Genomic DNA, 56,886 nt, shown 5'->3' with positions numbered 1-56,886 from the left:
AAGCGCGGCGGCTACGTGCTGGCCTGGGACAACAACGAGACCCAGGGCACCCTCGGGATGCGCGCCCAGCAGGACTTCCACTCCCGCACCGTGCGGGACATGCTGCGTGACCTCGGGCAGTTCCAGGGCGCGCACGGGCGGGTCGGCGACCTGTCGCAGTACGTCCGCTCGCAGGGCGAGGGAATGTTCGACGTCCTGGCCTCGGACGAGTCGGCCACCGGTGGCGAGATGTTGACAGCGGCCGCGTTCGCCGAGATCCGCGAGGTGGTCAGTCGGTTCTACAAGTTGATCTTCGTGGACACCGGGAACAACGTCCGGGCGCAGAACTGGCAGGCGTCGATGGACGCCACCGACCAGCTGGTGGTCACCATGTCGGCCCGTAACGACTCCGCCGAGACGGCCGCCCGGATGCTCGACCACCTGGAGCAGAGCGGCCGGCAACGGCTGGTCCGTCAGGCCGTGACTGTGGTGTCGATGCCGCCGTCCCGCAAGGAGATCGACCTGCCGGCCATCCAGGAGCACTTCGCGGCCCGAACCCGGGCGGTGCTGCTGGCCCCGTACGAGCGGCTCATCGACAGTGGCGAGCCGATCCGGTACGGCGGGCTCTCCTCGGCCACCCGGGACGCCTGGCTGAAGATCGCCGCGGCAGTCGCCGAAGGGTTGTAACCCACCGACGGCCGGCCCGGTGTCGGGCCGGCCGCCGGTGCGGGATCAGTTGCTCGCCAGCGCGTCCGCCGCTTCCGGGTCGCAGTCGCGCAGGAACTGGGCACAGCGGGCCGCCTCGTCGGCCTCGCCGATCTCGTCGGCGGCGCGGGACAGCACGTACAGGCAGCGGAGGAAGCCCCGGTTGGCCTCGTGTGACCACGGCACCGGGCCGTGCCCCTTCCACCCACTGCGGCGCAGCTGGTCGAGGCCCCGGTGGTAGCCGGTGCGGGCGTACGCGTACGCCGTCACCACCTGGCCCTGCGCGAACGCCCGCGCCGCGAGCTCCGCCCAGGCGGCACTGTAGGTCGGGAAGCCGGCCGCCACGTTGGCGTACGCCTCGTCGGTGCCGGCCTCGTCGGCGGCGGCCAGGGCGGCGTCGGCCTCGTCGTTCACGGGCAGGCGGGTGGCCGGTGGCTCTGGCAAAAGGTTCTGCATCGCCCCATTCAACCCGCTGGACGGGGCGACACGCGAGCGGGTCGGCCGACGTGTTCCGCTGAACGGCTGAGGAGTTGGTCACGCCTGCGGCCTATGCCGCTGCCTGGTGTTTTCCACTACAACTAATGGTCCGGAGCCTCCCCAGGAACCGGTTATGCAGGAGCCCGGTGGCCACGACCACCGGGCTCCTGTCGGTTCCACCCCCGGCCCGAGGTTTGGCCGGACCCGGAGGACGGGCAGGATGGCCGGGTGCCGACCCCACCTCCCGCCGACGTAATCGAGCCGCACCTGCACGCCAGTGAGATCCAGACCCGGGCCGAGTTCGATCAACAGCTGACCACCGGCCGGCTGACCGGGCTGACCGTGCAGGGCCTGCGGCTCGACCTCGCGCCGGTGCCCGACCTGACCGGCGTGGACGTCGCCGGCACCCTCTTCGTCGGTTGCCGGTTCGCGTCCCGGGACGTGGGCGCCGACCTGGTCCGGCGTGGCGCGAACGTGGTGCCGCCGTTCTCGGGGCTGCCGTACCCGACCCAGCCGACGCACCTCTACACCCCGGACGACCTGGCCGCCGGGTTCGCCGAGGGCGGGTTCACCGGGATGTACGACACCCGGGTGTACGACCACTACCGGGCGCACGGCGGCGCGCTGCCGGACGTCAAGGAGGCGCTGGGTCAGCGGCTGCACGACCACGGCGTGGACAACGCGCTGGCCGACGCCACACGGGTCTGGTTGGCGGCGCACGGGCCGCAGTCGGTGGTGGGCATCATGGGCGGGCACGCGGTACGCCGCGGCAGTCCCGCGTACCGGATGGCTGCCGTGCTGGGTTGGGAGCTGGCGCGGGCCGACCGGCTGGTGGTGACCGGCGGCGGCCCCGGGGTGATGGAGGCCGCCAATCTCGGCGCCTACCTGGCGGACCGGCCGGCGACCGATGTGACGGCGGCGATCGACCTGCTGGCCACCGCCCCCGACTTCACCGACCACCACCGGTACACGGCGACGGCGCTGACGGTCCGGCAGCGGTACGCGGGCGTGCCCCGGCAACGTGGCGACGATCTGGATTGGGCGCGTGCGGGTGGCCTGGCCATTCCGACCTGGCTGTACGGGCACGAGCCGGCGAACCTGTTCGCCGGGCGGATCGCGAAGTACTTCTCGAACGCGATCCGGGAGGACACCATTCTGCGGCTCGCCCGGGGTGGCATCGTCTTCGCGCCGGGGCGGGCGGGCACGGTGCAGGAGGTGTTCCAGGCGGCCACGAAGACCTACTACGGCACCGACGGCGCGAGCGGGGCGTACATCTTCCTGGACCGCGCCTACTGGACCCGTGAGCTGCCGGTGGAGGCGCTGTTGCGCCCGCTGCTGGCCGCGTCGCCGTTCGGTGACCTGTCGTCGACGATCCACCTCACCGACGACGTCCGCGAGGCCGTACGCCTGCTGACGAGCTGACGACGACGGCCGGCGCCCCGTGCGGGGAGCCGGCCGTCGGTGGGACGTCGTTACTTGGTCATCGTGGTGCCGGTCGAGCGCAGGTGCTCGCAGGCCTCGACGACACGGGCGGCCAGGCCGGCCTCGGCGGCCTTGCCCCAGGCGCGCGGGTCGTACTGCTTCTTGTTGCCGACCTCGCCGTCGATCTTCAGCACGCCGTCGTAGTTGCGGAGCATGTGGTCCACGACGGGGCGGGTGAAGGCGTACTGGGTGTCGGTGTCGATGTTCATCTTCACCACGCCGTAGTCCAGGGCCTCGCGGATCTCGCTCAGCAGGGAGCCCGAGCCGCCGTGGAAGACCAGGCTGAGCGGCTTGTCCTTGCCGTACTTGGCGCCGACGGCGTCCTGGATCTGCTTGAGGATCTCCGGACGCAGCTTGACGTTGCCCGGCTTGTAGACGCCGTGCACGTTGCCGAAGGTCAGCGCCGCCATGTAGCGGCCCTTCTCGCCGAGGCCGAGCGCCTCGACCATGGCCAGGCCGTCATCGGTGGTGGTGTAGAGCTTGTCGTTGATGGCGTTCTCGACGCCGTCCTCCTCGCCACCGACGACGCCGACCTCGATCTCGAGGACGATCTTGGCCTTGGCGGCCTCGTCGAGCAGCTGCGCGGCGATCTGCAGGTTCTCCGCGACCGGCACGGCCGAGCCGTCCCACATGTGCGACTGGTAGAGCGGCTCCTCGCCGCGCTTCACCCGCTCCTGCGAGATGCCCATCAGCGGACGCACGAACCCGTCCAGCTTGTCCTTCGGGCAGTGGTCGGTGTGCAGGGCGATGTTGACCGAGTACTTCTTGGCCACCTCGTGCGCGTACGCGGCGAACGCCACAGCGCCGGTGACCATGTCCTTGATCGACGGGCCGGAGAGGTACTCGGCGCCACCGGTGGAGACCTGGATGATGCCGTCGCTCTCCGCGTCGGCGAAGCCCTTGAGCGCCGCGTTCAGCGTCTGGGAGGAGGTCACGTTGATCGCGGGGTACGCGTACCGGCCAGCCTTGGCGCGGTCCAGCATCTCCGCGTAAGCCTCGGGGGAAGCGATGGGCATGTGATGCGCTCCTTACTTACCACTCTCGGCCTGCTGGCCGCTGTTCTTCATTTGTGCGCCGGACCGCGCTGTCCTCCGCCCGGAAGTATCCCGTAGGTGAGGTGCGCCGGAACAACCGACCCGGGTGTCAGCCGTTCACCGGCGGTCCAGGTTGTCCGGCACGACAACGCTGATCAACCAGGTCACCACGGTCATCACGATGGCTCCCCAGAACGCCGGCCAGAATCCGTCCACCTGGAACGGCAGGTCGAGCCCGCTGGCGATCCGGTCGGTGAGCAGGAACAGCAACGCGTTGACCACCAGCGCGAACAGGCCCAGGGTCAGCAGGTAGAACACGCAACCGACGACCCGGATCACCGGTTTGAGCACCGCGTTGATCACGCCGAAGATCAGCGCCACCACGATCAGGGTGAGCACTGTGTTGCCACCCGAGCGGCCGTGCACGTCCACCCCGGGCACGATCAGCGTGGTTATCCACAACGCGACCGCGGTGATCGCCAGTCTGATGAGGAAGCCCACGGCACCATCCTGGCATCGGGTCGCGTCGCCGAGGGCTGATTCCGCCTACTCCGCTTCCGGGCGGTGCGCCCGCCCAACCCGTACGGTGGGTGGGAACCGTGCCCCGAGACCCCCCGGGAGGGACGATGGGTCAGCCCGACGAGGACTTCATCCCCGGCGACCACCTCACGCCCAACGAACGCGACCCCGAGGCGGACCCGGCGGACGCGGTCGAGCAGGCCACTGTCGCCGGCCCCACCGACGTCGACGGTGAGCCGCACCGTGGCCTGGAGGTCGGCGACTGGGACGCGATGGAGCAGGCCCGGGTGGTCACCGGCGACGAGGACGACTACCGCTGATCCGGTCGCCGGATTGGACGAGCGCCACCTGTACCCCACGGGAGGACCCCCATGCTCACGCACCCGCTCCGCTGGCTGACCGGTCTCGGCGCCGCAGGCGCGCTGGTCGCCGCCTCCGCGACCCCCGCCGTCGCCGCGGCCACGATCGAGCCCTACTTCCAGGACTCCACCCTGGCGGTCGGCGCGACGCCGACCACCCGCGCCCTGTTCCTGTACGCCGACGAGCCGACGGTCCTCACCGACGTCTCGGTGCGATACGACTACCGCTCCCTGGCCAACAAGATCACCGTGGTCCCCGCCGACGGCCAGAAGTGCACCGCCCCGGAGGCGGGCGTCCTCGTCTGCGAGGAGCCCGAGGACGTCGTCCTCCACGAGGTGCCGCCGATCGGCAGCGGGACCTACCGCAACGTGACGAAGCAGGTGCGCCTCGGCCTCACCGAAGACGCGCAGCTCGGTGACTCCGGGGACATCGCCGTCAGCTTCCAGGCGGCCGGCGGGCGGAGCGGTGGCTACATCTCGCAGGTCCGGGTCGGCGAGGGGGTCGATCTGGCCGGCGGCCCGTTCACCACCCTCTCCGCGAAGCCGGGTGGAAAGTTCACTGTGCCGCTGGCCGTGGCCAACTCCGGCGACACGGTCGTCAACGGATTCGTCGCGGTCTTCGATCTCAGCTACTCCATTCGCACCAGGGACCGGTTCAGCAACTGCCGCTACGCCGACGACCACCTGGTCTCCTGCCAGTTCGACGAGGACATCCCGGTGGGCACCGGGCTCGTCGCCACGCTGAACCTCGAACTCGCCAAGGACACGTACGCGCCGACCAACCAGTCCGGCTACGCCCAGTTCATGACCATTGCCGACTTCGAGGACCTGACCCGGGTACGGGCAGCCGTCGGCGCCCGGGCGGCCACCCCTGGCAGCGGTCCGAAGCTGACTCTGACCGAGGCACGCGGCAGGATGCGGAAGGCCGACCAGACCGACGTCGCCCCCGGCAACGACTACACCGGGTGGACCATCAAGGCCACCGGCACGAACGGCACCGACCTCGCGGCGATCGGCGCCACGCTCAAGGGCACTGCCGGCGCCGTCGTCACGGCGACCGTGGGCTTCCGGAACAACGGCCCCGCGACGCTCGACAAGACGAACGGAGACTTCGAGGCCGCCACCCACACCGCCGTGGAGCTGCCGCCGGGCACCACCGCCGTCGAGGTCCCCGACAGCTGCCAGTTGCGGCAGGGCACCCGCACGTACCAGTGCGCCTCGGAGATGCTGCTGGTGGCCGGGCAGAGCTACACCACGAAGTTCCGGCTACGCATCGACAAGATCATCCCCAATGCGCGGGGTGCGGTGCGGGTCAACGCGCCGTGCGAGTGCCCCGCCGGCGGCAGCTTCCAGGACGACATCAAGCCGGCCAACGACAAGGCCACCATCGTGGTCAACGCGGCCCAGAGCGGCGGTGACCAGGGTGACGGTGATGGCGACGGTGGCGGTGGTGGCGGTGCTTCGCTGCCCATCACCGGCGCACCCACCACCATGATCGCCGGCATCGGGGCCCTGCTGCTCGTCACCGGTGCGGGCTGCTACCTGCTCGCCCGACGCCACGGCAGCCGCTTCACCGCCTGACACCCACCTGACCCACCTCGACCCGACCGACGCCCCGCCGACCCATACCGGGCCGGCGGGGCGTCGTCGTGATCTCCTCGTCCGTCAGCGGACCGGATTGACCTGCTCCGGGTGCTGCGCCACCCACTGTGCCAACCGATCCTCGCGCAGCGCGGCGAGGAACGCCGGGCCCTGCTTCGGTTCCAGCGACAACCGCGACGAGCTGTCCACCGGCGGGCCGACCGGGAGGCTGAGCCCCACCGGTTCGACGCTCTTGAGTTCGGGTAGCACCGCCACCAGCCTGGTCATCGGCAGGCCGTCGTCGTCGACAGTCAGACCCGTACCGGCCGCCGACAACAGCGCGGCGAGCCGGACCGGATTGGTCAGCACGTCCTGCGCGACCGCCCGCCGGACCAGCCCAGCCACGTAGCGCTGGGCGTTACGGTCCCGGTCGAACGCGCCGTCGGGCAGGTACCGCCGTTGCCGCAGCAGGTCGACGGAGGCAGCGCCGTCGAGCCGCTGACATCCGGCCGGGAAGGTCCGGCGGGTGTGCCAGGACCGAACCTCCTTCGGCAGGCACACCTCCACCCCGTCGACGGCCTCGGTGATCCGGCGCAGCCCCGCGAAGGTCAGCACCGCGCCAGCGTCGACGCGTACCCCGGTCAGGTCGGCGACCACCCGGCGGGTCAGGTCGTAGCCGGCGTCCAGGTCGGGCCGGGCCTCGGTGGCACCGGTGAAGAACGCGCTGTTGAGCTTGTCGGTCCCCCGTCCGGGGACCGACACCTCCAGGTCACGCGGCAACGAGATGAGGTACGGCCGGCTCCGGTCGGCGGGGATGTGCACCAGCAGGACGGAGTCCGCCAACCGGTACGACGGTTCCTCCCCGAAGCCGTCCACACCGACCAGCAGGACGTTCAGCGCCCCGGACTGCGCGCCAGCCGGTTTACCGAACAACAACGAGCCCTCCACCGGCCGATCGGGGCGCAGTTGCGGCACACCGACTCCGAGCGCGGCGAGCACGGCGAGCACGACGCCAGCGGCCTGGAACCGCTGCCTGCGGCGACGGCGGACGGCGGCGAGCCTGTCGATCGCGACCCGCAGCGGGCCGGTCGACGGGGTCAACGGTTCGTGCCGGGCGAACGCGGCACGCAGGTCATCCTCGATCATGTTCACGCCTCCACGTACTCGGCCCGGAGCGTGGCCAGGGCCCGGGAGATGGACGAACGGACGGTCCCGACGGCGCAGCCGAGAATGTCGGCGATCTCGACGTCGGGCAGGTCCTCGTAGTAGCGCAGCACCAGCGCGGCCCGCTGCCGACGCGGCAGCCGGGACAGCCAGGACCAGATCTGGTCCCGGTCCACGGCGGACTGGGCATGGTCGGTGGGCATCGGCACCGACGCGTCGGGCTCCCCGCGCAACAACACCCTGCGGACCCACGAGCCGCGCCGCCAGTCGACGTACTGGTTGGTGAGCATCCGGCGTACGTAACGCTCGGGCGAGTCCGCGCGGGCGACCCGACGCCAGTTGAGCTGGACCCGGACCATGGTCTCCTGGACCAGGTCCTGAGCCTGGTGCGGTTCGCCGGTCAGCATCACCGCGTACCGCAGTAGCGGGGCCAGCCGCGTGTCCGCGAACTCCTCGTACGTCACTGCACCTCCCGGGGGGCTCCTGCCTCAGATGACGGGAGTGGACGGACGGAACATTGCGGCGAGCCCGATCAACCTTTCGGCTGGTCTTGATCGATGAGCGGCAGCATGGGCGGCGGCCAGCCTTAGTGATTCCTTAAGATCCGCAGGCTCCACCTGATCCCCCAACTGGAGGAACCCCCCTCATGCTCACCCACTCCACCCGGCGTTGGCTCGCCGGTCTGGGCGTAGCAGGCGCGTTCGTCGCCGCCTCCGCCAGCCCGGCCGTAGCCGCCGATGCTCCATTCGAAATCGCCACGCACGATCTGCTTGTCGCACCCGGTCACATGGACTACGGCTGGTTCTACGCCCAGCCCAACGACACGGAGTCCGAGCCGAAGTTCGGCCGTACCTCTGTCGACATCGACCTGTCGGCGGTCGCGGGGTTCGCCACCGTAGAGCCGGCGTGGGGCTGGACGTGCGACACGGCGCCGACCAAGCTGCACTGCGAAGCTGACATCGAGGACGGCGACTCGCCCGGCTTCGATTACCAGGTCTACGGCAAGGAGGACGCGAAGCCGGGGCAGAAGGGCGCTCTCGCGATCAGCATGACCTCCGGCGGCAAGACGGCCAAGGCGACGGCGAACATCACCGTCGCCGAGGGCGTCGACCTGGTGAGCGACCCGACCGTCGAGGCCAGTGGCGCTCCGGGTGGCAACGCGCTTCTGCCGGGCGTGGTGCGCAACGCCGGTGAGACCCCCGTCGAGGGCGCCGTCCTCGTCGTCCAGGCCCAGTACCTGGCCCCCTACGGCGGAGACTTCTCCAACTGCAAGTCGGACGAGTGGGGTTCGGTCGCCTTCTGCGCGTTCGACACGAAGATCGAGCCGGGCAAGTCGTACAAGCTCTCCGAGAATCTGCCGATCAAGGTGACCTCCGAGGCACGCACCGGCGCCGAACTCCCGGTCGCGCTCGACTGGTGGACCACTGACGACTGGGACCTGGCGTTCAAGGACTGGTTCCTGGACGACGTCAAGCCCGGCAAGGGCGAGAAGCTGCGGCTGGTCGAGGCCACCTCTGCGGCCCGGGTGCCGCAGACCGACCTGGACCAGATGAACAACTTCACCATCGGGACCGTCCGGGTTACCGGTGACAACCACGCCGACCTGGCCACCAAGGCCGTCACCGCGAGTGGCAAGAAGGGCGACGTGGTCACCGTCGCGCCGGGCTTCAGCAACCTGGGGCCGGCTGTGCTCGAGTACCTGGGCCAGGGCACGCCGGGCATCCAGCTCGAGGACCTGCCGGTCCGGGTGTCCATCCCGGCCGACACGACTGTGGTCGAGGCCCCCTTCGACTGCGTGCCGTTCACCCCGGAGAAGGAGTGGGACCCGTGGAACGCGGGCTGGGGTGAGCCGGGTGCCAGGGAGTACGCCTGCCAGGTCCTCGAGACCCCGAGTGACAAGGACTTCGAGTCCCTGTACGAGTTCGGGCTCCGGATCGACAAGGTCGTCCCGGACGCCACTGGTGTCTTCACCACCGCGCTGACCGGCGACCCGAACAAGAGCAACGACACCGCGAAGATCGTCATCAACCCGACCTCCACGGATGGCGGTAACGGCGGCGGCGGCGGTGGCGACGACGACGGTGACGGCGGCTCGCTGCCGATCACCGGTCAGTCCACCGGCCTGATCGCCGGCCTCGGCGCGCTGCTGCTCGCCGCGGGCGTCGGCGGCTACCTGGTGGCCAAGCGCCGCCGGACCCGCTTCGTCGCCTGACCCACCCCGCACCACCGGTGCCCCGTCGACCACCACGGTCGGCGGGGCACCGTCGTTCGGAGTTCCACAGCAGGCCGTGCGCTCAGCAGGTGGTGAGGGGCGGGAGCGGGCGGGCCGGACGTTGCGGTGGTGCTTGATCACCCTTTCGGTTCGTCTTGCTCGTCGGGGGAGTCTCGGGGCCACAGCCAGCCTTAGTGATTCCTTAAGATCCGCAGGCTCCACCTGATCCCCCAACTGGAGGAACCCCCCTCATGCTCACCCACTCCACCCGGCGTTGGCTCGCCGGACTGGGCGTAGCAGGCGCGTTCGTCGCCGCCTCCGCCAGCCCGGCCGTCGCCGCCGAGGAAGCGCCCATCGAACTGGGCGCCTACTTCAACGACACCACCCTCGCCGCAGGGTCCGAGGGCAAGATCGACTCACCCCTCCTGTTCGCCTCGGAGCCGGTGGTCGTCCAAGGCCTCACCGTCACGTACGACTACCGGAACCTCGACGGGGTCGTCGACATCACGCCCGACTCGTCGACCTGGGGCTGCGAGACGCCGGAGGCCGGCGTTCTGGCCTGCACCGACCCCTTCGAGATCGACCTCTACGAGTGGGCCTCCGGCGGCCTCTTCAGCGTGGTGATGACGCCGACCGCGAAGGCGGCCGACGGTGCCACCGGCAACCTCAAGGTCACGGTCAGCGCCGAGGGTCTGGCTCCGGCCAGCCACACCGCGAAGGTGCGGGTCGGTGAGGGCGTCGACCTGGCCGCCCCGGGCGAGGAGACCAACATCTCGTCCGCTCCTGGCGGCACGTTCAGCGCACCGCTGACGCTCAGCAACGCCGGCAAGACCGACGCCAAGGGAGCGGTCGCGGTCTTCGACCTGGACCACTCGATCCGCCCCGACAAGCAGTTCAGCAACTGCACCTACGACGATGGTCGCCTGCGGACCTGCGCCTTCTCGGAGGTGACCGCCGCCGGAAAGGCCCGGTCGGCATCGCTGTCCTACACGCTCGGCAAGGACACCTACGCGCCGGGCAATGAGTACGGCGGCTACAACTGGTTGACCGTCGCCGAGTTCGAGGACTTCAACGCGTACCTCCAGGCCGGGGGCTATTCGGTCGGGAAGCCCGGCGACGGTCCGGTCCTGAGCCTTCCGGAGGCTCCGTCCAAGGTGGCGGCGCGCGGCTTCCAGGCTGACACCGACCCGATGAACAACTGGTCCAGCATGACCATCAAGGTCAACGGCAAGAACGGCGCTGATCTGGTGGCGCTCGGCGCCCAGCTCACCGGCGATGCCGGCGACGTGGTCAAGGCCGCCCTCGGAGTCCGCAACGACGGCCCGGCCGCGCTGGACTTCAGTCGGGGTGGCTCGCCGGTCACGAAGATCGACATTGCCGTTCCGCAGGGCACCACCGCGGTCAAGGTCCCCGAGGTCTGCGCACCGCTCGAGGGCGACCAGCAGGACTGGGAGAACGCCGGCAAGCCGGGCGCGAAGCTCTACCGCTGCTACCCGGACGTCTTCATCGGTGTCGGTGAGAAGCAGACGGTCGACATCGACCTCCGGATCGACAAGGTGATCGCCAACGCGGCGGGCACCGTCACCATCAACGCCAAGTGCGAGTGCGAGGGCTTCACCGACGACCTGAAGCCGGCCAACGACGTCGCCAAGATCCTGGTGAACGCGACCGGCGGCAGCGGCGGTGGCGACGGTGACGGCGGTTCGCTGCCGATCACCGGTCAGTCCACCGGCCTGATCGCCGGCCTCGGCGCGCTGCTGCTCGCCGCGGGCGTCGGCGGCTACCTGGTGGCCAAGCGCCGCCGGACCCGCTTCGTCGCCTGACCCACCCCGCACCACCGGTGCCCCGTCGACCACACGGTCGGCGGGGCACCGTCGTTTGACCCCACGACGCCGGGGCGCCGTCGTTGGACCCACGGCGCGGGCGGGTGGTGCGGGCCGGTCCGGCGCGGCCGGGTCCCTGGGCTTCGGTACCCTTTGTGGCCGTGGACACAGCTGAGAAGACCCGCGCTCTCGTGGAGAGCGTCGCCCTGAACCCGCTCGATCCCAAGGATCTGTTGCAGACCTTCGGGCTGATCGGCGTGTGGGTGATCCTCTTCGCCGAGACCGGCCTGCTGGTGGGGTTCTTCTTCCCCGGTGACTCGCTGCTGTTCCTCGCCGGGGTCGCCTCGTCACCGGTCGCGGACGCGATCTTCGGCGACGGCACCCGCCTCTCCCTCGCCGGCCTGCTGATCGGTGGGCCGATCTGCGCGATCGTCGGCGCCCAGCTGGGGCACTGGCTCGGCGCGCGGTACGGCCGGCCGATGTTCGAGCGGCCGAACTCCCGGCTCTTCAAGAAGGAGTACGTGGAGAAGGCCGAGTACTACTTCCAGAAATTCGGCCCGGCGAAGGCCGTCGTGTTGGCGCGATTCATTCCGATCGTCCGGACGTTCCTCAACCCGGTCGCGGGCGCGCTCGGCATGCCGGCCAGGAAGTTCCTGCTCTGGAACATCGTCGGCGCGGTGCTCTGGGTGGACGGCATCCTGCTGATCGGTTACCTGCTGGCCGAGCAGATCTACCAGGCCATCGGCGACAAGATCGACCACTACATCCTGCCGGTGGTGGCCCTGATCATCCTGATCTCGGTACTGCCGATCTTCTTCGAGTTCCTGCGCGACCGGCGGGCTCGTAAGCGCGGCGAGGCGGTCGCGGTGGTCGCGGCGGCCAGTGCCGCCGGCGCGGTGGAGGCGGCCCGCGAGGCGTTCGACCACGACCGGCACCAGCACGGCCACCAGCGCCCGGAGCACGGTCAGGACCGTTGAGGTACGGCGACGGCCGGCCCCCTGGCGAGGGGGTCGGCCGTCGGCATGTCGAACCCGGCCTCCGGTGGTGCGACCGGGGACGAGCAGGTGTCAACCACCGGTGGCGCCACCCCTGGCTCGCCACCGGACGCCGTCCCGGCTCGGGACGGCGTGTAGTGCCTTACGTCAGCGGGCCTTCTTGGTGGCTCGCTTACGCGGCGGGGTCAGCAGGTCGGCGATCGTCGCGATCGCACTCGGGACCAGGCTGTAGTACGCCCAGACACCGCGCTTCTCCCGCTGCAACAAGCCAGCCTCGGTGAGGATACGCAGGTGATGACTGACCGTCGGCTGAGAGAGGCCGAGCGGCGCCGTCAGGTCACAGACGCACGCCTCGCCCTCGGGGGCCGACTGGATCAGGCTGAGCAGCCGCAACCGAGCAGGATCAGCAAGGGCCTTGAGGACCCCGGCAAGACGCTCGGCATCGGCACGTTCGATCGGCTCGCCGTTTAGCGGCGAGATCTGAGGCATAGTCATTTCGGCCAACGCAGTTCCCACGTATTCCATCCTTCCACCAGCAGCATCGATCCGCCTGCATATCAGCAGATCCGAATCGGCAGACTTTTACGCCACAAGGCCGAGGTCAGCCAACGTATAGGCCGCCCGGTACGGCAATCCGGCGGCTCGCACCGCGTCGCCGGCGCCTCGATCAACAATAACCACCACGCCCACGACTTCCGCCCCGGCCTCGCGAAGCGCCTCGACAGCAGTCAAAACACTTCCGCCCGTCGTGGAGGTGTCCTCCACCGCCAACACTCGGCGGCCGGCCACCTCCGGTCCCTCGATCCGCCGCTGAAGACCGTGGGCCTTGCCCGCCTTGCGCACCACAAAGGCGTCCAGGGACCGGCCGGTCGGAGCGGCGGCGTGCAGCATCGAGAGCGCGACGGGATCCGCTCCCAGGGTGAGGCCCCCGACGGCGTCGAACTCCCAGTCCGCGGTGAGGTCGAGCATCACCCGGCCGACCAGAGGAGCGGCCTGGTGATGGAGCGTGACGCGGCGCAGATCCACGTACCAGTCTGCCTCGCGCCCCGACGAGAGCACTACCCGTCCGTGGACCACAGCCAGGTCGGTAATGAATTTACGCAGGTCGTCGTGGTCCCCCATGGCGATAGAGGTTACTGCGCAACTCTGAACGCCGTGTGTGGGGTCCACCCTGACCAGCCCCGGGAGGAACCGATGACTGGCGATGTTCGACTACGCTCAGCGACTGGCCCGACAGCGGCGCGCCAACGTCGTCCGGCTACTCGCTCGGGTCGACGGGCTGGTGGCAGCTCAGCGCTCGTCGCGGCCGATCCGGCCGCGGGTGTCCCGCGCTACCGCCTGGAGCAGCCGTCGCGGCGCGTGCCGCATGCCGGCGACGACCACCTTGTACTTCCACGCCGGGATGCTGACCATCTTGCCTTTCCGCAGGTCACGCAGGGCTTCGTCCACCACATCCTCGGCCCGCAGCCAGAGCCACTCCGGCGTCTTGGACATGTTGATGCCGGCTCGCTGGTGGAATTCGGTACGGGTGTAGCCGGGGCAGAGGGCCATCACTCGAACGCCGAACGGCCGCGCCGACTGGCCGACGGACTCACTGAAGTTGGTGACCCACGCCTTGCTGGCGGAGTACGTCGATCCGGGCATCGCCGTGCCGAAACCCGCGACCGAAGAGACATTTATCACTGCCCCATTTCGCCGTTCAGTCATCGGTCGGAGCGCCGCCAGGGTCAACCGCATGACCGCGTGCACGTTGAGCCGCAACAGTCGTGCCTCGTCCTCTGCCGTGGAGCGCAGGAACGGTTTGTTCAGGCTGATCCCCGCATTGTTGACCAGCAGGTGAACGGGGCTGCCGTCGGCGAGCCGCTGTTCCACGGTGGCGCAGCCGTCGTCGGTGGACAGATCCGCCGGAATCGTCTCCACCTCGCGCCCGTGCGCGGAACCCAGCTCGGTGGCCAACTCGGTCAGCCGCGCCGCGTCGCGGGCGACGAGCACCAGGTGCCAGCCGTCGGCGGCCAGCCGCCGGGTGAACGCCGCGCCGATGCCGGCGGTGGCCCCGGTGATCAGGGCTCGGCGCTCGGCAGTCGTGGGATCGAGCGTCACGGGGCGGTCCTCACCTGGGCGGGTACGGGGGCGCGGGCGGCGCCGACAGGGGCTGGTGCGGGGCGGGCGTGAAGCTGGGCGGTGCGGTTGGCGTCGGGGGGCGACGGGCGAACCAGCTGTTCGCCGCCGGCAGCGCCAGCAGCGTAGCTACTACAAGGTAACCGAGCCCCTGGGCGACGGAAAGCCCGGCGTTGAGCGGGATCCACCAGGACGGGTACGCGTCGCCGATCAGGCCCAGCAACTCGGCGAGGGACTGCTCGCCGGAGCCCAGTTGCAGTGGCGCGGCCCGTTCTCCGACGACCACCGCCACGCTGCAACAGCCGCCGAACAGGCCGAGCCCGCTGACCACCCAGGTCGCCACCCGGACGCCGTTGCGGCCGGCCAGCAGCCCGAGGGCGAGGCCAGCGAGCAGCGGCGCGGAGAGCGCCGCCACCACCGCCGACAGCACGGCGGACGCGCGGAGCAGGGTCACCACGTCGTTGATCTGCTCGGGGCTCGCCGAGGTGTCGCGGGCGGCGGAGCGGAACGCGTCGACCGTCCCACCCAGCACCACAAGGTCGACCACGGCGTACGCGAGCGCGACGACCGCCATCACCAACAGCACTGTCGCGGCCGACACGACGGCTGCGGGCCGGCGGGCCGGCGCCGATTCCGGGTACGACACGACGAATCCCTCCGGTAGGCGTCGGGTTGCAACCTACTCGGAGGGATCGTCGGCGTCGTACTTATCGAGCCGTCAGTTGGTCGGCGGCGGGGTCGATCCGGGCCGGTCCGTGGGCGGCGTGTCGTCCGGCCGGTTCGCGGCCGGTGGCGGCGGGTAGCTCGGCTCCCCACTCGACGGATAACCCGGCTCACCGGATGCCTGCGGGTAGCCCGGCTGACCGGGCGACTGCGGACCCGGGTAGCTGGCGCCCGGGGTCGGCGGCTCCCAGGCCGCGGCCTGCTTGCGGAAGAACGGGTTCGCCTTCGGCAGTGCCAGCAGGACCAGCGCCGTGATCAGCGCGATCAGGCTGAGCACGCCGAGCAGGAGGCTGACCGGGGTGACCCAGGAGGGCAGGGCCTCCTCCAGGCGACGCTGGATCTCCTCGGGGCTCGGCCCGTTGGCGGTATTCCCGCCACCGGTGTTGAAACCGCCGGCCGCGTTGCTGAGCAGGCCACCGCCGACGCAGCAGACCATGATGCCGCCGACGATCCAGGTGGTGATCCGGGCGCCGTTGCGGCCCTGGTTGTTGAAGAGGGCCAGCACGCCCAGCACGACCGCGAGCAGCAACAGGACGATGCTGCCGCCGATGCCGATGACGGCGAAGACGTCGGCCACCTGGTCACCGTCGGTGGCGCTGCCCTCGTACGCCGCACGGAGCGCGTCCCGCGTCTTGCCGAAGGTGCTGAGCGTGATGATCAGACTGATCACCTGGAGCGCCAGGAACAGGAAGAGCAGGTAACTGGAAATCGACACAATGGATGGCCGCTGGCGGGCCGGCGTGCTCTGGGAATCGACCACGATTCTCCTTCCCTAAGATCGCGCCCACACCGTATCGACAACCGGCCAGTTCGGCATGCCGTGACGAGCCCGGCGCGCCCGCCAGGTCCGGCTGAGCGAAACTCAGGCGTTGGGGCGGATCGTCAGGTCGGCGGGGTCGAGCAGCTCACCGCGGGCCACCCTCCAGCCCTCTTCGCCGTACGCCTCGAAGGAGAGCCGCGCGGCGCCACCGGACTGGTAGTCGTGGTAGCGCATCGTCCCGGTCGACGGCAGCTCGGTCTCACCGATGGCTGTGTAACGCGCCTGCCCGGTCTCGGCCCAGGTGTAGCGCCGCCCGCCGAGTTCGATGGTCGGGGCGCCCGGGGTGACGGTGGCGCCCGGTTCGGCGGTCCAGAGCACCAGCTCGAGTTCGGGGCCGTCCTCCACGGAGAGCCGGTGACGGGTGCCGGAGTCGTCGTCGAGGAGGTGCTGCACCCAGCTCCAGTCGCCCTCGACCAGGCGGATGGTGGCGCTCACCGCGTACTCCCGCTCGCGAATGCGCACGCGGTCGCCCGGGGTCAGGCGGAGCGGGCCGCCGCGCGGCGACTCCGCCGGCTGGCCGGCGGCCCGACTCGTCGCCCGCCGGCGGGCCCGCACGACGATCACGGCCACCGCGAGTGCGGCACCAGCCGCCACCAGGCTCGTCACCAGCGCGTCCACCCGACCACCTCCCCAGGTACGTCGGCGCAGACGGTAACAACCCTCGGCACCAGGAAGGCGCGCGCTGTGGCCGACAGCTCAGCTAGCGACTGTGGTCGGGTGCGTCCTCCGGAGGCGCCGCCGGCGGTCCGGTCGGCCCTGGTGAGGTGCCCGACGCGCCCGGTGTCAGGTGCGCGGCCGGGTCGGGGCAGATCAGGTAGCCGGGTGGGAGCGGCTGGTTCGGCGGCAGGAAGCCCGGCACGAGTGGAGCTGTCGGGTATCCGTAACCGGTCGGGGCGTAGGTGGGAACGGGCATCACCCAGGCCGGGCCGGGCAGGGCCTCGTTCGCTGTACGCGGCACGAACCAGCGGTTCGCCGGCGGCAGCGCCAGCAGCAGGACCATTGTTGCGGAGAGGGCCAGGACGGTGAGCACACCCAGCGCCGCCACGGGGAAGAACAGGTCGTCCCAGGGATCGGTGCCGGCGTAGAGCGTGTCGAGGAACGTCGAGGTCTCCCACTCTTCGTCCCAATCCGGTGGCGGCTCCGCCGCGATCTCCGGCATGGCCAGCAGCGGCACGAGAAACCCTCCGGAACAGCACTGCGCGACGCAGACCAGCAGCTGTGCGCCACTGGCCACGAAGACCAGGATCCGCGCGACGTTGCCGCCCCGCCGGACCGGGGCAGCGGTGACCGCCAGCCAGACTGCGAGCAGCACCGCCGGTACGCCGAAGATCACCGCCATCGCGACGTTGCCCTGCCGCTCGCCTGTCACCTCGTCCGGGTCGGCGTCCGGCACCAGTCGAACCGCGCGGTCGATCTGGCCGTCGAAGTGCACCGCCTGGGCCACCGTCAGCGCGGCCAGGCCGAGCAGCACCAGCACCACTGCCAGTTGCAGCCAGAAGGCGATGGTCACGGTGGCCGGGCGGGGCGGACGCGGCGCGGTGGCGGGCGGGCTCATGGCTCGCAACGTACGGCGCGGCGTCGGCGACCGGCAGAACCAATCGGGCAGCACCGACCGGCGAATGGATCATGCTGCGGCGAGCCGCCGGCTGGCGTACGTGCCAAGGGTTTCCCGGTCCATCACGCAGCCGACGAAGGTGGTGAACTCGCTGGGATCGTCCCGCAGCGACGTCCAGGCCGCCCGGGCCGCCTCCGGGTCGACGCGCTCCAGCAGCGTGGCCGCGTACGCCCGGCCGGCGGGCGTGCCGTCGGCCAGCACCCGGTCGAGTTGGCGGCGTACCTCCTCGGGGTGGTCGTCGAGAGCGGCCGAGACCCGCTCGTACGCCTCCGTCACCGGCAACAGCGTGCCCGCGATCCCCACCCCACCAAAGGCGAGCGTGTCAGCTGCCACCAACTCGTCGACGGCGGCGCCCAATTCGCGCTCCCAAGCCTTGCGCATCCCAAACATGCCTCCACCCTTTCCCCGTCCGCCCCCACTCCACCCCGTTAATCAAGAGGTTTGCGCCATGAGCGGACACTCTCCTGACACAACCGCCTCGTTCAGGCGCCAGATGGTGGGGGTCAGTAGCCGCGCCACTCTGTGCGGGCGTAGTCGAGGACCCTCGGTTGGAGGATGGTGCTGGGGGGCATGTTCAGGCGGGCGCGGTCGGCGGGAAAGGCCGCCGCCGCCCGCAGCACGCCCGGGTCGAGGAAACGCAGCCGGGGGGCGTCGGCCGGCAGTTCCAGCACCGGCGGGACGGTTCCCGCCGTGGCGAGCAGGAAACCCCAGTCGCCGAAGGACGGCACGTCGACGTGGTACGGCACTGTGGCGAAGCCGGCTTCCCGCACCGACGCATCGATCGACCAGTATGAGCGGGGCGCGAAGTACGGCGAGCCGGACTGCACCACCAGCCGTCCCTGCTCGGCGAGCACCGACCTGATCAGCGCGTAGAACTCGACTGTGTAGAGCTTGGCGGTGGCCGTCTCGTCCGGGTCGGGCAGGTCGGCGACCACCACGTCGAAGCGCTCGGCGGCGGTACGCAGCCAGCCGAACGCGTCAGTGTTCAGCACCCGTACGCGGGGGTCGTCGAGCGAGCCGCCGTTGAGCGCCCGCAGCTGCGGCACGCTGCTGGCCAGCGCCACCACCGCCGGGTCGAGGTCGACCACTGTCACCCGGCGAACGTCCGGGTACCGCAGGATCTCCCGGACGGCGAGGCCGTCGCCGGCACCGAGAACCAGTACGTCGCCGCGCGGGCCGCGCATCGCCGGATGCACCAGCGCCTCGTGGTAGCGGTACTCGTCGACCGAGCTGAACTGGAGATCACCGTTGAGGAACAACCGCAGGTCGGTGTCGGCGTGGCCGACCTCCCGCACCGACCGGGTCAGCACGATCTCCTGGTAACGGGAGCGTTCGGCGTACACCACTGGGTCCCGGTAGAGCTGCTGCCGGGCGGTCACCTCGAAGTCGGCGGCGGTCACCCAGGCGTACCCCAGGCAGAGCGCGACCACGACGGAGCCGGCGCCGAGGACGAGCCGGGCCCGGCGGCTCAGCTCTCTCCGGAACACCGTGCAGACCAGGGCGAGACCGGCCACCGCGTTCACGGCGCCGACCACCAGGGCACCCTTGAGCTGGCCGAAGACGGGGATCAACAGGAACGGGAAGGCGAGCCCGCCGAGCAGTGCGCCGACGTAGTCGGCGGCGAACAGGTCGGCCACCGCACTGCCGGCGGACTGCTCGCGGATGCGCTGCAGCATCACCATCAGCAGCGGAATCTCCGCGCCGATCAGCAGGCCCAGCACGAAGGCGGTGCCGACCAGCGCCGGGCCGTACAGGTCGAGCCAGGCGAAGGCGGCGTAGAGGCCGAGTACGGACAGACCACCGAGCAGGGCCAGGGTCAGTTCGATCACCGCGAACGCAGCGGCGGCCCGGGGCTGCAACGGTTTCGCGACCAGCGCGCCGACCCCCATCGCGAAGACCATCACGCCGAGCACGATCGACGCCTGCCCGACGGTGTCGCCGATCAGGTAGCTGCCGAGCGCGACGAGGGCCAGCTCGTAGACCAGCCCGCAGGCGGCGCAGACGAAGACCGCCACCAACACCGCCGCGCGGGCCAGCCGCCAGTGCGGCCGGGCCTCGGTGCCGCCGTCGACCACCAGCGGCGCCGCGGTGCTCATGGCTGCCCCGGGTACGGCCGGCCGGCAACACCCGGTCGCGGTCCCCCGGTCATCAGAGGATCGCGGCGGCGATGATCGCGCCGGTGGACAGGTGCACCACGGCCGACACCCACACGGCGGGGTGCGGCTCCGGGTCGACCAGCAGCTCGCCGAGCCGACCCGGGGTCACCGCGTCGAGCAGCAGGAACGCGGCGGCCATGATGACCAGGCCGACGATCCCGTACGCCGCCGCGCCGACCAGCCCCAGGGCGAGGTCGTCGTCGCTGGCGACGATCGCCGCGACCACGATCGTGCCGACGCCGAGCAGGTTGGACGCGAGCAGCAGCGCCGCGTTGCGGTTGCGCTCGGTCCAGATCAGTTCGTGGAGCTTGCCAGGAGTGGTCAGGTCGACCAGCCCGTAGCCGATGCCCATGAGGACGACGCCGACCGCGCCGAAGGCGAGGGTGGCCAGCAGATCGGTGACGAGGTTCTGCACGGAGGGCTCCAGGTGAAGGGGTCGGGCGTCGGGCTACTTGCCGGTGCCGGGGCCGCCGCCCCGAACGCTGCTGCCGCGTCCCCAGCCCCAGTACGACCCGACGGTCGAGTGGTAGCGGGGGTGAGCGGTGTCCATGTCTTCGAGCAGGATCACCGAGCCGGCGGCGATCGGCAGGATCACCACCGAGTCGTCGTCGTAGCGCAGGTAGACCCCGCTGCCGTCGGCGTACCGGTCGGACGGCTTCCACGCGTCGGTCAGTTCCTTGGCGACACTGGTCGGTGACTTGGACGAGGTGTACGCGGTCGCTTGCCGGCCGATGTCCCGGCTGGCCGCTCGCGAGTACCTGTCCTGCACGTAGCCGCGCGGGGAGAAGGTGCCGTTGACGAGCGCGAAGGCCGCCACCAGCACGCCGACCACGGCCGCCGCCGCGCCCACCACGAACCAGCGTCGGTACGTCATCGCAGTGCCACCACCGTCTCGGTCAGGACCAGCTCATTGGTCTGGGGGTACGCGTGCCAGGTACGCCAGCCGACCGACAGGTGCGGCAGGTCGGTGCGCACGGCCAGCGCGGTGACCGCGTCCGGGTCACCGGGAAAGACTCCGACCAGGGCGTAGGGGTCGTCGGCCAGGTCGGCGCGGAGCCCGGCGATCCGGGTGTGCAACTCACCGTCGGCGGGGCGCAGCACATTGGCGGTGAAGCGGTAGCCGCCCGCCTCGTCGTGCAGGGCGCCGGGCAGGTGCGGCGGCCGACCAGGCAGGCAGGCGACCGTCTCGGTGAGTCCGGCCGCACCGCCGGGTTCGGCCAGCACGACCTGGTGGGACGCCCCGAGCAGGCGCAGCCGTAGCCGGACGTCCCCGGGCAGCGTGAGATCGCGGACGTGCAGCGCGGGCCGCTCCGGGCCACCGAGCGCCAGGCTCAGGTCGGCGGCGCAGGTGTCGACGTATGGGGTGTGGAGGCTCACCAACACGTCAGCTGGCCTCCGGCCCGGCCTGCGGGTACACCATCACGTCGGCACGGTGCAACTGCTCGCCCCGGGCGACCTCCCAGCCGGCCTGGCCGTACGCCTCGAAGGAAAGCCGTTCGCCACCCTGGGCCCGGTAGTCGTGGTATCGAAGGGTGCCACTGGGGTCGAGGCCGGTGCTGCCGGTGGCCGTGAAGCGTGCCTGACCGGACTCCTCCAAGGCGTAGTGGCGGCCGGCGAAGTCGACGGTGGACGCACCGGGGGTGATCGTGGCGGCCGGCTCGGCGGTCCAGAGCACCAGCTCCAGGTCCGGGTCCTCCTCCACCGAGAGCCAGCGCTTGTCGCCCTCGACGGTGTCCAACAGGTGCTCGGCCCAGCTCCAGCCGCCCTCGTTCAGGTGCACCGAGCCCCGGACCGCGTACGACACCCGGCGGATCTCGACGATGTCGCCGGGCTTGAGCGTGCGCGGGTCGCCGCGGAGCGCGTCGCTGTCGGTGTCCCGGAACGGGTCCGCGGGTGGCGCCGGCCGGGCGGCCTTGCGGCCCTTGCGCAGCGCCACCACCGCCACCACGACCCCGGCGACTCCGATCAGACACCCCAGCGTCGTCACCAGGTACGCCACGGGACCGTTCATGCCGACCACCTCCCCAAGTGCGTCGGCGGGAACGGTAACAACCCCGCGCACCTGGGGAAATTCATCATTGTCTGGTGATACGGCAGCTACGGAGCGTCCCGGTGGGCCGCCGTTGGGGGGAGAACGCGTCGGGCCGACCCCGCCTGCGAGGCGGGATCGGCCCGGGTGCGACGGATCAGGCGGCGGTGACGGCCAACCCTTCCTTCGCGTCGGCCAGGTCGACAGTGACGGTGTCACCGTCTCGGATCGTCCCGGAGAGCAGTGCCCTGGCCAGTTGGTCTCCGATTGCGGTCTGGACCAGGCGACGGAGCGGGCGGGCGCCGTAGATCGGGTCGTAGCCGTGCTCGGCCAGCCATTGCCGGGCGGACTCGGTGATGTCCAGTGCCAGTCGGCGGTCCGCAAGACGGTTTCGCATCCGGTTCAGCTGGATGTCGACGATGGAGCGCAGGTCGTCCCCGCGTAGTGAGGCGAAGACCACGATGTCGTCCAGCCGGTTGAGGAACTCCGGCTTGAAGTGCGACCGGACCACCGCCAGCACACCCTCCCGGCGCTGCTCGTCGGCGAGCGTCAGGTCGCTGATCACCGACGACCCGAGGTTGGACGTGAGGATCAGGATGGCGTTCCGGAAGTCCACGGTGCGGCCCTGGCCGTCGGTGAGCCGGCCGTCGTCGAGCACCTGGAGCAGCACGTCGAAGACGTCCGGGTGGGCCTTCTCCACCTCGTCCAAGAGCACCACCGAGTACGGCCGGCGGCGCACCGCCTCGGTGAGCTGACCGCCCTCGTTGTAGCCGACGTAGCCGGGCGGCGCACCGACCAGCCGGGCGACCGAGTGCTTCTCGCCGTACTCGCTCATGTCGATGCGGACCATGGCCCGCTCGTCGTCGAAGAGGAACTCGGCGAGGGCCTTGGCCAGCTCGGTCTTGCCGACGCCGGTGGGGCCGAGGAAGAGGAAGCTGCCCGTCGGGCGATCCGGGTCGGCGATGCCGGCCCGGGCACGGCGTACCGCGTCGGAGACGGCGCCGACCGCTTCGGCCTGGCCGACCACCCGGCCGCCCAGCGACTCCTCCATCCGCAGCAGCTTGGCCGTCTCACCCTCCAGCAGACGGCCGGCGGGAATGCCGGTCCAGGAGGCGACCACCGCGGCGATGTCGTCCGCGCCGACCTCCTCCTTGAGCATCGCGCCGTCGGCCTGGAGCTGGGCCAGCTCCTCCTCGGCCTGCTTCAGCTCGACCTTCAGGGCGGGGATCCGGCCGTAGCGCAGCTCGGCGGCGCGTTCCAGCTCGCCGTCCCGCTCGGCCCGCTCGGCCTCACCGCCGAGGCGTTCCAGCTCCTCCTTGGCGGTCGAGAGCTTGGTGATGTGGCTCTTCTCCGTCTGCCAGCGCTCGGAGAGCACTGTGAGCTGCTCGCGCTTGTCGGCCAGCTCCTTGCGGAGCCGCTCCAACCGCTCGGCCGAGGCGGCGTCCGGCTCCTTGGCCAGCGCCATCTCCTCGATCTCCAACCGGCGGACCGCCCGCTCGATCTCGTCCACCTCGACCGGACGGGAGTCGATCTCCATCCGGAGCCGGGACGCCGACTCGTCGACCAGGTCGATCGCCTTGTCCGGCAGGAACCGGTCGGTGATGTAGCGGTCGGACAGCGTCGCGGCGGCGACCAGCGCGGCGTCGGTGATCCGTACGCCGTGGTGCACCTCGTAGCGCTCCTTGAGCCCGCGCAGGATGCCGATGGTGTCCTCGATGGTCGGCTCACCGACCAGCACCGGCTGGAAACGACGCTCCAGCGCCGGGTCCTTCTCGATGTGCTCGCGGTACTCGTCCAGCGTGGTGGCGCCCACCATCCGCAGTTCACCACGGGCCAGCATCGGCTTGAGCATGTTGCCGGCGTCCATCGAGCCTTCGCCCTTGCCGGCGCCGACGACCGTGTGCAGCTCGTCGAGGAACGTGATGACCTGCCCGTTGGAGTTCTTGATCTCCTCAAGGACGGACTTCAGCCGCTCCTCGAACTGGCCTCGGTACTGCGCGCCGGCAACCATCGCGCCGAGGTCCAGCGAGATCAGCTTCTTGTCCCGCAGCGACTCGGGTACGTCGCCGGTGACGATCCGCTGGGCCAGGCCCTCGACGATCGCGGTCTTGCCGACGCCGGGCTCGCCGATCAGTACCGGGTTGTTCTTGGTACGCCGGGAGAGCACCTGGATGACCCGACGGATCTCGGAGTCCCGGCCGATGACCGGGTCGATCTTGCCGTCCCGGGCGCTGGCGGTCAGGTCCACGCCGTACTTGGTGAGGGCCTGGTAGGTCTGCTCCGGGTCGGCGGTGGTGACTCGGCGGTCCCCACCGCGAACGGTCGGGAAGGCGGCGACCAGGGCTTCCTCGGTGGCACCGGCGGTCTTCAGCGCGCCGGACACCGCGCCGCCCACCCGGGCCAGGCCGGCGAGCAGGTGCTCGGTGGAGGTGTATTCGTCGCCCAACGGCCGGGCGATCTGCTCGGCGGCGCCGATGGCGTTGACGAACTCCCGAGCCAACGTCGGCTCGGCGATGCTGGAACCACGTGCGGCCGGCAGGTTGTCGACAGCACGCTGGGTGGCCTGGCGCAGCTCGGTCGGGTCGGCCCCGACGGCGCGCAGCAGACCGGTGGCGGTCGAGCCGTCGGTGTCCAGGAGTGACAGGAGCAGGTGCCAGGGCTCCACGGTGGCGTGACCACGCTGGTTGGCCAGCGCAACAGCGCCCGTGATGGTTTCGCGGCTCTTGGTGGTGAGTCTTTCGGTGTTCATGGGCTCCCCCGGATCGGCGTTGTCCACTGGGTTGGACACAACCAGAGTTGAGCGTATTCCGCTCAACCTTAGCGCGTGACGCCCATCACTCCCGGCGCCGCCACCGCCAGTCGAACTCACCGGCCGCCGGGGGCGGGCCGGGCAGCGGGTCCGTGCCCGGCACCGACGACAGGCCGGCCAGCAGGACCGCGAGCTGCCTGCGGCGCAGTTGGCGGGTCCGCTCCGGATCGGGTACGCGAACCGCGGCGCACGCCTCCAACAACAACCCCAGATCGTGGACGACCGCGTCGGGGCGCAGCCGACCGCTGGCGTGGGCTCGGTCGACCAGAGCTGAGGCCAACTCTCCAGCGCGCACCGCGTCCCGACCCATCTCCTCGGTCGGGGTGAAGGTGCCGGCCAGGTGGACGGTGAGCGAGTGCACGTCGGCGTCGACCACCCGGCTCAAGAAGCCGGTGAATGCGGCCCAGTCGTCCGGCTCGGCGAGGGCGGCCTCGGCCTCCGCCACGTACCGGCGCAGCCCGTCGTGGCAGAGCTGACGCAGCAGGTCCTCCTTGCCCGCGTACCGCCGGTAGAGCGCGCTGATTCCGACGCCGGCGCGCTCGGCGACGGCGGCGATCGGGGCCTTCGGGTCGTCGAGGAAGACGGCGCGGGCGGCTTCGAGGATCACCTCGTCGTTGCGGGCGGCCTGGGCGCGGCGACCGCCCAGCGTCTTGCCGGAAGTCGTTGACATGCCCTCAGCCTAGCAGTGGAACGGATCGTTCCGCTCTGCTATGGTGATTGCAGAACGAAACATTCCGTTCCGAAGGAGTCCCGCCATGAGCGACACCGCGATCCGTCCGTTCCGCGTCGAGATCCCGCAGACCGCCCTCGACGACCTGGCCGACCGGCTCGGCCGCACCGTCTGGCCCGCCGACCTGCCCGGCGCCGGCGACTCGTACGGGATGAGCACAGACCGGGTGCGCGCCCTCGTCGACCATTGGCGGGGCGAGTTCGACTGGCGTGCCGTCGAGGCCCGCCTGAACGCTCACCCCCAGTTCGTCACCGAGATCGACGGCGAGCGGATCCACTTCCTGCACGTCCGGTCCTCCCGGCCGGACGCCACAGCGCTGGTGCTCACCCACGGCTGGCCCGGCTCGGTGCTGGAGTACCTCGACGTGATCGCCCCGCTCACCGAGCCGACCGACCCGGACGCGCCGGCCTTCCACCTGGTCATCCCGTCGCTGCCCGGCTACGGCTTCTCCGGCCCGACCCGCAACGCCGGCTGGAACCGGTTCCGCACCGCTCGCGCCTGGGCCGAGCTGATGAACCGCCTGGGGTACGACAGCTACGGCGCTGTCGGCAACGACGCCGGCTCGATGATTGCGCCGGAGCTGGGCCGGATCGCTCCGGAGCGGGTGCTCGGCGTACACGTCACCCAGCTCTTCTCGTTCCCCTCGGGCGACCCGGCCGAGTTCGCCGGGCTCTCCGAGGCCGACCAGGCGGCGCTCGGGCACCTCCAGTGGTTCTACGAGAACAAGTTCTCCTTCAACCAGGTGCACAGCCAGCAGCCGCAGACCCTGGCGTTCGCACTGGCCGACTCGCCGGTGGGGCTGCTCGCCTGGAACGCCCAACTCTTCGACGAGGGCCTGGACGCCGACTTCGTCCTGGCCAACGTGGCGCTCTACTGGTTCACCGGCACGGCCGCCTCGGCGATCCGGCTCTACTGGGAGGACGCGCACGCCGGCGAGCCGCCAACCGCGCCGACCACCGCTCCGACCGCGCTGGCCATGTTCCCCGGCGACTTCCAGTCCATCCGCCGCTTCGCCGAACGGGACCACGCGAACATCGTCCGGTGGACGGCGTACGAGGCCGACGTCGAGGGCCGGGGCGACGTCGGCGGCCACTACGCGGCCCACCAGGCCACCGACGTTCTGGTCACCGACATCCGCGAGTTCTTCGCCAGCCTCCGCTGACCTCGGCGTTCCGGTGCGATTGATCCGGGCCCGCTCCGCTCGACCGGGGCGGGCCCCAACCGCTTGATCCACTCGACTTTCAGAAAGTCGGGGTGTCCCGCCACGCCGGATACCCCGACTTCACTGAATCCGAGTGGATCAAGGCGCTGAGGTGCGTCGGGGTCGGTCCGAAGGGCCCTGCCTGTCCAAGATCTGCGCTTTGTTTACGAAGCGGTAGCCTTGCAGAGTGCGAGTACGTGTCGAGCAGACCGCCTTACCCGGGATCGGGGTACGTCACGATCTGGTGACGGAGTCCGGACGCCGCCTGGGCGTCGTGTCCCACCGCAACGGCCGCCGTGATCTCGTTCTCTACGATCCCGACGACCCCGACGCCTGCCAGTCGGACATTCCGCTGACCGACGACGAGGCCGAGGCCCTGGCCGACATCCTCGGCGCGTCGCTGATGCTCGGTCAACTCTCCGGGCTCCGCGAGCAGGCCGCCGGTCTGCTCACCGAGCAGATCGCCATCACGGCCGGTTCGCCGTACGTGAATCGCAAGCTCGGCGACACCAAGGCGCGTACCCGCACCAGCGCCTCCATCGTGGCAGTGCTGCGCGAAGGCGAAGTGATCGTTTCGCCACTCCCCTCCTTCCGCTTCGCGGCCGGCGACGTGGTGGTCGTTGTCGGGACCCGTAGAGGTCTCGACGGCGTGTCCGCCATCCTCGCCGACAGTGACCCGGACGGCTGAGGCGGATGCACGATTCCACAACTCTGCTCGTCGAAGTCGGCGCGCTGCTGCTACTGCTTGGCGTCCTCGGTCGGCTCAGCCGCCGGGTAGGCCTGTCACCCATCCCTCTCTACCTGCTCGCCGGGCTGGCCTTCGGGCACGGCGGGTTACTTCCGCTCGCCGCCAGCGAGGAGTTCTTCGCGGTGGGCGCGGAGATCGGCGTCATCCTGCTGCTGGTGATGCTCGGCCTGGAGTACTCGGCAAACGAACTGGTCGGCAACCTCCGGTCGGCGGCCCCGGCAGGGCTGATCGACGGCGTGTTCAACGCGCTGCCCGGCGCGGCCTTCGCGCTGCTGCTCGGCTGGGACTGGGTCGCCGCCCTGGTACTCGGCGGCATCACCTGGGTCTCCTCCTCCGGCGTGATCGCCAAGGTCCTCGCCGACCTGGGACGACTCGGTAACCGGGAAACCCCGGTGATCCTCTCGGTCCTCGTGATCGAGGACCTGGCGATGGCGCTGTACCTGCCGCTGGTCACCGCCGTGCTGGCCGGCACCGGCCTGCTCGGTGGCGGCATCGCACTCGCCGTCGCGGTGGGCACGGTGCTGCTCGTGCTGGTGGTCGCCATCCGGTACGGCCACCTCATCTCCTCTGCCCTGTCGGCGAAGGACCCGGAGGCGCTGCTGCTCGGCGTACTCGGTCTGACCCTGCTGATCGCCGGGCTCGCGGCGAAGCTCCAGGTGTCGGCGGCGGTCGGCGCGTTCCTGGTCGGCATCGCGCTCTCCGGCCCGGTGGCGCACCACGCGACCGAACTGCTCTCGCCACTGCGGGACCTGTTCGCAGCGGTGTTCTTCGTCTTCTTCGGTCTGGTCACCGACCCACGGGACATTCCGCCGGTGCTGCTGCCGGCGCTCGCGTTGGCAGTGGTCACCATGGCGACGAAGACGCTCACCGGTTACCTCGCCGCCCGCCGGGTCGGCATCGCGGAACCCGGTCGATGGCGGGCCGGCCTGGCACTCGTACCCCGAGGTGAGTTCTCCATCGTCATCGCCGGGCTCGCGGTGGCCGCCGGGAGTGTCGAGCCGCGGTTGGCTGCGCTGGCCGCGACGTACGTCCTGATCACCGTGGTGACCGGGCCGATCCTGGCCCGACTGCCCGACTTCCCGTGGTTCAAGCGGTGGCTGCGCAACCGCGCGGCGGCCCAGCGGCAGGAGCGGATCCCGGTCGCCGACTCACTTCACTGACGTCCACCTGAACGCTGCGGCTGCGTGGGTCGCGCCCTCGCGAAGGTAGAAGCGGTGCGCCTCGGTTCGGGCCAGACCGGACTCCAGGAAGACGTAGTCGGCGCCCTGTTCGTGCGCCCACGCCCTGGCGGCCACCAGGAGGTTCGAGCCGACACCCCGGGAGCGCCAGTCGGGGTGCACGGCGAGATCCTCGATCGAAGCCCGACGGCCGAAGCGCACCGAGAGGATGTCCAGGTAGACGCTGGCCACGCCGACCAACTGGTCCCCATCCGATCGCGCCTCGAAGAGTGCGACGTCTTCGTGGGTCAGCAATTGCGCGGTCCGCTCGACGGCGCGATCGCGGTCCCAATCCGCGGGAGGGCTGCCGGGAGGGGCGAAAAGCCACTCCAGTCCCGAGACGAACTGGGCCTCGGCGCCCCGGCGGAACCGTCGAACATGGATCGTCATAGGGGCATCATCGGCGGCCCCGTCGATGCAGTGGAAGCGCCAATGCCAACGGTTGCGGAATTGCTCCCGACGGGGACTACCGCAGCACCCGGCGGCGGGTTAACGTTTCGCCCCAGCAGCCACGGTCCGCAGGCAGCGTTGCCAGACGCGGGCGAGAGCGGAAGGTTGGCCGGTGAGCGTGCAGGAGTCGACGTTCCACGGCTTCGCCAACCCCGTCGATCCGACTCCGGCGGAGTTGCGAGCTTGGGCGTACAAGCCCGATTCGGTGCCGTTGGCCTCGATGCCACCCGACTGGGACCTGCTGGTCTCCGGCGACCGACTGGTGTTGACGCTCTTCGAGTTAGCAATGGATCCCACCTGCCCGGCCCGACGTTTCGCGCTGCACTGCCTCTACATCTACGCGGCCGACGGCATCCGGACGAACTTCCGCGCCCACCCCAAGCGCCGCTTCCGCAAGCTCGTCGAACAGGCCGAGCGGGACGGCGACGACCTGATGAGGATCTGGGCGCACAACGGCCGGGTGCTGCTGGCCCGACCCGAGCTCTTCGTCTACCGGGACTGGTGCGAGGGCGGCCTGGTCCGCGAAAACCGCCGCCTCGGCTGAACTGGATCGACCCGTTCATTGCGTCGATCTTGCACTTTCTGTCCCGACCTATTCCGCGAAGCTACCCATCTCGCCATCGCTAAGTGCAAGATCGCCGCGCGGCGAACGGGCCGGGACCCCCCGTGGGTCCCGGCCCGCACGTCGGTCACCGGTCAGTCCTGCTTGCATTCCGTCTCGGCTCGGCCCCGTTCGCCTGCGTGGTCGCCGTCTTCGGCGAACCGGCCGGCGATGATCCGGTCCCGGTAGGTCCCCTCGGTCACCTTGTCGAACTTCTTGCGGACGGTTTCGGCCAGGTCCTCCAACCGGTCTTCCGTCTGCTGGGCCACCTTCTTCGCCGGCTCCGCCATCGCTCCCCCTCGCCATGCCGGTAGGTCCAGATTAAGCCGATTGGACCCATATCGACAGGCTAACCGAAGCGGCCCGGACCGCGCCGGGAATCCAGCGCGATCCGGGCCGAGAAGACAGATCCGGGTGAGCGGTAGGTCAGCGATCAGGCGTGCGGCGGGGACGCCACACCACCAGGGCGGTGGACGTGCGGTTGGTCGGCACCAGATCCCGGCCCGGGAAGCGGGCCAACGATTCCAGCTCGGCCACCCGGCGGTACGCGGCGTCCAGCTCCGCCTCCAACCGGGCCACCCGCTGCTGCGCCTGCTCCAGCAGCCGCTCCAGCCCGATGATCCGCTTGACGCCGGCCAAGTTGATTCCGTCGTCCTGGCTGAGCCGCTGCACCTCGCGCAGCAGCACCACGTCGCGGACGCTGTAGCGGCGCCCGCCACCAGCTGCCCGGCCGGGCTGCACCAGCCCCAGCCGGTCGTACTGGCGCAGGGTCTGCGGGTGCATGCCCGCCATCCGCGCCGCTACCGAGATCATCAACACCTTGGCCTCGTAGGCAGGGTCGCCCGAACCGAGGAACTCGCCCGACATCCCGCTCACCTCCGCGTCCATTCCACAGGACTAACCGACCCGACGCACCCGTGCGTCGAGATGTTCCCGGGCCGCCGGCGGGGTCTGCTCGGCGAATGCCTCCAGCGCCGTACGCGCCTCGTCCGACAACCGGGCCGGCACCACCACGTCCAGCGTGACCAGCAGGTCACCGGCCTGCCCGTCGCGGCGGACCACACCCTTGCCCCGGGCCCGCAGCACCCGCCCGCTCGGCGTCCCCGGCGGCACCCGCAGGGTCACCGCGCCGTCGAGCGTGGGCACCCGGAGGTCCGTGCCGAGCACGGCCTCCGCGAAGGTGACCGGCACGGTCAGCGTCAGGTCGTCTCCGGTACGCCCGAACAGCTCGTCCGGCCGAACCTTGACGTGCACGAAGAGGTCACCGGCTGGGCCACCGCGCTCGCCCGGCTCGCCGCGCCCGGCCAACCGGATGCGTTGCCCGTCGGCCACGCCGGCCGGGAAGCGCACGTTCATGGTGCGGGTCTTGGTGACACCGCCGCTGCCGTGGCACTCCGGGCACTTCTCCTCGACCACTGTGCCGACGCCCTGGCAGTTGCGGCACGGCTCGGAGAAGCTGAACGACCCCTGGTTGCGGGTGGTCACGCCGGCACCGTGACAGACCGGGCAGGTACGCGGCTGGGTGCCGGGCTTGGCCCCGTTGCCATGGCAGGTGTCACAGACTCCCGGCGCGCGCAGCGTCAGGGGCAGCGTCACCCCACGCACCGCGTCGCCGAAGTCCAGTGCCACCTCGGTCTCCACGTCCCGACCACGGGCCGGACCGCGTGGCGCGGCCTGCCCACCAGCCTGCCCACCGCTGAAGATCGAGCTGAACAGGTCCTGGAAGCCGGCGCCTCCGAAGCGGCGATCGCCGCCTCCGCCGCCGCCGAACATGTCGGAGACGTCGAACGGCATGCCACCCGGCTGGCCTCCACCCCGGGCGTTGCGCCGGAACGCGCCCGAGCCGAAGAGCGAACGCATCTCGTCGTACTCGCGACGGCGACCGCTGTCCGACAGCACGTTGTACGCCTCGGACGCGGCCTTGAACCGCTCCTCGGCCTTCGGGTCGCCCGGGTTGTGGTCCGGGTGCGACTCCCGGGCCACCTTGCGGTACGCCTTCTTGATGTCATCCGCGGAGGCGGCCTTGTCCACGCCGAGCACGGCGTAGAAGTCCTTCTCGATCCAGTCCTTCGAACTCACCGGTCCACCTCCTTCCGACCCTGGTGGCCCGGCCGTCCCGCCCACCGCTGCGCGGTGGGCGGGACGACCCGGTCACTGTCTGGCACTATTCCGGATCCGCGACCGCGACCAGCGCGGGGCGCAGCAACCGCTCACCGAGCTGGTAGCCGCGTCGCATGACCTGTACGCAGGTCGGCTCGCTGACGTCGGCCGAGGTCTGGTGCGCGACCGCCTCGTGCCGGGTCGGGTCGAACGGGTCACCCTGCTCGCCGAAGGCGTTCAGGCCGAACTTGCCCAGCGCGGTGGTGAGCTGTTCCGCCACCGTGCCGAACGGCCCGACCAGGTCGCCGTGTTCCCGGGCCCGGTCCAGGTCGTCCAGGATCGGCAGCAGCGCGGCCAGCACCGAGCCGGTCGCCTGCTCCTGCACGAGGCTGCGGTCACGGTCGACCCGCTTGCGGTAGTTGGCGTACTCCGCCGACACCCGCTGCAGGTCCCTGGTCCGCTCGTCGAGCTCGGCCCGGAGCGCCTCCAGTTCGGCGCCGAGCGAGGTGCCCGCGCCGCCGCCGTCCACCGGCTGCGCCGGGGCGTCCACCACCGGCGGACCGGACGGCTCCGGCCCGTCGGTGGAGTTGACCTCGACCTCGATCTCGTCGACCACCACCTCGGCGTCCTCGACCAGACCCTCGGCCGGCACGCCAGTCTCCGCGTCGGCGGCGGTCCCCTCCGGCTCGGCGGTGTCGACGAGCTTGCGGTTGTTGCGGATGACGACCCGCTCGCCGTCGCCGGTGGTCGGCTCCGTGGTCGCGGAGCCACCCGGCGTCGACCCGGTGTCGTCCGGGTCGGCGGCTCGTGGCTTCTGCGTCATACGGCTACCTCATCCCCTTTGCGGTGGAAACGTGTCGGAGGCCGACGGTCACTTCTTGCCGTCCTCGTCCACGATTTCCGCGTCGACCACGTCGTCGGCGCCGCCGGCCTGCGGGCCGGTCGCACCGGTCGCGCCGGTCGCACCGGGGCCGGGCTCGCCACCCGGCTGCTGACCCTGCTCGGCCTGCTGCGAGTAGAGCAGCGAGCCGGCCTGCTGGGAGACCTGCGCCAGCTTCTCGTGCGCGGACTTGATCTTCTCGATGTCCTGACCGCCGAGGGCGCCACGCAGCTCGCCGAGCGCCTCGTTGAGCTGCTCGCGGTTCTCGCTGGGCAGCTTGTCGCCGCTCTCGGCGAGGAACTTCTCGGTCTGCCACTGGAGCGCCTCGGCCACGTTACGGGTCTCGGCGTCGTCGCGGCGGCGCTTGTCCTCCTCCGCGTGCTCCTCGGCGTCCCGGCGCATCCGCTCGATGTCGTCCTTCGGCAGCGAGGAGCCGCCGGTGATCGTCATCTTCTGTTCCTTGCCGGTGCCCAGGTCCTTGGCGTGCACGTTGACGATGCCGTTGGCGTCGATGTCGAAGGCGACCTCGATCTGCGGCACGCCGCGCGGCGCCGGCGGGAGGCCGGTCAGCTCGAAGGTGCCGAGCTTCTTGTTGTAGGCCGCGATCTCCCGCTCACCCTGGAACACCTGGATCAGCACCGACGGCTGGTTGTCGTCCGCCGTGGTGAAGACCTCGGAACGCTTGGTCGGGATGGTGGTGTTGCGCTCGATCAGCTTGGTGAAGATGCCGCCCTTGGTCTCGATGCCCAGGCTGAGCGGGGTCACATCGAGCAGCAGGACGTCCTTGACCTCACCCTTGAGCACACCGGCCTGGAGGGCGGCGCCGACGGCGACCACCTCGTCCGGGTTGACGCCCTTGTTGGGGTCACGACCGGTGAGCTGCTTGACCAGGTCCGTCACGGCGGGCATCCGGGTCGAACCGCCGACCAGGATGACGTGCTCGACGTCGGAGATCTTGATCCCGGCGTCCTTCACGGCCTGCTCGAACGGGCCCTTGCACCGGTCCAGCAGGTCCTGCGTCATCCGCTGGAACTCGGCGCGGCTGAGCGTCACGTCGAGGTGCAGCGGGCCGGCCGCGCCGGCGGTGATGTACGGCAGGTTGATGTTGGTGGTGGTGGCGGCGGACAGCTCGATCTTGGCCTTCTCGGCTGCCTCGCGGAGCCGCTGGAGGGCCATCTTGTCCTGAGCCAGGTCGATGCCGTGCTCACCGCGGAACGTCTTGACCAGGTGGTCGATGATCCGCTGGTCCCAGTCGTCGCCACCGAGCTGGTTGTCACCGCTCGTCGACTTGACCTCGACGACGCCCTCGGCCAACTCCAGCAGCGACACGTCGAAGGTGCCGCCGCCGAGGTCGAAGACCAGGACGGTCTGCTCCTTGGAGCCCTTGTCCAGCCCGTACGCCAGGGCGGCCGCGGTCGGCTCGTTGACGATCCGCAGCACGTTGAAGCCGGCGATCTCACCGGCCTCCTTGGTGGCCTGGCGCTGGCTGTCGTTGAAGTAGGCCGGAACGGTGATCACCGCGTCGGTGATCTGCTCGCCCAGGTACGCCTCGGCGTCCCGCTTGAGCTTCATCAGCGTCCGGGCCGAGATCTCCTGCGGGGTGTACTTCTTGCCGTCGATGTCGACGGACCAGTTCGTGCCGACCTCGCGCTTGACCGACCGGATCGTCCGGTCCGGGTTGGTCACTGCCTGGCGCTTGGCGACCTCACCGACGAGCACCTCGCCGTTGCGGGCGAACGCGACGATCGAAGGAGTCGTCCGCGACCCCTCAGCGTTGGCGATGACGGTGGGCTCACCGCCCTCGAGAACGCTGACGCAGGAGTTCGTCGTGCCGAGGTCGATACCGACCGCACGTGCCATCTTCGCTTCCTCGCTTCGTAAGGTTGTGCAGGTGACGGGCGTCGCCCGTGGGCTGCTGGCGAGCACCGCCCGCAGCGGGCCCCACCACAAGTTGAGTGAACTTGACTCAATAGTGCCACGCGTTGGCCAATCGTCAAGTTGACTTGAGTCAACCCGACGCAACCCAGCCGTTATTACCGTCCGGTTGTCTTCCCTTGCATCGGTCGGGCACGCTTTAGCGGTGACGACGCACGGCGATCCCGCCACCCGTTCCGGTGCGCCCGCCGTCGCAGCCCGCACCGACCCGCCGGACGCCGCGGAGGAGCCGCCCGCCACCACCGGGGACGACAGCCTCCCCGGCGCCCTGACGGGCCTCCGGGAGGCGATCGGCGCGACCCGGTATCCCCTCGCGCTGCCCTCTGCCGGCTCCGCCCGGCACACCACCACCTCCCTCACCGACCAGCTCGACGACTACCTGCTGCCCCGGCTCGCCCGGCTGGACGCCCCACTGCTCGTCGTGGTCGGCGGCTCCACCGGCGCCGGCAAGTCGACCCTTGTCAACAGCCTGGTCAAGGCCCGGGTCAGCGCGGCCGGCGTGCTCCGGCCGACCACCCGCTCCCCGGTGCTGGTCTGCAACCCGTCCGACGCGGCCTGGTTCCGGCAGGGTGACCTCCTGCCCGGGCTGACCCGCACCACCGAGCCGAGCGACGATCCGCGCGCCCTGCACCTCGTCACCGCCCCGGCCCTGCCCGCCGGGCTGGCCTTCCTCGACGCGCCCGACATCGACTCGGTCGTCGACGCCAACCGGGCGCTCGCCACCCAACTGCTGGCCGCCGCCGACCTGTGGCTCTTCGTCACCACCGCCGCCCGGTACGCCGACGCGGTGCCCTGGGAGCTGCTGCGCAGCGCCCGGGCGCGCGGCGCGGTGATCGCCATGGTGCTGGACCGGGTGCCCGCCGAGGCCACCGACGAGATCGCCGCGCACCTGGCCGAGATGCTCGCCGAGCAGGACCTCGGCCGGGCACCGCTGTTCGTGTTGCCCGAGACCTGGGTCGACGGCCAGGGGCTGCTGCCCGAGGGGGTGACCGCGCCGCTGGCCGACTGGTTCGCCCGGTTGGCCGCCGACGTGGACGCCCGGGCTGCGGTGGTCCGCCAGACCCTCGACGGGGCGCTGGCCGCGCTCCACCCCGCAGTGGAGGATCTGGCCGACGCCGCCGACGAGCAGCTCGCCGCCGCCGACGGGCTGGACGAACGGGTCCGGGCCGCGTACCGGGGTGCCGAGCGCACCGTCGAGCAGGGGCTCCAGGACGGCCGGCTGCTCCGCGGTGAGGTGCTCGCCCGCTGGCAGGAGTTCGTCGGCACCGGTGAGCTGTTCCGCACGCTGGAGGCACGGATCGGCCGCCTCCGGGACCGGGTCGTGGCCGCCGTCACCGGTCGGCCGGCACCCGCCGTCGAGCTGCGCAACGCCATCGAGTCCCAGCTGGTGACGTTGCTGCGCGGGGTGGCCTCGGAGGCCGCCGAGTCCGCGTACACCGGGTGGAAGGCACACCCGGCCGGCGCCGGGCTGCTCGACCCGGCACTCGCGCACCCGAGCGCCGATCTACCCGAGCGTGCCGAGCGCATGGTCCGGGACTGGCAGCGCGGAGTGCTGGAACTGGTCCGGGTCGAGGGCGGCGACAAACGGTTCGTGGCCCGCACCGCCGCGTACGCGGTGAACGCCACCGGGCTGGCCGTGATGATCGCCGTCTTCGCCTCCACCGCGTTCATCCCGACCGGGCTGGAGTTGGCCACCGGGGCCGGGACCACTGTCGCCGCGCAGGCCGTCCTCCAGGCGATCTTCGGCGACCAGGCGGTGCGTACCCTCGCCGCCAAGGCCCGCACCGACCTGCTGGCCCGGGTACGCACGCTGCTCGACGCGGAGGCCGACCGCTTCCTGAGCCGCACCGCCGACGCCCGCCCCGCCGCGGACGCCGGCGACGGGCTGCGCCGGGCCGCCGGCCGGGTCGAGCTGGCCCGGCATCGCAGCGGCCTGTCCGCCCCCGACGAGGAGGGTTTCCGGTGAGCAACATCGCCGGCCGGGTCCGCGAGGCGTTCCGTGGGGACCAGCGGGTCGACGCCGACGCGCTGATCGCCCGACTGGACGCGGTCCGCCGGTTCCTGACCGCCGTGGACGGTCTACTGCCGGACTCCGACCTGGTGCCCGCGCACACCCTTGTCGAGCGGGCCGGCACCCGGCTCGCGCTGTCCCGGGACCACACGGTGGTCGCCCTGGCCGGTGCCACCGGCAGCGGCAAGTCCAGCCTCTTCAACGCGCTGGCCCAACTGGAACTGTCGCCGGTCGGGGTCCGCCGACCGACCACCGGCGTCACCCACGCCTGCGTGTGGGGGCCGTTGGAGGGCGCCAACCATCTGCTCGACTGGATCGGCGTACTGCCCCGACACCGTTTCGTCCGGGAGAGCGCCCTGGACGCGGACGACGAGACCGCCCTGCACGGGCTGATCCTGCTCGATCTGCCCGACTTCGACTCGGTGCAGCGATCCCACCGGCTCGAGGTGGACCGACTCCTCGGCCTGGTCGACCAGGTGGTCTGGGTGGTCGACCCGCAGAAGTACGCCGACCGGGTCATCCACGACAGCTACCTGCGCGAGTTCCACAGGCACCGCGACGTCACACTGGTCGTGCTCAACCAGGCCGACCGGCTGCCCCCGGCCGAGGTGCCCCGGGTCCTCGACGACCTGCGTCGGCTGCTCGACACGGACGGGCTGACCGGTGTGCCCCTGCTGGCCACCACCGCCCTCGATCCAGCCGGGATGGTCGGGCTGCGCGACGCCCTGGAGCGCACTGTCGCCGAGCGGCAGGCCGCATTGCGTCGACTCGCGGGTGACGTCGACACTGTCGTCGCCGGCCTGGACGAACTGGTCGGCTCGGCCCGGCCGGCGGGTGGGCCTGACGACGCCGCCATCAACGGGCTGAACCGGGCGTTGGCCGGGGCGGCCGGGGTGCCCGCGGTGACCGAGGCCGTCGAGCGGGCGTACCGGCACCGGGCCGGCGCGGCCACCGGCTGGCCCGTGGTCCGGGGCTGGCGGCGGTTGCGACCCGACCCGCTGCGTCGGCTGCACCTGCCCGGCCCGGCCGGCGACCAGGCCGACCCGGCGGAGAGTCTGGTCGCGGCCACCTCGGTACCGGACCCGACGGCCGCCCAGCGCTCGGCGCTCGGCCTCGCCATCCGCGCGGTGGCCGACCGGGCCGCCGCCGACCTGCCCGCCGCCTGGCCCGGCGCGGTGACCTCCGCCGCCCGGTCCCGCCTCGGCGACCTGCCGGACGCCCTGGACCGCACGATCGCCGGCACCGACCTCGGCCTCGACCGCCGACCGGTGTGGTGGCGGCTCGTCGGCGGTGTGCAGTGGTTGGTCACCCTCGCCGCAGTGGTCGGGCTGGGCTGGCTGGTGCTCGGCTACGCGCTGCGGGCGCTCGGCCTGCCCGCGCTGGACAACCCGATGGTCGGCCAGGTGCCGCTGCCGACAGTGCTGCTGCTCGGCGGCCTGCTGGCCGGCCTGCTGGTGGCGGCGCTGACCCGCCCGGTGGTGCGCTGGGCCGCCCGGCGAGCCCGGGCCCGCGCCGACCAGCGGCTGACGGCGCGGGTCGCCCAGGTGGGCGACGAGTACGTGCTGACACCGGTACGGATCGTGCTCGGCTCGTACGCGCAGGCACGAGATGCGCTGCGGGACGCCGCACGCCGCTGACGCTCCGCACGGCTCGCTACCGCTCTGCGTACGCCTCGGGCGGCGTAGGGTCGGAGCATGGCCACGCCTCAGACCCCCTACGACGCGGTGCTGCACGCCGCACGCGACGTGACCAAGCTGGAGTCCGCCCTCGACGCCGAGATGCTCGGCAGCGCCCTGCTGGGCAGTGTCTACGCGATCGCGGAGACCGACCGCGACGCCGCCGTACGGGAATTCGTCACCGGCTTCCTCGCCGCCACCACCCGCCGCAGGGTAGCGGCGGCGACCACCATCCGGCAGGTCTTCGCCACGCTCGTCCCGACCGCCGAGGGCACCGAGCGGGTACGTCCGGGCAGCCAGGCGCCCACCTGGACGGCCCAGCTCGGCCGGGTGCACCTCACCGGCACCTGGGCGTACGGCGACGTGTACGGCGACCAGACCTCATACCTCGCGACCTTCGCCTACGACGACGAATCCGGCGGCTCGGAGCACGCGCTGGTGGCCCTGGTGGACCACAACATCGGGATCACCAAGGACATCTTCGTCGGCGGGCCGGCCGAACGGATCCTGGACCAGGTCCGGCAGATGTGCGCCGACGACGAGCTGACCTGGTTCCGGACCGAAGATCCGGCCCGACTCCGGGGTGAGGTGGCTCGCCACCTGGCCGTCACCGACGACCTGGGCGAGTTGCCCGGCGAGGGGTCACTCGCCACCGACCGGGCGTTGGTCGGTGCCCGGCTCGCGATGCTGCCCACCGCGGCCGACCCGACCGGTCCGGCGGAGGTCGAGCCGCTCTCCGCGGCCGAGCGCACCGACCTGGTCCGCCGGTTCCTCGCCGCGCCGGAGGCCGTCCGCTTCGGGCTGGACGCCGTCGACGGCCCCGAGTTGGCATCCCTGCACTTCTGCCTGAGCCTGCTGCTGGACCACTCGGCGAGCTTCCCGGACGCCGATCCGATGCGCTGGAGCCCTGCAGTGTCCGGGCTCTTCCTGCTCGACTGGGTGCACCGCCGGGCCGTGCTGGACATGGACGACGCGGCGATGCTGCCCCGGGTGCTGCGGGCCTGGGCGCGGTACGCGTCACGCCAGCGCGGGCTGCCTGAGGCGGCGACGACCCGCACCGACGAGGCGATCGAGGAGATGGTGCCGGAGTTCGCCCGCCTCTACTCGACCGGTGAGCGGCGCAGCGCGGCCACCGCCGCGGTGGCGCAGCTGATGGCCGACGGGGTGGACCCGGACGACCCGGCCGCACTGGACGCGTGGATCGAGGCGAACCGGCACCGCCTCGCCGACGACGGCGCCTGACCGCGTCCGAGGGTGGGCGGGCTCGCGCCGCGCCCACCCTCGGGACACGGCTCAACGCGCCGCCCGCCTCGGGCCAGCCAGCGCAGCGGCCTGAGCCGGCTAGCGCAGCGGGCCTGAGCCAGCCAGCGCAGCGGCCTGAGCCGGCTAGCGCAGCGGGCCTGAGCCGGCTAGCGCAGCGGGCCGAAGACCACAGCGGCGACCAGGGCGCCGAGCGCTCCTCCGGCCAGCACCTGCGCCACCGTGTGGTCTCTCAGCCGTACCCGGGACCAGCCGACCACCGCCAGCAGCGGGGCGGTGACGAGCAGCCACGTCCCGAAGGTCAGCATCAGGATGACCAGCGTGCCGGCGGCCACCGCCGAGTGGATCGACATCTTCCACCAGTGGCTGACCGACACGGCGACGACGAGGCCGACGAGGCCCGCCACCGCCAGCGCCAGCACCGGGCGGGGCGCGCCGAACACGGCCAGCAGGGCGAGCCCCGCCGCGACCGAGCCGAGGCCGACCAGCAGCGGTGCCCGGCGCTGCTCCCGACGGCCGACGTGGTGGTCGGTGAGCCGACCACGGCGTACCCCGCCGACGATGTAGGCGAACGGAATGCCGGTGACGAAGAGAGTGGCGAGCAGACCCCAGACGAGGCCCTGACCGGGGCGGCGGGCGCTGTGCCAGCTCACGGTGAGGATCAGCAGCGACACGAGCACCGCCGGGGCGGTCACCTCGGTGACGAGCCGGGCGATCCGCAGCCCCGGACCAGGTCGGGTGGTGACCGGGCGGAGTTCCGCACCGCCGCCCACGCCACCCCCTCCGGTACGCGCCTACCGCCGAACACCGCCGGCGCCGGACGGGCCGCGCCTGATCGTCACCGTACCGCCGGTGACACCGCCGGGTGTGTCGGTCCGGCCAGCGGCAGCGGGCAGACGCTGGGCGGCCAGGCGACGGCCGACGGCGACGGGATCGCCGGGCTGGGTCGGCGGGTCGGTACAGCGGGCGGCGTGGGTGTGGGGGCCGGCACGGACCGGGTGCTGGTCGGCACGGCGGTCGCTGTCGCATCGTCGGTCGGCGTGGGTGTCGGCCCCAGCGTCGGGTCCAGTGAGGGCGTCGGGTCCACCGTCAGGGTCGGCGTCGGATCGGGATCGGCCGAGCCGGTCGGGTCCGGGTCGGTGGGGTCCGGGTCCGGCGAGTCGGTCGGGTCGGGGTCGGTCGGGTCCGGGTCCGGCGGATCGGTCGGGTCGGGGCCGGTCGACGGTGGCGGAACGACGGGCGGGGGTACCGGCGGCGAGGTGCTCCGCGTGGGTTTCGGTGCCTCCGGCGGGGCTGTCGTCCACCGGGCGGGCCCGGGATCGGCAGCGGCGGGCCCTTCCCGTGGACGCGACGGGGCGGCCGGCAGCCAGCCGCTGGTGGGGCCGACGCTGGGTGTGCCGAGCGGCGAAAGCGGCGGTTGGCTGGTCATCGGCAGCGGGATCACCACCGGCCCGACGGACGGGGTCGGCATGAACGGAGTGCTGCTGTCCGGCAGGGCGGTGCTGCCCGGGGTGGCCGAGCCGGCGCTGATCGCCGCGAGGATGGGCATCGACGCGGTGCCGGCCAGCAGCGCGACGGTGAGCAGGTAGCCCCGGGTCGGGCTACCGGTGCCGGGGGCACGGTGAACGCCGACCATCCGGCGATAGCCGCCTGCTGACCGGTGTCGGCCAAGCGCTGGCGTGCCGGGACCGTCACCTGGCTCGTACACCGCACACCCCTTGTCGTCGACCGTCGGAGGACAGGGATGGACGCCGCCGGGGGCAAAAACCCGACAATTAACCCGATGGGCGCGATCCTGCGGGAATCAGCCTGGCGTAGTCACAGTGCGTCAGCCAACCTCCACCGCGTGTCGACACGCAGTGCTGACCGAACGGTGACGAATCGTGCCGCAACGCATGGGAAACGCAGGCCGGCATGATGGCGACAAACGGCGTCAAAGCAGGGGCGGTCGAAGTGCGGGGGCAGGCGTACTGTGGGCGCGCTCACCTGCTCTGCGAATATGGAGCACGACGGCAACGCAGCCGTGACCTCCGCGCACCCTCGCGGCAGGCGCGGTTGAACGCCGGCGCTCCCGATCCGGGTTCGGCCAGAACCCGGATCACGCCGTGCGGCAACCCCCACCGGGGCTAGGCGCGGCCGCCAGGAACCGGTCCGGCAGCAGCCGGGCAGGCGCACGAGTTGCGCGGCCGGGTGACCCCCCGGTGCCGACGCAGACACGACAGGGAGAGACCGATGGCAAAGGGCGACCCCGGGGGCACCACCCGCGGCAGGCGGGCCGCACCCCGCTCCAAGAAGGGCGCGGCCGGCGACCCCGCGCTGGTGCAGCTGCTCACCCCCGAAGGCGAGCGGATCGACAGCGCCACCGGGCCGGATGGCACCGAGTACCGCGTCGACTTCACCGACGAGGAATACCGCGGTCTCTACCGCGACCTGGTGCTGGTCCGGAAGCTGGACGCCGAGGCGACCGCTCTCCAGCGCCAGGGCGAGCTTGGCCTCTGGGCCAGCCTGCTCGGCCAGGAAGCCGCCCAGGTCGGCTCCGGCCGGGCGCTGCGTACCCAGGACATGGCCTTCCCGACCTACCGGGAGCACGGCGTCCTCTACTGCCGGGGCATCGACCCGATCATGCCGCTCGGCCTGTTCCGCGGTGTCGACCAGGGCGGCTGGGACCCGAACGAGTTCAAGTTCAACATGTACACGATCGTCATCGGCGCGCAGACCCTGCACGCGACCGGCTACGCGATGGGCATCACCATCGACGGCAAGACCGGCACCGACGACGGCGAGGCGGCGATCGCCTACTTCGGCGACGGCGCCACCAGCCAGGGCGACGTGAACGAGGCGTTCGTCTGGGCCAGCGTGTTCAACGCGCCGCTGGTCTTCTTCTGCCAGAACAACCAGTACGCGATCTCCGAGCCGCTGGAGCGGCAGACCCGGGTCCCGCTCTACCAGCGGGCCGCCGGCTTCGGCTTCCCCGGCGTACGGGTGGACGGCAACGACGTCCTCGCGACGTACGCCGTCACCCGCACCGCACTGGACAACGCCCGCCTCGGCCAGGGGCCGAGCCTCATCGAGGCATACACCTACCGGATGGGCGCGCACACCACCTCCGACGACCCGACCCGCTACCGCATCGCCAGCGAGGTCGAGGCGTGGCAGGCCAAGGACCCGATCGCCCGGGTCAAGGCCTTCCTGGAGAAGCAGCAGATCGCCGACGCGGGCTTCTTCGCCGAGGTCGACGAGCAGGCCCGCCGTGAGTCGGTGCACCTGCGCGAGCGGGTGCTCGAGATGCCGAACCCGGAGCCGGTGACGATGTTCGACAACGTCTACCCCAACGGGTCTCCGCTGCTCGACGAGCAGCGCGCGAAGTTCAGCCGCTACATGGAGTCGTTCGAGGGGAGCGCCCACTGATGGCCACGGAGACGCTCACCATCGGCAAGGCCCTCAACACCGGTCTGCGCCGCGCCCTGGAGAACGACCCCAAGGTCATCATCATGGGCGAGGACGTCGGCAAGCTCGGCGGCGTCTTCCGGATCACCGACGGTCTCCAGAAGGACTTCGGCGACCAGCGGGTGATCGACACCCCGTTGGCCGAGTCCGGCATCATCGGCACCGCTGTCGGTCTGGCCATCCGCGGCTACCGACCGGTCTGCGAGATCCAGTTCGACGGCTTCGTCTACCCCGCGTACGACCAGATCGTGTCGCAGGTGGCGAAGATGCACTACCGCTCGGGCGGCAAGCTGAGCATCCCCATGGTGATCCGGATCCCGTTCGGCGGCGGCATCGGCGCGGTCGAGCACCACTCCGAGTCGCCGGAGGCGTACTTCGCGCACACCGCCGGCCTGAAGGTGGTGACCTGCGCCAACCCGCAGGACGCGTACGTGATGATCCAGCAGGCCATCTACTCGGACGACCCGATCGTCTTCCTGGAGCCCAAGCGGCGCTACTGGGAGAAGGGCCAGGTCGACCTGGACGCGCCGCTGTCCGACGCGTACCCCCTGCACTCGGCCCGGGTCGTGCGGCCCGGCACCGACGTCACCGTGCTGGCCTACGGCCCGATGGTGCGGACCTGCCTCGAGGCGGCGACCGCCGCCGCCGAGGACGGCCGGGAGCTGGAGGTCATCGACCTGCGCTCGCTCTCGCCGCTGGACCTGACCGCGGCGTACGAGTCGGTGAAGCGCACCGGCCGCGTGGTCGTCGTGCACGAGGCGCCGTCCAACATCGGCCTCGGCGCCGAGTTGGCCGCCCGGATCACCGAGGAGTGCTTCTACTCCCTGGAGTCGCCCGTGCTGCGGGTGACCGGCTTCGACACCCCCTACCCGGCCTCCCGGGTGGAGGAGGAGTACCTGCCCGACCTCGACCGGGTGCTCGACGCCGTCGACCGCACCTTCGGCTGGTGAGCGACATGTCCCGGATCAAGACGTTCAACCTGCCCGACCTGGGCGAAGGGCTGACCGAGGGCGAGATCCTGGCCTGGCTGGTCAAGGTCGGCGACACCATCGAGCTGAACCAGCCGATCGTCGAGGTGGAGACGGCCAAGGCGGCAGTGGAGATCCCGGCGAAGTGGGCCGGGCAGGTGCAGGCGATCCACCACCCGGAGGGCACCACTGTCGAGGTCGGTACGCCGATCATCGCGATCGACACCGACCCGGGTGCCGGCCCGTTGGAGGCGCCGTCGACCACTGCCACGCCCAGCGGTGACCTGCCCACCCCGTCGGCGGCCTCGCTGGCGGCGGTGGAGGTGGCACCGGCCGAGGGGATGATCGAGCCCGGCCTGATCGGCGGTGCGGCCCCGGGTGGGCGCACCGCGGTGCTGGTCGGCTACGGCCCGCGGACGACCGCCGCGAAGCGCCGCCCCCGCAAGGGCGCAGTCCCCGCGCAGGCCGTGTCAGCTCCCGTTACCCCCGCTGGGGTCGATCATGGAGTTGTGGTGGGTGACGAACCAGTCCCAACCGCCATGATTCCGGCACCACAAGTCCATGATCGACGCGGCGGGGCGAGCGGCGGGCTGGTGCTGGCCAAGCCTCCGGTGCGCAAGCTCGCCAAGGATCTCGGGGTCGACCTCGGCACGCTGACCGGGTCGGGGCCGCTCGGCTCGATCACCCGGGAGGACGTGCAGCAGGCGGCGAACGGCGCGAGCACTGTGGTTGCCGAGCCGATCGCGGCGACGACCGCGCCCAGCTTCGGCGCCGACCGGGAGCAGCGCATCCCGGTCAAGGGGGTCCGCAAGCTCACCGCCGAGAACATGTCCCGCTCGGCGTTCACCGCCCCGCACGTGACGGAGTTCCTGACCGTCGACGTGACCCGGGCGATGAAGGCCCTGGACCGGCTGCGTGGCCGGCGGGAGTGGAGGGACGTACGGGTCTCGCCGCTGCTGCTGGTGGCGAAGGCGGTGCTGCTGGCGGTGCAACGGCACCCGATGGTCAACTCGACCTGGGCGGGCGACGAGATCGTGGTCAAGGAGTACGTCAACCTCGGCATCGCGGCAGCCACCGAGCGCGGTCTGATCGTGCCGAACGTCAAGGACGCAGGCCGGCTCTCGCTGCGGGAGTTGGCGGACGCCCTGACCGACCTGGTACAGACGGCGAAGTCCGGTCGCACGTCGCCGGCGGCGATGTCCGGCGGCACCCTGACCATCACCAACGTCGGGGTGTTCGGGGTGGACACCGGCACACCGATCCTGCCGCCGGGTGAGTCCGCGATCCTGGCCTTCGGCGCGGTGCGGGAAATGCCCTGGGTGCACAAGGGCAAGGTCAAGGTTCGCCAGGTCACCACGCTGGGGCTGAGCTTCGATCACCGGATCATCGACGGTGAGCTGGGCTCGAAGTTCCTGCGGGACATCGGCGACTTCCTCACCGATCCGGAGGCGGCCCTGCTCGCCTGGACCTGATCGTTCGAAACGCCAGCCACGGCCGGTGTGCCACGGGTTAACGCCCGGCACACCGGCCGTGTCCGTTGGGCGACGGAACCGTGGGTCAGGGAGCCTCTTGACCTTTGATTGTTAGGCGGGTGTCCCAGCTCACCTAATAATCGATGGAATTTCGCCGGCTTCTGCTGTTGAATAGACACATCAGGGGCTGACAACCGAATAGCTAGGGGGACCCACCAATGAGCATGATCGAGCGAATCCGCAACCACCGCGACGCCACCCGCCGCGCCCGTGCCATCGAGCACGCGCTGCGCTCGGCGAACTCGCCGGCAGTTCGCGAGGAGATCCTCGTCATCGCCCAGCGTCACATGAGCTGACGCTCCACGACATTCCTCATCTCCTCCAGATCGATGGCCCACCCGGCCCACCGGGTGGGCCATCGGCGTTTCCCAGCCACCCACCACCGGGATTCCGCCCTGCCGCAGCGCCCGGTACGGTGGGCTTCGGTCGCCGCCCGCCGACCCGGCAGAGGCCGAGCCGACAGAAGCTGCTCGACACCAACCGGCCACGGTGAGTGACGGCCAGTGCTCCTTGGACGTGTCGTGCCAACACCCGATACCGTGCGGGGAGCCGGCACAGCGGTACGCCGGTGACGCCGGCAGCCACGCCGAGGAGACCGATCGGCGCCGGCGAGCCGACATGTGATGGAGGAGGCGCACCCATGACGTCCGAGGGCCCGCACCGCCCCGGCCAAGAGCCGGACGAGGTGTCACCGGGCGCCGGCGGACCGGCGCCGTACGGCGACCGCCCGGCGCAGCCGGACAACGGCCAGAACGCCGCCGGCCCCGACCTGGGCTGGGCACCCCCGCCCCCGACGCGGCCCAACCCGTCGACGCCGGCATGGGCGACCCAGTCCGAGCAGCCGCCGGCCCCCGCCTGGGGTGCCGCCGCCGCTCCGCAGCCCAACGACCCGGCGCAGCCCGCCTGGGCCGCGGGCGGTGGCGCGAGCGAGCCGCCGCAGCAGCAGCCCGGCGCGTGGCCCGGCAACGATGGCGCGCCGGCTCCGGCGCAGCCCGACCCCTGGGCCGCTCAGCAGCAGGGCTGGACGCCCGCCGAGCAGAGCCCGCCCACGCCGACCTGGACCCCGAACGCCCCTGCCGAGCAGCCGGACTGGGTGCAGGCCCAGCCGGCCGCGCGGGGCGCCGCGCAGGTTCCCCCGGCCACCGCCGCCTGGCCCGCCCAGGAGGACCCGGCCAACGGCTGGGGCGGCGCGGCGCAGGCCAACCCGCCCGCCGCTGACTGGCGCGGGGCCGAGTCTCCGCAGTCCGACGCACCGCAGGCTGCCGGCTGGTCCGGCGGCGCTCAGCAGGACCAGGCCGCCGGCAACGGCGGCTGGCCCGCCAGCGGCGCCGCCCAGGACGACCAGCCGGTGTGGACGCCGGCGGAGCAGTCGCCGCCGGCCTGGGGCCAGCCCGCCGAAGCAACCGAGCAGCCCGCCCCCGGCTGGGGTCAGGCCGCCCAGCCGAACGCGGCCCGTGGCGCCGCCCAGGTCCCGGCCCCGACGACGAACTGGCCCGCGCAGGACGACCCGGCCAACTCCGGCGGGTGGGCCGCGCAGCAGCAGCAGGCGCAGCCCGCTATGTGGAACGACGGCAGCGACGCGCGGCAGGACCAGCCCGCGCAGCCGGCCGCCTGGGGCGGCGCCGAGAGCCGTCCCCAGCAGCCCGACTGGGTGCTCGCCCAACCCGAGCAGCCGACCGAGCGGCCGGAGCAGGCGGGGTGGACCCCTGCCGAGCCGAGCAACCTCCCCGCCCGGGCCAGCGCCAGCGTGCCCACCAGCGGCGGCGCGCCCAACTGGGCAGCCAGCCCGGACAATGCCGTGCAGGGCAACTCCGGCGGCGCGCCGGAGGTCGAGCCGTGGGCGCCCGGTGAGGTGTGGGGTCGCGCGGAGGCCGAGGCTTCCGCCCAGTCCCGTGGGGGCTGGGAGGCGGACCGGGGCGAAGAGGCACCCGCCTACCAGCCCGGGCCCGCGCCGGGCATCTCCCCGGCCAACGCGGTGCCACTGCCTCCGCAGGAGCAGCGCGTCCCGGGTGCCAGCCTGGCTGCCGCCCCGCCGGCCGACTACGCGCCCCAGGCCCAGTTCGCACCGATCCCCGAGCAGCCCGCCTACGCCGAGCGGGAGACCCCGGACGCCGCCGCCCAGTACGGTGGCCACCCCGAGGACGTCTCAGTGAGTGGCGCTGTGGTGCCCGCCCCGCGTACCTCTCCGGAGTCCGGAGCGGGCCGCGCGGTCGTACCGGTGGCGGACGCCGAATCGGCAGCCGGCGCGGCGGCCCGGGCCACGGCGAGCGCTTCGGTGCCGCTGGCCAGCCGGGTGATGCCCCCGACCGACCAGGCGATCCGTCCGACCGGCACGGCCACCCCGCAACCCCGGGTGTACGGCCGCCCGGCTCGACCGGAGCCGGAGGCCGAGCCGGAGCCGGAGGCGTTCCAGGGCGACCCGGGCGCCGACCGCCAGGGTGCTCCGGACTGGCAGAACGACGCGCCACGGCAGGCCGCACCGGACTGGCAGAACGAGGGCCAGCGGCAGGCCGCACCCGACTGGCAGAGCGAGGGCCAGCGGCAGGCCGCACCCGACTGGCAGAACGAGGGCCAGCGGCAGATCACCCCGGACTGGCAGAACGACGCGCAGCGGCAGGCTGGGCCCGGCTGGGGCGGCGAGTCCCCTGCCGATCCGCGCTTCGACGACCGGCAGCCCGCGCCGAACGCGTTCAACGAGGCCCCGTCGGCACCGCCGGCGTTCCCACCCGGTGTGCCGTCCTTCGTCGACGCCCCGGGCAACAACAGGCCGGTGAACGGCACCCGGCCGCACGCCGGCGCCGAGCCACCGGCGGACCAGTTCGGCGGCCCCGGGTCCCCTGCCGCCGGTGCCGCCAGCGTGAACGGGACGGCGACCTTCGGTGCACCGAACTTCGGTGGCCCGGGCTCCGGCGAGCCGGGCTTCGGCGAGCCGGCGCCGGGCGGCGGCTTCCCGCCGTCGTTCCCGCCACCGTCGCACCCCGCGCCGTCCTGGGGCCAGGACGCCGGCCCGACGGACCAGGGCCGGTTCGACGCGTTCAAGCCGGACGCCGACGAGCCGAAGGTGGAGGCACCGACGCCGAAGGTACGCAACGGCCGGGTGCTGGCCGCGGTGCTGATCGCCGCAGTGCTCATCCTGGCGGTGCCGCTCGGCCTGCTGCTGCTGCTCGGCAAGGTCGGCAAGGATGACGCGCCGTCCTTCGACCCGGCGGTCGGCACCTGCGTGAAGCAGTCCGGGCAGGGCGGCGCCTCAGCGGCGGACTGCGGCGAGGCGGGCGCGTTCACGATCGTCTCGAAGGTCGACGCCAAGGAGAAGTGCACCGACACGACGCAGCCCCACGTGGTGCTGCCGGGTGAGGGCACCAACCGGGTGCTCTGCCTGAAGCCGGCCACGAAGTAGCTCCACCGACGGCGGGGTCACGGGCAACCGTGGCTCCGCCGTCGTCGTACCCGCAGGTGGTGTCGGCCACCACCAAATCTCGCCCCCTCCGGCCGGACGCGGGCCGATGGTCAGGCACGATGGGTGCATGAGCGCACGAGTACGGGCTCCCGAACTGCGCGGTCGGGGCTGGCTGAACACCGGTGGACGCGACCTCAAGCTCGCCGACCTTCGCGGCAAGATCGTCATCGCGGATTTTTGGACGTTCTGCTGCATCAACTGCCTGCACGTGCTCGACGAGTTGCGCCCGTTGGAGGAGAAGTACGGCGACGTGCTCGTCGTGATCGGCGTGCACTCGCCGAAGTTCGAGCACGAGAAGGACGCCGACGCGCTCGCCGCCGCCGTGGAGCGGTACGGGGTACACCACCCCGTACTCGACGATCCCGAGCTGGAGATGTGGCAGCAGTACGCGGCCCGGGCCTGGCCGACCCTGTCGGTGATCGACCCCGAGGGTTACGTGGTGGCGACCATGGCCGGCGAGGGGCACGCCGAGGGGCTGGCCCGCCTCATCGACGAGTTGGTCGCCACCCACGAGGCCAAGGGCACCCTGCACCGGGGGGACGGCCCGTACGTTCCGCCGCCGGCACCGGAGACTGCGCTGCGTTTCCCGGGTAAGGCGCTGCTGCTGCCGAACGGCAACCTGCTGGTCTCGGACTCGGCCCGACACTCCCTGGTCGAGGTCGACCCGGACGGTGAGACGCCGGTGCGTCGGATCGGCTCGGGTGAGCGGGGTCGGGTGGACGGCCCTGCCGCCGCGGCGACGTTCTCCGAACCGCAGGGCGTGTGCCTGCTGCCCACGCACGTCGCCGAGGTGGCCGGTTACGACCTGGTGGTGGCCGACACTGTCAACCACCTGCTGCGCGGCGTACGACTGGAGTCCGGCGAGGTGGTCACCGTGGCCGGCAGTGGGCGGCAGTGGCGCGCCTCGGTCGACGACCACGCCCACGACGCGCTCGCCGTCGACCTCTCCTCGCCGTGGGACCTGGCCTGGTACGACGACAAGCTGATCATCGCGATGGCCGGTATCCACCAGCTCTGGTGGTTCGACCCGATCAAGCGGACCGCCGGGATGTACGCCGGCACCACCGTGGAGGCGCTGCGCGACGGCCCGCTGGCCGAGGCGTGGATGGCCCAGCCGTCAGGGCTCTCCGTCTCCGCCGACGGCACCCGGCTCTGGGTGGCCGACAGCGAGACCAGTTCGATCCGGTACGTCGAGAACGGTGTACTGGGCACCGCCGTCGGGCAGGGCCTGTTCGACTTCGGGCACGTGGACGGTCCGGCGGAGACCGCGCTGCTCCAGCACCCGCTGGGTGTGTGCGCGTTGCCGGACGGCTCGGTGCTGATCGCGGACACGTACAACGGCGCGGTGCGCCGCTTCGACCCGGCCAGCAACCAGGTGTCCACAGTCGCCGACGGGTTGGCGGAGCCGAGCGACCTGGTGCTCACCCCGTCCGGTGAGGTGCTGGTGGTGGAGTCCGCCGCGCACCGGTTGACCCGGCTCGCGCCGGGTGCCCTGTCGGCGGCGGGTGCCAGCACTGTGGACGGGCCCCGGCACCGCACCGAGCGCAAGCCGACCGACGTCGCGGCCGGCGAGGTCACCCTGGACATCGTCTTCACCCCGGCGCCGGGGCAGAAGCTGGACGAGACGTACGGGCCGTCGACCCGCCTGGTGGTTTCCGCGTCCCCGCCGGAGCTGCTGGTGGACGGCGCCGGAACGGGCACCGAGTTGTCCCGCCGGCTGGTGCTCAACGGTGAGGTCACCGGAGGGGTGCTCCAGGTGACCGCCCAGGCGGCGACCTGTGACGCGGACGTCGAGCACGCGGCGTGCCACCTGACCCGGCAGGACTGGGGCGTACCGGTCCGGGTGGTCGACGGCGCCGTGACCCGACTGCCGCTGGTGCTCCGCGGCCTGGACGCGTGACGCGTGCTCCGCGGCCTGGACGCGTGACGCGTGCTCCGCGGCCTGGGCGCGTGACGTGATCGGAGGGGCCCGCCGGGGCCCCTCCGATCAGGCGAACGGGGCCAGTGTGATGTCGGCGTCGATCAGGGAGGCGCGGACGAGTTCGGCGGCGGAGACCGCGCCCGGGGTGTCCCCGTGCACGCAGATCGAGTCGACCGAGCAGGGGATCACGGTGCCGTCGACAGCCACCACGCTGCGTTCGGTGGCCATCCGCGCCGCCCGTTCGGCCACCTGCTCCGGGTCGGTGATCACCGCGCCGGGGGTGCCGCGCGGCATCAGAGCCCCGTTGGGCAGGTAGGCGCGGTCGGCGAAGGCCTCGGCGACCACCGGCAGACCCGCGCCGACGGCCAGTTGGGCGAGCGTCGAGCCGGGCAGGCAGAGCACGGGCAGCTCGGGGTCGTAATCGGTGACTGCGGCGACCACCGCCGCTGCCTGGGACTCGTCGGTGCTGGCCGCGTGGTACAGCGCGCCGTGCGGCTTCAGGTAGCGGACCCGGGTGCGGAACAGCCGGCAGAACGCGTCCAGCGCCCCCAACTGGTAGGTCACCTCGTCGCGTAGCTCGGCGAAGTCGTACGCGATGTGCCGCCGGCCGAAGCCGGCCAGGTCGCGGTAGCCGACCTGCGCGCCCACCGCGACCCCGCGTCGCGCGGCGCCCTCGCAGACCCGCCGCATGGTGGACGGGTCGCCGCCGTGGAAGCCGCAGGCGACGTTGGCGGAGGTGACGAGGCTCAGCAGCGCCTCGTCGTCGCCGAGTCGCCAGATGCCGAATCCCTCGCCGAGGTCAGCGTTGAGGTCCATGGAATCTGACGGTAGTACCTGGCCGGGCCTGCGCGAGCGCTGTCACGTCGGTGACCACCCCGATGACGGGGTATCCACCGGTGGTCGGGTGATCGGCGAGGAAGATCAGGGGTTGTCCGTCGGCGGGCACCTGCACCGCGCCGAGCACGATGCCCTCGCTGGGGAGTTCGCCGGCGACCGCGCGGGGCAGGGCCGCGCCGGCGAGCCGCGCGCCGACCCGGTTGCTCACCGGGCTGATGGTGTACGCGCTGCCGAAGAGCCTGTCGAACGCGATAGGCGTGAACCAGTCCTCGCGAGGACCGGGGCCCAGCAGCAGACGCAGCTCCTCAGGCGGCGTGGGGCTCACGGTCAGGTCCACCGGTGCGGGTGAGTCGACCGGCTCGCCGAGCGGCAGTTGGTCGCCGTCGCGCAACGGAGCCGGGCCGAGCCCGGAGAGGGTGTCGGTGGACCGGCTGCCGAGCACCGGTGACACGTCGATACCGCCCGCCACCGCCAGCCAACTCCGTACGCCCCGCCGGGCGGGACCGATCCGCAGCACCGTCCCGGCCGGCACGCTGAGCGGACGACCGGTGTCACCGGGCCGAACGCCCGCCTGGATCGGGACCTCGGCGCCGGTGACCGCCACCGTGGTGGCCCGGGTCAGCCGCAGCGTGCAACCGGTCAGGGTGATCTCCAGGCCGGCCGCGTGCTCCGGATTGCCGACCAGTCGGTTGGCCAGCCGCAGGGCGGCCGGGTCGAGGGCACCGGACCGGGGTACGCCCAGGTGCGCGCAGCCGGGCCGGCCCAGGTCCTGCACTGTGGTGAGCGCGCCGGCGCGGAGCACCTCGATGGTGGCCGGGTGGGTCACGCCGCCACCATCCGGACCGTACGGCCCGGGCCGAGTCGGGCCGGCGGGTCGGCGGTCACGTCGAACAGCACCAGGTCGGTCCGACCGACCAGCTGCCAGCCGCCCGGCGACGCGCCCGGATAGATGCCGGCGTACGGGCCGGCCAGCGCGACCGAGCCGGCCGGCACCCGGGGGCGGGGCGTGGCCAGCCGGGGCAGCGCCAACTCGGCGGGCAATCCGGTCAGGTAGGGGAAGCCGGGGGCGAAGCCGCAGAAGGCGACCCGGAAGCGGGTGCTGGTCAACCGGTGCCGCACCGCCGCCGCGTCCACGCCCCAGTGCTCCGCCACCGCCGGCAGGTCCGGCCCGTCGAAGGTGACCGGTACGACCACGTCGGCTCCGCGGTCGGTGTCGTCCTGGGTTTTGGCTTCGTCGTTGGCGTCAGCGTGGGTGGTTGCGGCGGCGACGGCGGGCGCCCACCGGCTCAGCTGTCGGGCGGTGGTGGTCGGGTCGGGCAGGCCGTCGAGCAGCACGGTCCGGGCCGCCGGCACGATCTCGACGGCGATCAGGTCGCCGTGCTCCCGGCGCCGCCACAGCTCGGCCCGCCACGCTTCGACAAGCTCGGCCTCGGGCATGTCGGCGGGGGCGGTGCAGTCGAGTAGCAGGGCGTGCGCCCCGACGGGTCGGATCCGCATCCGCTCATCCTCGCCGATGTCGTCGCGATCCGGTGTTCACGATGACGGTGCCGGGTGTCACCAACGCCACTACTTACAAGTAACCTACGGTGCCGTAACCTGACTGGGTGACCACCTCCGCCCCGCTTCGCCTGAAGCCGGTCGACATCGGTAAGCCCCGGATGCGCGGCTGGCTACACACGTACGCCTTCTTCGTCGCAGTGGTGTGCGGCATCGTGCTCTGCTCGATCGCCGCCACCCGACCGGGGTGGGCACCCCTGGTGAGCTGTGTCATCTACAGCCTGACGGTCTGCGGGCTCTTCGGCACGAGCGCGCTGTACCACCGTCGAGTGTGGTCAGAGCGCGGCTACCAGGTGATGCGCCGGATGGACCACTCGATGATCTTCGTGTTCATCGCCGGCACCTACACGCCGCTCTGCGTGATGCTGCTCGCGCCCCGGCCGGCCACAGTGATGCTGGCCCTGGTCTGGGGCGGTGCGCTGGCCGGCGTGGCCGTCAAGGTGGTCTGGCCGCACGCGCCGCGCTGGGTGTCCGCGCCGCTCTACCTGGCGCTGGGCTGGGTGGCGGTGGCCATGCTGCCGGAGATCCTGCACGGTGGCGGCGTCGCGGCGCTGGTGCTGCTGATCGTCGGCGGCGCGATCTACAGCATCGGGGCGGTCTTCTACGCGTTGCGCCGGCCCAATCCGTGGCCGACCGTCTTCGGCCACCACGAGTTCTTCCACGCCTGCACGCTGCTGGCGGCGCTCTGCCACCACATCGCGATCTACTTCGCGCTGTTCGCCTGACCCAACCAGCCGGGGCGCGGGTGCGGCCCACAGCGGCCGGCACGCAGGTGCGGCCCAAAACGGCCGAGGCGCGGGCGCGCCCACAACGGCCAGGACGAGGACGCGGCCCACAGCCGGCACGCAGGCGCGGCCAACGCACGCAGCGCGGCGCGAACCCACCCCGGCCACCTGGTCCGGAACGCCGCTCGGCGAGAGACCCAACGCCGGCAGCCGCCTTGATCGTGCTCGATCAAGGATGTAGTGCCCTCGCTCGCACCCCGGGACCCCTATTTCCTGGATCGAGCACGATCTTCGCCAATCGCCGTCCCGAGACCGGACCGGCACCTCAAGATCCGCGCAACTTCGGGGAAACTGCTGCCTCAACGCGCCTTCAGGCAGCAGTTTCCCCGAAAGTGCGCGGATCTTGACGGGGTGGCGGGGTGGCGGGGTGGTGTCGCGCACGCGCCAGACCAAGGCACACGAGCCGGGCGCACACGCACGGCGCGCACACGCGAGCTGGGTACAGACGCGAGCCGGGGCCCCGCGACGCTGCGGGACCCCGGAGTCGGTAAGCGAGGATCAGACCGGTCGGCCCGGCCGACGCACCTCGCGGTACTCCTGCATGACCTGGTTGTCCTGGACCGGCACGACCCGGTCGGCCACCACGCGCTCCTCGCGTACCGGCGCGGCGACCACGGTGCGCCGGCGACTGTTCCAGAAGTAGAGGGTGGTGATGAGGCCGGCGACGCCCGCCAGCATCAGCACCCAGCCGACCACGGCCAGGTCCAGCCAGCCCAGGTCCGCCTCCACTGCGAACGCGAAGATCGCGCCTAACGCGATCAAGAAGATGCTGCCACCAATGCCCATGTCTCGCTCCTCGGCTCTAACCTGGCGTACGTCGCGCCGCGGCCGTCGGTAGGGGTGCGGCATCCATCGACTTACCCAGGCACGGAGATCGCCAATCGGGCAAGCTGGGGGCATGACGGACGCCGACCCCGACACACGGACACTGGTGTTGCTGCGGCACGCCAAGGCCGAGCAGGGCAGCGACGCGGCGGACGACGCCGAGCGGCCGCTGAGCGCACGCGGGAACGCCGACGCGGCTGCGGCGGGGGCCTGGTTGGCGCATCACGGGCTGCTGCCCGACGTGGTGATCTGCTCGACGGCCCGTCGCACCCGGCAGACCTGGCACGGCGTGGCGATGGGGATGACCGGTTCACCCCCGGAGGGCGGGCCGACCGGTCCTCGCCCGACCGTCCGTTACGAGCCGGGCGCGTACGACGCCCACCCCGAGGAGTTGTTGTCGCTGGTCCGCACCGTGGACCCGGCGGCCCGCACCGCGTTGCTCATCGCCCACAACCCGGGCATATCGCTGCTCTCCGCGCTCCTCGATCCCGACGGAGCCAACGATGAGGAACTGCGTACCGACGAGGGGTTGCGCACCGCCGAGCTGGCGGTGCACCGCTGCCCACTCGGCTGGGCGGAGTTGAGCAGGGCGGGAGCGCCGCTCACGGCCCGACACACCGCACGCGACTGAGCCACCCGCCGACGAGCGGCGGGTGGCTCAGGGGTACGCGTCCAGGTCGTGTGAGATCAGGACGGCGGCGCTGTCGGTGGCGGCGGGTCCGGCGGTGGCGGCATCATCGCCGTCGGATGAGACAGCCGGTTCTCCTCCACGATGAGGGTTCGGGCCCGCTTGCGCCGGTCCTGCCAGAACCAGACAGTGGTCAGCAGTACGGCAAGCCCGGCCAGGATGAACACCCAGCCGACGGCGCGTACGTCGATCCACCAGACGTTGGCTCTCAGCGCGAAGGTCAGGATCGCGCCGATCGCGATGAGAAAAATGCCGCTTCCTACACCCATGTGCGCTGCACTCCCCCGTGCGGTGGCTCTGGGCGTTCCCTTTCGAGGTCATGCGACGGTTACCCGCCACGTCAGCGGCATACCCGGCCGGGCTCGGCCAATACGTGTCGTCGCCACTGTGGGACGGCGACGGCCGGTGGGGCGGAGGCCCCACCGGCCGTCACGGTGCCGGGTGGTGCGACCCGGAACCGTCAAAGTCGCCGTGACAGCCTCAGAAGGCCTCCTCCGGGAGGTCCATGATGTCGAGGTCGGCACCCTCGATGATCCGCCGGTCGGCGCCGATGCGGGGCAGCACCTCACGGGCGAAGAAGCGGGCGGCGGCCACCTTGCCGGTGTAGAACGCCTTGTCGCTGGCGGAGACCTCGCCGGCCAGCGCCTTCAGCGCCACCTCGGCCTGCCGCTGGAGCAGCCAGCCGACCACCAGGTCGCCGATGGCCAGCAGGAACCGCCGGCTGCTCAGCCCGACCTTGTAGAGGGCGCGGGTGTCGCCGCCCTGCGCCTCGCCCAGCCAGCCGGTCATCACACCGAGGATGTTCTGCACCTCGCCGAGCGCCTTGCCGAGCGCCTGCCGCTCCTCCTTGAGCTGGCCGTTGCCCGCCTCGGAGGAGATGAACTCCTGGATCTCGCCGGCGACCGCCATGAGGGCCTTGCCGTTGTCCCGAACGATCTTGCGGAAGATCAGGTCCAGGCTCTGGATGGCGGTGGTGCCCTCGTACAGGGTGTCGATCTTGGCGTCCCGGACGTACTGCTCCAGCGGGTAGTCCTGGAGGAAGCCGGAGCCGCCGAAGGTCTGCAGGGCCTCGTGCCCGAGCATCTCGTACGCCCGCTCCGAACCGACGCCCTTGACCAGCGGCAGCAGCAGGTCGTTGACCCGCTTGGCCAGCTTGGTGGCCTTCTCGTCGCCGGCCGCCTCGGCGATGGCGACCTTGTCCTGCCAGGTGGCCGTGTAGAGGACCAGGGCACGCAGGCCCTCGGCGTACGACTTCTGCAGCAGCAGCGAGCGGCGCACGTCCGGGTGGTGGGTGATGGTGACCCGGGGCGCGGTCTTGTCCGCCTGCTGGATCAGGTCGGCGCCCTGCACCCGGTTCTTCGCGTACTCCAGGGCGTTCAGGTAGCCGGTGGAGAGGGTGGCGATGGCCTTAGTGCCGACCAGCATCCGGGCGTACTCGATGATCATGAACATCTGCCGGA

At 71.5% G+C, this 56,886-nt stretch carries 56 protein-coding genes (2 of these 56 running past the window's edge); 22 read left to right on the top strand and 34 right to left on the bottom strand.

The features are described from left to right. Positions 1–666 carry the end of a chromosome partitioning protein gene (locus IW249_RS10125; protein WP_196920501.1) on the top strand. 1,773 nt of this gene lie to the left of the window's left edge, so only the last 666 of its 2,439 coding nucleotides appear in the window; the start codon falls outside the window, past its left edge; the stop codon is at positions 664–666. Between the two features lie 45 nt (positions 667–711). On the opposite strand, the gene IW249_RS10120 is transcribed toward IW249_RS10125, so the two are convergent. Further along, on the bottom strand, positions 712–1,140 hold the full coding sequence (locus IW249_RS10120; protein ID WP_196920500.1) for a DUF3151 domain-containing protein: 429 nt from the start codon (positions 1,138–1,140) through the stop codon (positions 712–714). 249 nt (positions 1,141–1,389) lie between these two features. Here IW249_RS10120 and IW249_RS10115 point away from each other — a divergent pair, with 249 nt between their 5' ends. Then, complete coding sequence (locus IW249_RS10115; protein ID WP_196920499.1) at positions 1,390–2,583, top strand: LOG family protein; 1,194 nt, start codon at positions 1,390–1,392, stop codon at positions 2,581–2,583. A 50-nt stretch (positions 2,584–2,633) separates the two neighbouring features. Here the strand turns inward: IW249_RS10115 and fbaA are convergent, their stop codons facing one another. Then, entirely contained in the window at positions 2,634–3,659 is a 1,026-nt protein-coding gene (fbaA, locus tag IW249_RS10110) for a class II fructose-bisphosphate aldolase (RefSeq protein WP_124853722.1), read from the bottom strand. Positions 3,660–3,794: 135 nt separating this feature from the next. After that, complete coding sequence (locus IW249_RS10105; RefSeq protein WP_196920498.1) at positions 3,795–4,178, bottom strand: phage holin family protein; 384 nt, start codon at positions 4,176–4,178, stop codon at positions 3,795–3,797. 125 nt (positions 4,179–4,303) lie between these two features. Between IW249_RS10105 and IW249_RS10100 the strand changes: the two genes are divergently transcribed. After that, entirely contained in the window at positions 4,304–4,516 is a 213-nt protein-coding gene (locus IW249_RS10100; RefSeq protein WP_196920497.1) for a hypothetical protein, read from the top strand. Positions 4,517–4,567: 51 nt separating this feature from the next. Further along, the gene (locus tag IW249_RS10095) at positions 4,568–6,136 is read left to right on the top strand and encodes an LPXTG cell wall anchor domain-containing protein (RefSeq protein ID WP_196920496.1); all 1,569 of its coding nucleotides are present in this window, start codon (positions 4,568–4,570) and stop codon (positions 6,134–6,136) included. Positions 6,137–6,220: 84 nt separating this feature from the next. On the opposite strand, the gene IW249_RS10090 is transcribed toward IW249_RS10095, so the two are convergent. Beyond that, positions 6,221–7,282: an LCP family protein gene (locus tag IW249_RS10090; RefSeq protein WP_196920495.1), complete on the bottom strand. Its 1,062-nt coding sequence runs from the start codon at positions 7,280–7,282 to the stop codon at positions 6,221–6,223. 2 nt (positions 7,283–7,284) lie between these two features. Beyond that, the gene (locus tag IW249_RS10085; protein WP_196920494.1) at positions 7,285–7,764 is read right to left on the bottom strand and encodes a SigE family RNA polymerase sigma factor; all 480 of its coding nucleotides are present in this window, start codon (positions 7,762–7,764) and stop codon (positions 7,285–7,287) included. A 182-nt stretch (positions 7,765–7,946) separates the two neighbouring features. Between IW249_RS10085 and IW249_RS10080 the strand changes: the two genes are divergently transcribed. The 3 genes from IW249_RS10080 to IW249_RS10070 all read left to right on the top strand — a co-directional run bounded on the left by IW249_RS10080 (position 7,947) and on the right by IW249_RS10070 (position 12,312). After that, complete coding sequence (locus IW249_RS10080; RefSeq protein ID WP_196920493.1) at positions 7,947–9,512, top strand: LPXTG cell wall anchor domain-containing protein; 1,566 nt, start codon at positions 7,947–7,949, stop codon at positions 9,510–9,512. 251 nt (positions 9,513–9,763) lie between these two features. Then, positions 9,764–11,335 (top strand): LPXTG cell wall anchor domain-containing protein, encoded by a 1,572-nt coding sequence (locus IW249_RS10075; RefSeq protein WP_196920492.1) that lies wholly within the window; start codon positions 9,764–9,766, stop codon positions 11,333–11,335. Between the two features lie 155 nt (positions 11,336–11,490). Continuing rightward, the gene (locus tag IW249_RS10070) at positions 11,491–12,312 is read left to right on the top strand and encodes a DedA family protein (RefSeq protein WP_196920491.1); all 822 of its coding nucleotides are present in this window, start codon (positions 11,491–11,493) and stop codon (positions 12,310–12,312) included. Between the two features lie 165 nt (positions 12,313–12,477). Here the strand turns inward: IW249_RS10070 and IW249_RS10065 are convergent, their stop codons facing one another. The 15 genes from IW249_RS10065 to IW249_RS09995 all read right to left on the bottom strand — a co-directional run bounded on the left by IW249_RS10065 (position 12,478) and on the right by IW249_RS09995 (position 25,270). After that, positions 12,478–12,855 (bottom strand): ArsR/SmtB family transcription factor, encoded by a 378-nt coding sequence (locus tag IW249_RS10065; RefSeq protein WP_030332125.1) that lies wholly within the window; start codon positions 12,853–12,855, stop codon positions 12,478–12,480. Positions 12,856–12,912: 57 nt separating this feature from the next. After that, entirely contained in the window at positions 12,913–13,452 is a 540-nt protein-coding gene (gene pyrE, locus IW249_RS10060; RefSeq protein WP_196920490.1) for an orotate phosphoribosyltransferase, read from the bottom strand. Between the two features lie 168 nt (positions 13,453–13,620). Next, on the bottom strand, positions 13,621–14,430 hold the full coding sequence (locus IW249_RS10055) for an SDR family NAD(P)-dependent oxidoreductase (protein ID WP_196920489.1): 810 nt from the start codon (positions 14,428–14,430) through the stop codon (positions 13,621–13,623). A gap of 10 nt (positions 14,431–14,440) precedes the next feature. Then, entirely contained in the window at positions 14,441–15,094 is a 654-nt protein-coding gene (locus tag IW249_RS10050) for a hypothetical protein (RefSeq protein WP_196920488.1), read from the bottom strand. Between the two features lie 72 nt (positions 15,095–15,166). Then, complete coding sequence (locus IW249_RS10045) at positions 15,167–15,931, bottom strand: hypothetical protein (protein WP_196920487.1); 765 nt, start codon at positions 15,929–15,931, stop codon at positions 15,167–15,169. A gap of 102 nt (positions 15,932–16,033) precedes the next feature. After that, positions 16,034–16,609 (bottom strand): DUF4178 domain-containing protein, encoded by a 576-nt coding sequence (locus tag IW249_RS10040; protein WP_196920486.1) that lies wholly within the window; start codon positions 16,607–16,609, stop codon positions 16,034–16,036. Between the two features lie 82 nt (positions 16,610–16,691). Then, positions 16,692–17,546: a hypothetical protein gene (locus IW249_RS10035; RefSeq protein ID WP_196920485.1), complete on the bottom strand. Its 855-nt coding sequence runs from the start codon at positions 17,544–17,546 to the stop codon at positions 16,692–16,694. A 69-nt stretch (positions 17,547–17,615) separates the two neighbouring features. Continuing rightward, positions 17,616–17,996 carry a hypothetical protein gene (locus IW249_RS10030; RefSeq protein WP_196920484.1) on the bottom strand — a complete coding sequence of 127 codons (381 nt, stop codon included), beginning with the start codon at positions 17,994–17,996 and terminating at the stop codon, positions 17,616–17,618. 113 nt (positions 17,997–18,109) lie between these two features. After that, a complete protein-coding gene (locus IW249_RS10025) occupies positions 18,110–19,702 on the bottom strand; it encodes a polyamine aminopropyltransferase (RefSeq protein ID WP_196920483.1) in 1,593 nt (530 codons plus the stop codon). Positions 19,703–19,754: 52 nt separating this feature from the next. Next, complete coding sequence (locus tag IW249_RS10020) at positions 19,755–20,177, bottom strand: DUF350 domain-containing protein (protein ID WP_196920482.1); 423 nt, start codon at positions 20,175–20,177, stop codon at positions 19,755–19,757. A 33-nt stretch (positions 20,178–20,210) separates the two neighbouring features. After that, complete coding sequence (locus IW249_RS10015; protein WP_196920481.1) at positions 20,211–20,636, bottom strand: DUF4247 domain-containing protein; 426 nt, start codon at positions 20,634–20,636, stop codon at positions 20,211–20,213. Continuing rightward, positions 20,633–21,145, bottom strand: coding sequence for a DUF2617 family protein (locus tag IW249_RS10010; RefSeq protein WP_196920480.1), 513 nt, complete (start codon positions 21,143–21,145; stop codon positions 20,633–20,635). The genes IW249_RS10015 and IW249_RS10010 overlap by 4 nt, the downstream gene beginning before the upstream one ends. A 1-nt stretch (position 21,146) precedes the next feature. Next, the gene (locus IW249_RS10005) at positions 21,147–21,773 is read right to left on the bottom strand and encodes a DUF4178 domain-containing protein (protein WP_196920479.1); all 627 of its coding nucleotides are present in this window, start codon (positions 21,771–21,773) and stop codon (positions 21,147–21,149) included. A gap of 175 nt (positions 21,774–21,948) precedes the next feature. Beyond that, positions 21,949–24,540 (bottom strand): ATP-dependent chaperone ClpB, encoded by a 2,592-nt coding sequence (gene clpB, locus IW249_RS10000; RefSeq protein WP_196920478.1) that lies wholly within the window; start codon positions 24,538–24,540, stop codon positions 21,949–21,951. Between the two features lie 85 nt (positions 24,541–24,625). Beyond that, the gene (locus IW249_RS09995) at positions 24,626–25,270 is read right to left on the bottom strand and encodes a TetR/AcrR family transcriptional regulator (protein ID WP_196920477.1); all 645 of its coding nucleotides are present in this window, start codon (positions 25,268–25,270) and stop codon (positions 24,626–24,628) included. A gap of 85 nt (positions 25,271–25,355) precedes the next feature. Between IW249_RS09995 and IW249_RS09990 the strand changes: the two genes are divergently transcribed. From IW249_RS09990 to IW249_RS09980, 3 genes are all read left to right on the top strand, one after another. After that, the gene (locus tag IW249_RS09990) at positions 25,356–26,492 is read left to right on the top strand and encodes an epoxide hydrolase family protein (protein WP_196920476.1); all 1,137 of its coding nucleotides are present in this window, start codon (positions 25,356–25,358) and stop codon (positions 26,490–26,492) included. Positions 26,493–26,718: 226 nt separating this feature from the next. Continuing rightward, positions 26,719–27,219: a cation:proton antiporter regulatory subunit gene (locus IW249_RS09985; RefSeq protein WP_030332098.1), complete on the top strand. Its 501-nt coding sequence runs from the start codon at positions 26,719–26,721 to the stop codon at positions 27,217–27,219. A gap of 5 nt (positions 27,220–27,224) precedes the next feature. Continuing rightward, positions 27,225–28,439 (top strand): cation:proton antiporter, encoded by a 1,215-nt coding sequence (locus tag IW249_RS09980; RefSeq protein WP_196920475.1) that lies wholly within the window; start codon positions 27,225–27,227, stop codon positions 28,437–28,439. On the opposite strand, the gene IW249_RS09975 is transcribed toward IW249_RS09980, so the two are convergent. Beyond that, positions 28,428–28,886 (bottom strand): GNAT family N-acetyltransferase, encoded by a 459-nt coding sequence (locus tag IW249_RS09975; RefSeq protein ID WP_196920474.1) that lies wholly within the window; start codon positions 28,884–28,886, stop codon positions 28,428–28,430. The two genes, IW249_RS09980 and IW249_RS09975, sit on opposite strands and share 12 nt — an antisense overlap. Positions 28,887–29,058: 172 nt before the next feature. Here IW249_RS09975 and IW249_RS09970 point away from each other — a divergent pair, with 172 nt between their 5' ends. Further along, on the top strand, positions 29,059–29,490 hold the full coding sequence (locus IW249_RS09970) for a hypothetical protein (protein WP_196920473.1): 432 nt from the start codon (positions 29,059–29,061) through the stop codon (positions 29,488–29,490). 152 nt (positions 29,491–29,642) lie between these two features. Here the strand turns inward: IW249_RS09970 and IW249_RS09965 are convergent, their stop codons facing one another. The 5 genes from IW249_RS09965 to dnaK form a co-directional block, all read right to left on the bottom strand. Continuing rightward, complete coding sequence (locus IW249_RS09965; protein WP_196920472.1) at positions 29,643–29,837, bottom strand: hypothetical protein; 195 nt, start codon at positions 29,835–29,837, stop codon at positions 29,643–29,645. A gap of 136 nt (positions 29,838–29,973) precedes the next feature. Next, a complete protein-coding gene (locus IW249_RS09960; protein WP_030332087.1) occupies positions 29,974–30,414 on the bottom strand; it encodes a heat shock protein transcriptional repressor HspR in 441 nt (146 codons plus the stop codon). Positions 30,415–30,444: 30 nt separating this feature from the next. After that, complete coding sequence (dnaJ, locus tag IW249_RS09955; protein ID WP_196920471.1) at positions 30,445–31,626, bottom strand: molecular chaperone DnaJ; 1,182 nt, start codon at positions 31,624–31,626, stop codon at positions 30,445–30,447. 85 nt (positions 31,627–31,711) lie between these two features. After that, positions 31,712–32,470: a nucleotide exchange factor GrpE gene (grpE, locus tag IW249_RS09950; protein ID WP_196920470.1), complete on the bottom strand. Its 759-nt coding sequence runs from the start codon at positions 32,468–32,470 to the stop codon at positions 31,712–31,714. A 48-nt stretch (positions 32,471–32,518) separates the two neighbouring features. After that, entirely contained in the window at positions 32,519–34,387 is a 1,869-nt protein-coding gene (gene dnaK / locus IW249_RS09945) for a molecular chaperone DnaK (RefSeq protein WP_196920469.1), read from the bottom strand. 220 nt (positions 34,388–34,607) lie between these two features. Between dnaK and IW249_RS09940 the strand changes: the two genes are divergently transcribed. Genes IW249_RS09940 through IW249_RS09930 form a run of 3 tightly spaced genes read left to right on the top strand, consistent with a single transcriptional unit; the run spans position 34,608 to position 39,391 of the window. Next, positions 34,608–36,428, top strand: coding sequence for a GTPase domain-containing protein (locus tag IW249_RS09940; RefSeq protein WP_196920468.1), 1,821 nt, complete (start codon positions 34,608–34,610; stop codon positions 36,426–36,428). Continuing rightward, entirely contained in the window at positions 36,425–38,110 is a 1,686-nt protein-coding gene (locus tag IW249_RS09935; RefSeq protein WP_196920467.1) for a GTPase, read from the top strand. The genes IW249_RS09940 and IW249_RS09935 overlap by 4 nt, the downstream gene beginning before the upstream one ends. A gap of 57 nt (positions 38,111–38,167) precedes the next feature. Continuing rightward, positions 38,168–39,391 (top strand): hypothetical protein, encoded by a 1,224-nt coding sequence (locus IW249_RS09930; protein ID WP_196920466.1) that lies wholly within the window; start codon positions 38,168–38,170, stop codon positions 39,389–39,391. A 167-nt stretch (positions 39,392–39,558) separates the two neighbouring features. Here the strand turns inward: IW249_RS09930 and IW249_RS09925 are convergent, their stop codons facing one another. Together IW249_RS09925 and IW249_RS09920 are read right to left on the bottom strand one after the other, a co-directional pair. Continuing rightward, positions 39,559–40,182 (bottom strand): phosphatase PAP2 family protein, encoded by a 624-nt coding sequence (locus IW249_RS09925; RefSeq protein ID WP_196920465.1) that lies wholly within the window; start codon positions 40,180–40,182, stop codon positions 39,559–39,561. 65 nt (positions 40,183–40,247) lie between these two features. After that, positions 40,248–41,045 (bottom strand): hypothetical protein, encoded by a 798-nt coding sequence (locus tag IW249_RS09920; protein WP_196920464.1) that lies wholly within the window; start codon positions 41,043–41,045, stop codon positions 40,248–40,250. A 596-nt stretch (positions 41,046–41,641) separates the two neighbouring features. Here IW249_RS09920 and pdhA point away from each other — a divergent pair. The 6 genes from pdhA to IW249_RS09890 all read left to right on the top strand — a co-directional run bounded on the left by pdhA (position 41,642) and on the right by IW249_RS09890 (position 50,713). Continuing rightward, positions 41,642–42,817 (top strand): pyruvate dehydrogenase (acetyl-transferring) E1 component subunit alpha, encoded by a 1,176-nt coding sequence (gene pdhA / locus IW249_RS09915; protein ID WP_196920463.1) that lies wholly within the window; start codon positions 41,642–41,644, stop codon positions 42,815–42,817. After that, a complete protein-coding gene (locus tag IW249_RS09910) occupies positions 42,817–43,806 on the top strand; it encodes an alpha-ketoacid dehydrogenase subunit beta (RefSeq protein WP_196920462.1) in 990 nt (329 codons plus the stop codon). The genes pdhA and IW249_RS09910 overlap by 1 nt, the downstream gene beginning before the upstream one ends. A gap of 5 nt (positions 43,807–43,811) precedes the next feature. Further along, positions 43,812–45,296 (top strand): dihydrolipoamide acetyltransferase family protein, encoded by a 1,485-nt coding sequence (locus IW249_RS09905; protein ID WP_196924718.1) that lies wholly within the window; start codon positions 43,812–43,814, stop codon positions 45,294–45,296. Between the two features lie 218 nt (positions 45,297–45,514). Beyond that, positions 45,515–45,652, top strand: coding sequence for a hypothetical protein (locus tag IW249_RS09900; protein ID WP_165435866.1), 138 nt, complete (start codon positions 45,515–45,517; stop codon positions 45,650–45,652). Between the two features lie 344 nt (positions 45,653–45,996). Beyond that, positions 45,997–48,753 (top strand): LppU/SCO3897 family protein, encoded by a 2,757-nt coding sequence (locus tag IW249_RS09895; RefSeq protein ID WP_196920461.1) that lies wholly within the window; start codon positions 45,997–45,999, stop codon positions 48,751–48,753. Positions 48,754–48,880: 127 nt separating this feature from the next. Continuing rightward, the gene (locus IW249_RS09890) at positions 48,881–50,713 is read left to right on the top strand and encodes an NHL domain-containing thioredoxin family protein (protein ID WP_196920460.1); all 1,833 of its coding nucleotides are present in this window, start codon (positions 48,881–48,883) and stop codon (positions 50,711–50,713) included. 87 nt (positions 50,714–50,800) lie between these two features. On the opposite strand, the gene IW249_RS09885 is transcribed toward IW249_RS09890, so the two are convergent. Genes IW249_RS09885 through IW249_RS09875 form a run of 3 tightly spaced genes read right to left on the bottom strand, consistent with a single transcriptional unit; the run spans position 50,801 to position 53,068 of the window. After that, complete coding sequence (locus IW249_RS09885; protein WP_196920459.1) at positions 50,801–51,550, bottom strand: LamB/YcsF family protein; 750 nt, start codon at positions 51,548–51,550, stop codon at positions 50,801–50,803. Next, positions 51,534–52,496, bottom strand: coding sequence for a 5-oxoprolinase subunit C family protein (locus tag IW249_RS09880; RefSeq protein ID WP_372433035.1), 963 nt, complete (start codon positions 52,494–52,496; stop codon positions 51,534–51,536). The genes IW249_RS09885 and IW249_RS09880 overlap by 17 nt, the downstream gene beginning before the upstream one ends. Next, entirely contained in the window at positions 52,394–53,068 is a 675-nt protein-coding gene (locus IW249_RS09875; protein ID WP_196920457.1) for a 5-oxoprolinase subunit B family protein, read from the bottom strand. The genes IW249_RS09880 and IW249_RS09875 overlap by 103 nt, the downstream gene beginning before the upstream one ends. Before the next feature lie 107 nt (positions 53,069–53,175). Here IW249_RS09875 and trhA point away from each other — a divergent pair, with 107 nt between their 5' ends. Beyond that, positions 53,176–53,853, top strand: a complete 678-nt coding sequence (trhA, locus tag IW249_RS09870) for a PAQR family membrane homeostasis protein TrhA (protein WP_196920456.1) — start codon at positions 53,176–53,178, stop codon at positions 53,851–53,853. 558 nt (positions 53,854–54,411) lie between these two features. On the opposite strand, the gene IW249_RS09865 is transcribed toward trhA, so the two are convergent. Next, on the bottom strand, positions 54,412–54,699 hold the full coding sequence (locus tag IW249_RS09865; protein WP_196920455.1) for a DUF6458 family protein: 288 nt from the start codon (positions 54,697–54,699) through the stop codon (positions 54,412–54,414). Between the two features lie 112 nt (positions 54,700–54,811). Here IW249_RS09865 and IW249_RS09860 point away from each other — a divergent pair, with 112 nt between their 5' ends. Then, a complete protein-coding gene (locus IW249_RS09860; protein WP_196920454.1) occupies positions 54,812–55,369 on the top strand; it encodes a SixA phosphatase family protein in 558 nt (185 codons plus the stop codon). Positions 55,370–55,425: 56 nt separating this feature from the next. On the opposite strand, the gene IW249_RS09855 is transcribed toward IW249_RS09860, so the two are convergent. Then, positions 55,426–55,695, bottom strand: coding sequence for a DUF6458 family protein (locus tag IW249_RS09855; protein WP_030487564.1), 270 nt, complete (start codon positions 55,693–55,695; stop codon positions 55,426–55,428). A gap of 211 nt (positions 55,696–55,906) precedes the next feature. After that, positions 55,907–56,886, bottom strand: the 3' portion of a protein-coding gene (locus IW249_RS09850; RefSeq protein WP_196920453.1) for an acyl-CoA dehydrogenase. 877 nt of this gene lie beyond the right edge of the window; 980 of the gene's 1,857 nt are visible here — the last part of the coding sequence; the start codon falls outside the window, past its right edge; the stop codon is at positions 55,907–55,909.

Source organism: Micromonospora vinacea, assembly GCF_015751785.1.
Classification (GTDB): Bacteria; Actinomycetota; Actinomycetes; order Mycobacteriales; family Micromonosporaceae; genus Micromonospora; species Micromonospora vinacea.
Note: the sequence above shows the minus strand (reverse complement) of the source record. Positions and strands in the feature narration are given on the sequence as shown.

Bases quoted from the DNA above. Each gene is read 5' to 3' on its own strand.
- IW249_RS09920 (WP_196920464.1), bottom strand. From the start codon at position 41,045: ATGGTCGGCGTTCACCGTGCCCCCGGCACCGGTAGCCCGACCCGGGGC.
- IW249_RS09995 (WP_196920477.1), bottom strand. From the start codon at position 25,270: ATGTCAACGACTTCCGGCAAGACGCTGGGCGGTCGCCGCGCCCAGGCC.
- IW249_RS10095 (WP_196920496.1), top strand. From the start codon at position 4,568: ATGCTCACGCACCCGCTCCGCTGGCTGACCGGTCTCGGCGCCGCAGGC.
- IW249_RS10120 (WP_196920500.1), bottom strand. From the start codon at position 1,140: ATGCAGAACCTTTTGCCAGAGCCACCGGCCACCCGCCTGCCCGTGAAC.
- IW249_RS10100 (WP_196920497.1), top strand. From the start codon at position 4,304: ATGGGTCAGCCCGACGAGGACTTCATCCCCGGCGACCACCTCACGCCC.
- IW249_RS09885 (WP_196920459.1), bottom strand. From the start codon at position 51,550: ATGGACCTCAACGCTGACCTCGGCGAGGGATTCGGCATCTGGCGACTC.
- IW249_RS09930 (WP_196920466.1), top strand. From the start codon at position 38,168: ATGGCCACGCCTCAGACCCCCTACGACGCGGTGCTGCACGCCGCACGC.
- IW249_RS09965 (WP_196920472.1), bottom strand. From the start codon at position 29,837: ATGGCGGAGCCGGCGAAGAAGGTGGCCCAGCAGACGGAAGACCGGTTG.
- IW249_RS10075 (WP_196920492.1), top strand. From the start codon at position 9,764: ATGCTCACCCACTCCACCCGGCGTTGGCTCGCCGGACTGGGCGTAGCA.
- IW249_RS09865 (WP_196920455.1), bottom strand. From the start codon at position 54,699: ATGGGCATTGGTGGCAGCATCTTCTTGATCGCGTTAGGCGCGATCTTC.
- IW249_RS09895 (WP_196920461.1), top strand. From the start codon at position 45,997: ATGACGTCCGAGGGCCCGCACCGCCCCGGCCAAGAGCCGGACGAGGTG.
- IW249_RS09905 (WP_196924718.1), top strand. From the start codon at position 43,812: ATGTCCCGGATCAAGACGTTCAACCTGCCCGACCTGGGCGAAGGGCTG.
- IW249_RS10030 (WP_196920484.1), bottom strand. From the start codon at position 17,996: ATGTTTGGGATGCGCAAGGCTTGGGAGCGCGAATTGGGCGCCGCCGTC.
- IW249_RS09980 (WP_196920475.1), top strand. From the start codon at position 27,225: ATGCACGATTCCACAACTCTGCTCGTCGAAGTCGGCGCGCTGCTGCTA.
- fbaA (WP_124853722.1), bottom strand. From the start codon at position 3,659: ATGCCCATCGCTTCCCCCGAGGCTTACGCGGAGATGCTGGACCGCGCC.
- IW249_RS09975 (WP_196920474.1), bottom strand. From the start codon at position 28,886: ATGACGATCCATGTTCGACGGTTCCGCCGGGGCGCCGAGGCCCAGTTC.
- IW249_RS10080 (WP_196920493.1), top strand. From the start codon at position 7,947: ATGCTCACCCACTCCACCCGGCGTTGGCTCGCCGGTCTGGGCGTAGCA.
- pyrE (WP_196920490.1), bottom strand. From the start codon at position 13,452: ATGGGGGACCACGACGACCTGCGTAAATTCATTACCGACCTGGCTGTG.
- IW249_RS10035 (WP_196920485.1), bottom strand. From the start codon at position 17,546: ATGAGCCCGCCCGCCACCGCGCCGCGTCCGCCCCGCCCGGCCACCGTG.
- IW249_RS09855 (WP_030487564.1), bottom strand. From the start codon at position 55,695: ATGGGTGTAGGAAGCGGCATTTTTCTCATCGCGATCGGCGCGATCCTG.
- IW249_RS10025 (WP_196920483.1), bottom strand. From the start codon at position 19,702: ATGAGCACCGCGGCGCCGCTGGTGGTCGACGGCGGCACCGAGGCCCGG.
- grpE (WP_196920470.1), bottom strand. From the start codon at position 32,470: ATGACGCAGAAGCCACGAGCCGCCGACCCGGACGACACCGGGTCGACG.
- pdhA (WP_196920463.1), top strand. From the start codon at position 41,642: ATGGCAAAGGGCGACCCCGGGGGCACCACCCGCGGCAGGCGGGCCGCA.
- IW249_RS10065 (WP_030332125.1), bottom strand. From the start codon at position 12,855: ATGGAATACGTGGGAACTGCGTTGGCCGAAATGACTATGCCTCAGATC.
- IW249_RS09960 (WP_030332087.1), bottom strand. From the start codon at position 30,414: ATGTCGGGCGAGTTCCTCGGTTCGGGCGACCCTGCCTACGAGGCCAAG.
- IW249_RS10005 (WP_196920479.1), bottom strand. From the start codon at position 21,773: ATGAACGGTCCCGTGGCGTACCTGGTGACGACGCTGGGGTGTCTGATC.
- IW249_RS09990 (WP_196920476.1), top strand. From the start codon at position 25,356: ATGAGCGACACCGCGATCCGTCCGTTCCGCGTCGAGATCCCGCAGACC.
- IW249_RS10090 (WP_196920495.1), bottom strand. From the start codon at position 7,282: ATGATCGAGGATGACCTGCGTGCCGCGTTCGCCCGGCACGAACCGTTG.
- IW249_RS09860 (WP_196920454.1), top strand. From the start codon at position 54,812: ATGACGGACGCCGACCCCGACACACGGACACTGGTGTTGCTGCGGCAC.
- IW249_RS10015 (WP_196920481.1), bottom strand. From the start codon at position 20,636: ATGACGTACCGACGCTGGTTCGTGGTGGGCGCGGCGGCGGCCGTGGTC.
- IW249_RS09910 (WP_196920462.1), top strand. From the start codon at position 42,817: ATGGCCACGGAGACGCTCACCATCGGCAAGGCCCTCAACACCGGTCTG.
- dnaK (WP_196920469.1), bottom strand. From the start codon at position 34,387: ATGGCACGTGCGGTCGGTATCGACCTCGGCACGACGAACTCCTGCGTC.
- IW249_RS09900 (WP_165435866.1), top strand. From the start codon at position 45,515: ATGAGCATGATCGAGCGAATCCGCAACCACCGCGACGCCACCCGCCGC.
- IW249_RS09875 (WP_196920457.1), bottom strand. From the start codon at position 53,068: ATGCGGATCCGACCCGTCGGGGCGCACGCCCTGCTACTCGACTGCACC.
- IW249_RS09890 (WP_196920460.1), top strand. From the start codon at position 48,881: ATGAGCGCACGAGTACGGGCTCCCGAACTGCGCGGTCGGGGCTGGCTG.
- clpB (WP_196920478.1), bottom strand. From the start codon at position 24,540: ATGAACACCGAAAGACTCACCACCAAGAGCCGCGAAACCATCACGGGC.